The 56,358-nt window shown below is 58.2% G+C and carries 54 protein-coding genes and 1 riboswitch; of the genes, 36 read left to right on the forward strand and 18 right to left on the reverse strand.

Annotation, left to right across the window (positions count from 1 at the left end; all coding sequences use genetic code 11):
• The 7 genes from L972_RS20750 to L972_RS08850 form a co-directional block, all read left to right on the forward strand.
• On the forward strand, positions 1-1,750 hold a 1,750-nt coding region (locus tag L972_RS20750), incomplete at its 5' end, for an alpha/beta fold hydrolase (protein WP_047437721.1).
• Positions 1,747-2,616 carry a hypothetical protein gene (locus L972_RS08825; protein ID WP_047437607.1) on the forward strand — a complete coding sequence of 290 codons (870 nt, stop codon included), beginning with the start codon at positions 1,747-1,749 and terminating at the stop codon, positions 2,614-2,616. The genes L972_RS20750 and L972_RS08825, both read left to right, overlap by 4 nt.
• 268 nt (positions 2,617-2,884) lie before the next feature.
• Positions 2,885-3,973 carry a pyruvate dehydrogenase (acetyl-transferring) E1 component subunit alpha gene (pdhA, locus tag L972_RS08830; RefSeq protein WP_047437609.1) on the forward strand — a complete coding sequence of 363 codons (1,089 nt, stop codon included), beginning with the start codon at positions 2,885-2,887 and terminating at the stop codon, positions 3,971-3,973.
• Entirely contained in the window at positions 3,966-4,952 is a 987-nt protein-coding gene (locus L972_RS08835) for an alpha-ketoacid dehydrogenase subunit beta (RefSeq protein WP_040066143.1), read from the forward strand. Before pdhA ends, L972_RS08835 begins: the two co-directional genes overlap by 8 nt.
• A complete protein-coding gene (locus tag L972_RS08840; RefSeq protein WP_047437610.1) occupies positions 4,949-6,049 on the forward strand; it encodes a dihydrolipoamide acetyltransferase family protein in 1,101 nt (366 codons plus the stop codon). Before L972_RS08835 ends, L972_RS08840 begins: the two co-directional genes overlap by 4 nt.
• Before the next feature lie 208 nt (positions 6,050-6,257).
• Positions 6,258-6,467: a cold-shock protein gene (locus L972_RS08845; RefSeq protein ID WP_005302803.1), complete on the forward strand. Its 210-nt coding sequence runs from the start codon at positions 6,258-6,260 to the stop codon at positions 6,465-6,467.
• Between the two features lie 90 nt (positions 6,468-6,557).
• A complete protein-coding gene (locus tag L972_RS08850) occupies positions 6,558-6,863 on the forward strand; it encodes a hypothetical protein (RefSeq protein WP_005359485.1) in 306 nt (101 codons plus the stop codon).
• Here L972_RS08850 and L972_RS08855 read toward each other — a convergent pair.
• The gene (locus tag L972_RS08855) at positions 6,850-7,098 is read right to left on the reverse strand and encodes a TIGR02647 family protein (RefSeq protein WP_005334209.1); all 249 of its coding nucleotides are present in this window, start codon (positions 7,096-7,098) and stop codon (positions 6,850-6,852) included. The two genes, L972_RS08850 and L972_RS08855, sit on opposite strands and share 14 nt — an antisense overlap.
• 245 nt (positions 7,099-7,343) lie before the next feature.
• Here L972_RS08855 and L972_RS08860 point away from each other — a divergent pair, with 245 nt between their 5' ends.
• Positions 7,344-7,892 (forward strand): hypothetical protein, encoded by a 549-nt coding sequence (locus tag L972_RS08860; protein ID WP_047437615.1) that lies wholly within the window; start codon positions 7,344-7,346, stop codon positions 7,890-7,892.
• A 159-nt stretch (positions 7,893-8,051) separates the two neighbouring features.
• Positions 8,052-8,444 carry a DUF2750 domain-containing protein gene (locus L972_RS08865; RefSeq protein WP_005334204.1) on the forward strand — a complete coding sequence of 131 codons (393 nt, stop codon included), beginning with the start codon at positions 8,052-8,054 and terminating at the stop codon, positions 8,442-8,444.
• A 94-nt stretch (positions 8,445-8,538) separates the two neighbouring features.
• On the opposite strand, the gene L972_RS08870 is transcribed toward L972_RS08865, so the two are convergent.
• The 4 genes from L972_RS08870 to L972_RS08885 form a co-directional block, all read right to left on the reverse strand.
• Entirely contained in the window at positions 8,539-10,389 is a 1,851-nt protein-coding gene (locus tag L972_RS08870; RefSeq protein WP_047437617.1) for an extracellular solute-binding protein, read from the reverse strand.
• A 127-nt stretch (positions 10,390-10,516) separates the two neighbouring features.
• A complete protein-coding gene (locus L972_RS08875) occupies positions 10,517-11,263 on the reverse strand; it encodes a DeoR/GlpR family DNA-binding transcription regulator (protein ID WP_047437619.1) in 747 nt (248 codons plus the stop codon).
• Between the two features lie 94 nt (positions 11,264-11,357).
• Entirely contained in the window at positions 11,358-13,790 is a 2,433-nt protein-coding gene (locus L972_RS08880) for a formate C-acetyltransferase/glycerol dehydratase family glycyl radical enzyme (RefSeq protein WP_047437621.1), read from the reverse strand.
• Between the two features lie 4 nt (positions 13,791-13,794).
• Positions 13,795-14,691, reverse strand: coding sequence for a glycyl-radical enzyme activating protein (locus tag L972_RS08885; RefSeq protein WP_047437623.1), 897 nt, complete (start codon positions 14,689-14,691; stop codon positions 13,795-13,797).
• A 128-nt stretch (positions 14,692-14,819) separates the two neighbouring features.
• Between L972_RS08885 and fsa the strand changes: the two genes are divergently transcribed.
• Entirely contained in the window at positions 14,820-15,473 is a 654-nt protein-coding gene (gene fsa, locus L972_RS08890; RefSeq protein WP_047437625.1) for a fructose-6-phosphate aldolase, read from the forward strand.
• A 132-nt stretch (positions 15,474-15,605) separates the two neighbouring features.
• Positions 15,606-15,785 (forward strand): hypothetical protein, encoded by a 180-nt coding sequence (locus tag L972_RS08895; protein ID WP_047437627.1) that lies wholly within the window; start codon positions 15,606-15,608, stop codon positions 15,783-15,785.
• A gap of 18 nt (positions 15,786-15,803) precedes the next feature.
• On the opposite strand, the gene L972_RS08900 is transcribed toward L972_RS08895, so the two are convergent.
• A complete protein-coding gene (locus L972_RS08900) occupies positions 15,804-17,003 on the reverse strand; it encodes an HD-GYP domain-containing protein (RefSeq protein WP_047437629.1) in 1,200 nt (399 codons plus the stop codon).
• Between the two features lie 168 nt (positions 17,004-17,171).
• Between L972_RS08900 and rsuA the strand changes: the two genes are divergently transcribed.
• Positions 17,172-17,864: a 16S rRNA pseudouridine(516) synthase RsuA gene (rsuA, locus tag L972_RS08905; protein ID WP_021231067.1), complete on the forward strand. Its 693-nt coding sequence runs from the start codon at positions 17,172-17,174 to the stop codon at positions 17,862-17,864.
• Positions 17,865-17,883: 19 nt separating this feature from the next.
• Here rsuA and L972_RS08910 read toward each other — a convergent pair whose 3' ends face one another.
• Complete coding sequence (locus L972_RS08910; protein WP_047437632.1) at positions 17,884-18,783, reverse strand: DMT family transporter; 900 nt, start codon at positions 18,781-18,783, stop codon at positions 17,884-17,886.
• A 156-nt stretch (positions 18,784-18,939) separates the two neighbouring features.
• Here L972_RS08910 and L972_RS08915 point away from each other — a divergent pair, with 156 nt between their 5' ends.
• Both L972_RS08915 and yfcE read left to right on the forward strand, forming a co-directional pair.
• The gene (locus L972_RS08915) at positions 18,940-20,577 is read left to right on the forward strand and encodes a peptide ABC transporter substrate-binding protein (protein WP_047437634.1); all 1,638 of its coding nucleotides are present in this window, start codon (positions 18,940-18,942) and stop codon (positions 20,575-20,577) included.
• 10 nt (positions 20,578-20,587) lie between these two features.
• A complete protein-coding gene (yfcE, locus tag L972_RS08920) occupies positions 20,588-21,130 on the forward strand; it encodes a phosphodiesterase (RefSeq protein WP_047437636.1) in 543 nt (180 codons plus the stop codon).
• 36 nt (positions 21,131-21,166) lie between these two features.
• Here the strand turns inward: yfcE and L972_RS08925 are convergent, their stop codons facing one another.
• From L972_RS08925 to flgA, 3 genes are all read right to left on the reverse strand, one after another.
• Complete coding sequence (locus L972_RS08925) at positions 21,167-21,583, reverse strand: flagella synthesis protein FlgN (protein WP_040066163.1); 417 nt, start codon at positions 21,581-21,583, stop codon at positions 21,167-21,169.
• The gene (gene flgM, locus L972_RS08930; RefSeq protein ID WP_005334177.1) at positions 21,580-21,900 is read right to left on the reverse strand and encodes a flagellar biosynthesis anti-sigma factor FlgM; all 321 of its coding nucleotides are present in this window, start codon (positions 21,898-21,900) and stop codon (positions 21,580-21,582) included. Before flgM ends, L972_RS08925 begins: the two co-directional genes overlap by 4 nt.
• 91 nt (positions 21,901-21,991) lie before the next feature.
• Entirely contained in the window at positions 21,992-22,675 is a 684-nt protein-coding gene (gene flgA / locus L972_RS08935; RefSeq protein WP_081990713.1) for a flagellar basal body P-ring formation chaperone FlgA, read from the reverse strand.
• A 144-nt stretch (positions 22,676-22,819) separates the two neighbouring features.
• Between flgA and L972_RS08940 the strand changes: the two genes are divergently transcribed.
• From L972_RS08940 to mgtE, 14 genes are all read left to right on the forward strand, one after another.
• A complete protein-coding gene (locus L972_RS08940; protein ID WP_005334174.1) occupies positions 22,820-23,731 on the forward strand; it encodes a chemotaxis protein CheV in 912 nt (303 codons plus the stop codon).
• A 17-nt stretch (positions 23,732-23,748) separates the two neighbouring features.
• Positions 23,749-24,573: a CheR family methyltransferase gene (locus tag L972_RS08945; RefSeq protein WP_005350656.1), complete on the forward strand. Its 825-nt coding sequence runs from the start codon at positions 23,749-23,751 to the stop codon at positions 24,571-24,573.
• A gap of 296 nt (positions 24,574-24,869) precedes the next feature.
• Complete coding sequence (gene flgB / locus L972_RS08950; RefSeq protein ID WP_005334169.1) at positions 24,870-25,268, forward strand: flagellar basal body rod protein FlgB; 399 nt, start codon at positions 24,870-24,872, stop codon at positions 25,266-25,268.
• The gene (flgC, locus tag L972_RS08955; protein WP_005350658.1) at positions 25,268-25,687 is read left to right on the forward strand and encodes a flagellar basal body rod protein FlgC; all 420 of its coding nucleotides are present in this window, start codon (positions 25,268-25,270) and stop codon (positions 25,685-25,687) included. Before flgB ends, flgC begins: the two co-directional genes overlap by 1 nt.
• 15 nt (positions 25,688-25,702) lie before the next feature.
• On the forward strand, positions 25,703-26,443 hold the full coding sequence (locus L972_RS08960) for a flagellar hook assembly protein FlgD (protein ID WP_047437638.1): 741 nt from the start codon (positions 25,703-25,705) through the stop codon (positions 26,441-26,443).
• A gap of 10 nt (positions 26,444-26,453) precedes the next feature.
• On the forward strand, positions 26,454-27,839 hold the full coding sequence (gene flgE, locus L972_RS08965; RefSeq protein WP_047437641.1) for a flagellar hook protein FlgE: 1,386 nt from the start codon (positions 26,454-26,456) through the stop codon (positions 27,837-27,839).
• 141 nt (positions 27,840-27,980) lie between these two features.
• The gene (gene flgF, locus L972_RS08970) at positions 27,981-28,727 is read left to right on the forward strand and encodes a flagellar basal-body rod protein FlgF (RefSeq protein ID WP_005334159.1); all 747 of its coding nucleotides are present in this window, start codon (positions 27,981-27,983) and stop codon (positions 28,725-28,727) included.
• A gap of 14 nt (positions 28,728-28,741) precedes the next feature.
• Positions 28,742-29,530: a flagellar basal-body rod protein FlgG gene (gene flgG, locus L972_RS08975; RefSeq protein WP_005334158.1), complete on the forward strand. Its 789-nt coding sequence runs from the start codon at positions 28,742-28,744 to the stop codon at positions 29,528-29,530.
• A gap of 14 nt (positions 29,531-29,544) precedes the next feature.
• Positions 29,545-30,216 carry a flagellar basal body L-ring protein FlgH gene (gene flgH, locus L972_RS08980; protein WP_005350662.1) on the forward strand — a complete coding sequence of 224 codons (672 nt, stop codon included), beginning with the start codon at positions 29,545-29,547 and terminating at the stop codon, positions 30,214-30,216.
• An 8-nt stretch (positions 30,217-30,224) separates the two neighbouring features.
• Positions 30,225-31,322, forward strand: coding sequence for a flagellar basal body P-ring protein FlgI (locus L972_RS08985; RefSeq protein ID WP_005350664.1), 1,098 nt, complete (start codon positions 30,225-30,227; stop codon positions 31,320-31,322).
• A gap of 43 nt (positions 31,323-31,365) precedes the next feature.
• Positions 31,366-32,439: a flagellar assembly peptidoglycan hydrolase FlgJ gene (gene flgJ, locus L972_RS08990; RefSeq protein WP_047437645.1), complete on the forward strand. Its 1,074-nt coding sequence runs from the start codon at positions 31,366-31,368 to the stop codon at positions 32,437-32,439.
• Between the two features lie 3 nt (positions 32,440-32,442).
• Entirely contained in the window at positions 32,443-34,446 is a 2,004-nt protein-coding gene (flgK, locus tag L972_RS08995; protein WP_047437647.1) for a flagellar hook-associated protein FlgK, read from the forward strand.
• Positions 34,447-34,450: 4 nt separating this feature from the next.
• Complete coding sequence (gene flgL / locus L972_RS09000; RefSeq protein ID WP_047437649.1) at positions 34,451-35,659, forward strand: flagellar hook-associated protein FlgL; 1,209 nt, start codon at positions 34,451-34,453, stop codon at positions 35,657-35,659.
• A 182-nt stretch (positions 35,660-35,841) separates the two neighbouring features.
• Positions 35,842-36,011: riboswitch (M-box (ykoK) riboswitch) on the forward strand.
• Positions 36,012-36,133: 122 nt separating this feature from the next.
• The gene (gene mgtE / locus L972_RS09005; RefSeq protein WP_047437651.1) at positions 36,134-37,477 is read left to right on the forward strand and encodes a magnesium transporter; all 1,344 of its coding nucleotides are present in this window, start codon (positions 36,134-36,136) and stop codon (positions 37,475-37,477) included.
• A 60-nt stretch (positions 37,478-37,537) separates the two neighbouring features.
• Here mgtE and ppx read toward each other — a convergent pair whose 3' ends face one another.
• From ppx to L972_RS09020, 3 genes are all read right to left on the reverse strand, one after another.
• Positions 37,538-39,028, reverse strand: a complete 1,491-nt coding sequence (gene ppx / locus L972_RS09010; RefSeq protein ID WP_047437653.1) for an exopolyphosphatase — start codon at positions 39,026-39,028, stop codon at positions 37,538-37,540.
• Positions 39,018-41,087: a polyphosphate kinase 1 gene (gene ppk1, locus L972_RS09015; protein ID WP_005350671.1), complete on the reverse strand. Its 2,070-nt coding sequence runs from the start codon at positions 41,085-41,087 to the stop codon at positions 39,018-39,020. Before ppk1 ends, ppx begins: the two co-directional genes overlap by 11 nt.
• Positions 41,088-41,161: 74 nt before the next feature.
• Positions 41,162-41,677 (reverse strand): glycine cleavage system protein R, encoded by a 516-nt coding sequence (locus tag L972_RS09020; protein ID WP_047437655.1) that lies wholly within the window; start codon positions 41,675-41,677, stop codon positions 41,162-41,164.
• 196 nt (positions 41,678-41,873) lie between these two features.
• Between L972_RS09020 and L972_RS09025 the strand changes: the two genes are divergently transcribed.
• The 5 genes from L972_RS09025 (at position 41,874) to L972_RS09045 (ending at position 47,826) form a co-directional block, all read left to right on the forward strand.
• Complete coding sequence (locus tag L972_RS09025) at positions 41,874-42,752, forward strand: DUF2726 domain-containing protein (RefSeq protein WP_047437658.1); 879 nt, start codon at positions 41,874-41,876, stop codon at positions 42,750-42,752.
• A gap of 268 nt (positions 42,753-43,020) precedes the next feature.
• Positions 43,021-44,442 (forward strand): sigma-54 dependent transcriptional regulator, encoded by a 1,422-nt coding sequence (locus tag L972_RS09030; protein WP_031227792.1) that lies wholly within the window; start codon positions 43,021-43,023, stop codon positions 44,440-44,442.
• 106 nt (positions 44,443-44,548) lie between these two features.
• Positions 44,549-45,583 carry a sensor histidine kinase gene (locus tag L972_RS09035; protein WP_005334126.1) on the forward strand — a complete coding sequence of 345 codons (1,035 nt, stop codon included), beginning with the start codon at positions 44,549-44,551 and terminating at the stop codon, positions 45,581-45,583.
• A complete protein-coding gene (locus L972_RS09040; RefSeq protein WP_047437660.1) occupies positions 45,580-46,923 on the forward strand; it encodes a sigma-54-dependent transcriptional regulator in 1,344 nt (447 codons plus the stop codon). The genes L972_RS09035 and L972_RS09040 overlap by 4 nt, the downstream gene beginning before the upstream one ends.
• 141 nt (positions 46,924-47,064) lie before the next feature.
• Positions 47,065-47,826 (forward strand): Nif3-like dinuclear metal center hexameric protein, encoded by a 762-nt coding sequence (locus L972_RS09045; protein ID WP_047437661.1) that lies wholly within the window; start codon positions 47,065-47,067, stop codon positions 47,824-47,826.
• 117 nt (positions 47,827-47,943) lie between these two features.
• On the opposite strand, the gene purN is transcribed toward L972_RS09045, so the two are convergent.
• Both purN and purM read right to left on the reverse strand, forming a co-directional pair.
• A complete protein-coding gene (gene purN / locus L972_RS09050) occupies positions 47,944-48,582 on the reverse strand; it encodes a phosphoribosylglycinamide formyltransferase (RefSeq protein WP_047437663.1) in 639 nt (212 codons plus the stop codon).
• The gene (gene purM, locus L972_RS09055; protein ID WP_042080181.1) at positions 48,579-49,616 is read right to left on the reverse strand and encodes a phosphoribosylformylglycinamidine cyclo-ligase; all 1,038 of its coding nucleotides are present in this window, start codon (positions 49,614-49,616) and stop codon (positions 48,579-48,581) included. The genes purN and purM overlap by 4 nt, the downstream gene beginning before the upstream one ends.
• Positions 49,617-49,793: 177 nt before the next feature.
• Here purM and upp point away from each other — a divergent pair, with 177 nt between their 5' ends.
• The 3 genes from upp (at position 49,794) to hda (ending at position 52,394) form a co-directional block, all read left to right on the forward strand.
• Positions 49,794-50,420 carry a uracil phosphoribosyltransferase gene (gene upp / locus L972_RS09060; RefSeq protein ID WP_005334115.1) on the forward strand — a complete coding sequence of 209 codons (627 nt, stop codon included), beginning with the start codon at positions 49,794-49,796 and terminating at the stop codon, positions 50,418-50,420.
• Between the two features lie 150 nt (positions 50,421-50,570).
• Positions 50,571-51,590, forward strand: a complete 1,020-nt coding sequence (locus tag L972_RS09065) for a DUF2066 domain-containing protein (protein ID WP_047437665.1) — start codon at positions 50,571-50,573, stop codon at positions 51,588-51,590.
• A 102-nt stretch (positions 51,591-51,692) separates the two neighbouring features.
• On the forward strand, positions 51,693-52,394 hold the full coding sequence (hda, locus tag L972_RS09070) for a DnaA inactivator Hda (protein ID WP_013723920.1): 702 nt from the start codon (positions 51,693-51,695) through the stop codon (positions 52,392-52,394).
• Between the two features lie 106 nt (positions 52,395-52,500).
• On the opposite strand, the gene aceA is transcribed toward hda, so the two are convergent.
• The 3 genes from aceA to L972_RS21640 all read right to left on the reverse strand — a co-directional run bounded on the left by aceA (position 52,501) and on the right by L972_RS21640 (position 56,323).
• Positions 52,501-53,814, reverse strand: coding sequence for an isocitrate lyase (aceA, locus tag L972_RS09075; protein WP_047437668.1), 1,314 nt, complete (start codon positions 53,812-53,814; stop codon positions 52,501-52,503).
• A gap of 73 nt (positions 53,815-53,887) precedes the next feature.
• Entirely contained in the window at positions 53,888-55,495 is a 1,608-nt protein-coding gene (gene aceB, locus L972_RS09080; RefSeq protein WP_047437670.1) for a malate synthase A, read from the reverse strand.
• A 687-nt stretch (positions 55,496-56,182) separates the two neighbouring features.
• Positions 56,183-56,323 carry a hypothetical protein gene (locus tag L972_RS21640; protein WP_005334106.1) on the reverse strand — a complete coding sequence of 47 codons (141 nt, stop codon included), beginning with the start codon at positions 56,321-56,323 and terminating at the stop codon, positions 56,183-56,185.
• Positions 56,324-56,358: the final 35 nt, after the last annotated feature.

Genomic DNA, 56,358 nt, shown 5'->3' on the forward strand with positions numbered 1-56,358 from the left:
GCGCTGGTATGGGACATTCTCCGCCCCCCTGCATAACCTCTATGGCCCGACCGAGGCGGCGGTGGATGTCACCTGGTATCCCTGCCGGGCAGACGAGGCGGTGACCAGCGTGCCCATCGGCTATCCGGTCTGGAATACCTGCATCCACATTCTCGATCCCTGGTTGCAGCCGGTGCCGCCCGGTGTGGCGGGGGAGCTCTGGATCGGCGGCGTGCAGGTGGCAGAGGGCTACTTTGGCCAGCCCGAGCTTACCGCCGAGCGCTTTATTGCCAACCCCTTCGGGGCGGGGCGGCTCTATCGCAGCGGCGATCTGGCTGCCTGGCGCGAGGATGGCGCCATCGAGTATCTGGGGCGCCTCGATTTTCAGGTGAAGATCCGCGGTCAACGCATCGAACTGGAGGAGATCGAACAGGTGCTGCTGCGCCATCCCCGGGTGGCGCAGGCGGTGGTGCTGGCCCCCGAATTTGCCCCCGGCGATCGTCGTCTGGTGGCCTATGTGGTGGCCGCAGATAGCAGAGCGCTGACGCTGGCCGAGCTGGTACCCGCCCTTGGCGCTGCCTTGCCCGATTACATGGTGCCGGGGCTCCTGGTCACTCTGGCCGAGCTGCCACTCACCCCCAATGGCAAGCTGGATCGCAAGGGGCTGCCGCTGCCCGATATGGCGTCGGCGGTGGGTCAGTCTCTGCCGAAAACCCTGCTGGAGGAGCGGCTCTGTCGCCTCTTCGCCGAGATACTGGGGCTGGCGCGGGTCGGCGCCGACGATAACTTCTTTGCCCTCGGCGGCCACTCCCTGCTGGCGGCGCAACTGGTGGTGCGCATTGAAGAGTCGACCGGACAGGCGCTCACTTTGGCCAGTCTGTTCGAAGCACCGAGCCCTGCCCAGCTGGCGCGCCGTCTTGGCGGCGAGCGGGAGGCCATGCCCATGCTGTTGCCCCTGCGGGCGCATGGTGCGCAGTCTGGCACATCGTGCCCCACCCTCTTTTGCGTCCACCCCGCAGGGGGGCTCGGCTGGTGTTATGCGCCACTGGTGCCCCATCTGCCGACCGACATGGCGGTCTATGCCATGCAGGCGCGGGCGCTCTGTCAGCCGGATGCGCCGCTGCCCGCCAGTTTCGACGAGCTGGCACTTGACTATGTGACCGAGCTGCGTCGTCAGCAGAGCGAGGGGCCCTACTGGCTGCTCGGCTGGTCCCTCGGGGGCATGCTGGTGCACCGGATGGCCGCCATGTTGCAAGAGCAGGGACAGGAGGTGGCCATGGTGCTGCTGCTCGACGCCTACCCCTGCCTGCAGTGGCAGACCCAGCCGCTGCCCGACGAGCAGCGGATGCTCGATGCGCTGCTGCGAATGGGGGGGATTGCGGTTGCGGACGATGCGCTCGATTCCCTTACTCGTGACGAAGTGGTGGCCCGACTGGGGGCAGAGGGGAGTGCGCTGGCCATGCTCGATGAGCAGGTGGTGAGCGCCATGATCGAGCTGGTGGGCCACAACAACAGGCTGATCCGTGAGCCGGTCGACTACTGCTACCACGGGGAGGTGATCTTTATCGAGGCCTCAGCCTCCCGCCAGCCCTGGCTGGATGGACGTGGCTGGGAGCTGCTGACAAAAGGGGAGATCCGCTATGAGCGCTTCCCCTGTCTGCATCAGGAGATGGTGCATCCCGACTGGTTGGCGAAGATCGGCGCCCTTATTTGTGAGCGGGTCGATGGGGTCGGGCAACAACCGCACATCCGGCGGGAGGGGGACGCATGACCCCGGTTGCCGCCATCCGGGAAGCCTTGCAGGCGGGCAAGCTGGTGGGGCTGGGGGAGCCGCACTGGCACCCGGATTTTATCCGGCGCCAGCACGCCTGGTTGTGTGATCCGGCGCTCTGGGGAGTCATGACCGATCTGGTGCTGGAGTGCGGCAACCGCCGCCATCAGGGCTTGCTCGATGCCTGGCTGACGGGGCAGGAGAGCTGGCAGGGGGAGCCGCTGACGCTGGCACGGCTCTATCCGGTCTGGCTCGACTCTTGCGCCTTTCCTGCCTGGATGGCCCCCGAGTTTCCGGCTCTCTTTTCCGCTCTGCGCCAGAGCAATCTGGTGCGCCCTGAACATATGCGGCTGCGGGTGCATCTCTGCGAGCCCTCATTCGAGTGGCAGGAGATGAGCCCGGAGCGGTGGCAGCAACACAACAGGGGGCGGGATCAGGCGCTGGCCGACGATCTTCTTGCACTTCCCGCCCGCGGCGTGGTGGTGCTGGCGGGGGCGCGCCATCTGCTCAAAGCCGCAGGGGATCCCCATTTTGCGCAGCCGACGCTGGGCCAGTTGCTGGAGGTGGCACGGCCGGGCTGGCTGCATGTCCTTCACCCCTGGCCAATGGTTGCTGGGAAGGGAGATGAGAAAGAGGAGCGGGTGTGCGAGTTGGCCGATATCACAACTGCTGACCTCTATCCTCACTGGCCGGTGCATCCGCCGCTGGAGACCCTCATCGACAGGTTGGTGCGCGTGGCTGACCGGGGACGGGAGATACGAATTTGCCCGACCTTGCTGGCCGAGCCCTGGCGCAGCCACTTGCTAAGCCGCGTTCACTTGCTGCCAGTTGGCATGGCCCGCCAGCTGCAACACTGGCTGGCGTAACTGCTGGTTGGCGTAACCGCTGACTTGAGTAACAGAAGGGGGAGCAAGGCTCCCCTTTTTCACATTTTGCATCCTGCATTCAGCGCTGCAAAGTTGCACCATTTACGGCATACCTTGCCACTCATCGCCGAAAATTCAGCTCCTTCGCTACTTTAAAGAAGTTTCTACTGGTCTTACCTGAGTAAATCCTTTTGCTTTTTATTTAACAAGGTATTTACATCTAGGTGTCACCAGCATCGGTGACGCTCACAACGGCAAGGAGCCAGTTATGACCCATGTCGACATCCCTTTCCTTCGTTACCTCGATGCGGAAGGGTGCCCGGTCGCCACCTTACCGACCTGGCTGGACAAGGCGATACTGCACATCTTCTACCGCAATATGGTGATGGTGCGCAGCTATGACAAAAAAGCGATTGCGCTGCAACGAACCGGCAAACTCGGTACTTTTCCCTCCCATCTCGGCGCAGAAGCCGTGGGGATTGGCATTGGTCTGGCCATGCAGCCGCAGGATGTCTACGTTCCCTACTATCGGGACATGCCAACCCTCTATGTGCGGGGCGTACCGATGGAGAAGAACCTGCAATATTGGGGCGGTGACGAGCGGGGGAGTTATTTTCTCAAACCAGATGGGACTCCCTCTGAAGATCTCCCTATCTGCGTCCCCATCGCCACCCAGATCACCCACGCCTGCGGTATTGCCTCGGCCTTCAAACTGCGTAATCAACCGCGGGTTGCCGTAGTCACTATCGGCGACGGCGGCACCTCCAAGGGGGATTTTCTGGAGGGGCTGAACTGCGCCGGTGTCTGGCACCTGCCGATGGTCATCATCGTCAACAACAACCAGTGGGCCATCTCGGTGCCGCGCAAGCTGCAATCGAGCGCTCCTACGCTGGCCCAGAAGGGGATTGGCGCCGGGGTGCGCAGTCTGCAGGTGGATGGCAACGATGTGGTGGCGGTCTACGATGCTGCCCGCAGTGCCGTCGAACGGGCCCGCAGCGGCAAGGGGCCGACCCTGATAGAAGCGGTCAGTTATCGCCTCGGCGATCACACCACGGCCGACGATGCCACTCGCTATCGCGATGGGGCCGAGGTCGAGGCCGCTTGGGCGAAAGAGCCGGTCAAGCGGCTGCGCCAGTTTATGCATAGCAAAGGGTGGTGGGATGAAGAGCAGGAGCAGAGCCTGCTGGCGGAAGCCACCCGGGAGGTAGAGCAGGCGGTCGCCCGCTATGAGGCGATGGCGCCCCAGCCGCCGGAGGCGATGCTCGATTATCACTACGCCAGCCTGCCCGCCGAACTCTTGCCCCAGCGCGAGCGAGTGATTGCCAAGGGGATGAAGCAGGAGGTTGGCCATGAGTGAGATCAGTTTGCTGGAAGCGGTCAACATGGCCCTTCACTACGAGATGGAGCACGACCCGGATGTGGTGGTACTGGGCGAGGATGTGGGGGTCAACGGCGGGGTGTTTCGTGCCACGGTTGGCCTGCGCGACAAGTTCGGTTTCAAGCGGGTGATTGACACGCCGCTGGCCGAGGGATTGATCGCCGGAGTGGCGGTCGGTATGGCCACCCAGGGGCTCAAGCCGGTGGCGGAGTTCCAGTTTCAGGGCTTTATCTTCCCCGGGATGGAGCAGATCATCTGTCAGGCGGCGCGGATGCGAAACCGCACCCGTGGCCGTCTCTCCTGTCCCCTTGTCTATCGCTCCCCGTATGGCGCGGGCATTCATTCGCCTGAACATCACAGCGAGAGTGTCGAGGCGCTGTTTGCCCATATTCCGGGGCTACGGGTAGTGATCCCCTCCAGCCCGAGACGCGCCTATGGCCTGCTGCTCTCGGCCATCCGCGATCCGGATCCCGTGATGTTTTTCGAACCGGATCGCATCTATCGCTCGATGAAATCCGAGGTGGTGGATGACGGTGTCGGTCTGCCGCTGGATGTCTGCTTCACCCTGCGCCCGGGCCGGGATATCACGATAGTGGCCTGGGGGGCCTGCATTCAGGAGGTGATGCGGGCGGCGAACCTGCTGGCCGAGCAGGATATCCAGTGCGAGGTGCTGGATCTGGCCACCATCAAGCCGCTGGATATGGAGACCATCCTCACCTCGGTACGCAAGACCGGCCGCTTGCTGGTGGTGCACGAGGCGTGTGGCAGCTTCGGGGTCGGGGCCGAAATTGTGGCGCGGGTGACCGAGCAGGCACTTCCCAGCCTCAAGGCGCCACCCAAACGGTTGACCGGGGTGGATGCCGCCGTCCCCTACTATCGCAACGAAGCGTATTACCTCATCACCGAGCAGGATATCGCCGATGCCGCTCACCAGCTGATGGAGAACCAGTGGCTATGAAATTTTTCAAATTACCGGATTTGGGTGAAGGGTTGGCCGAAGCCGAGATCGTCGAGTGGAAGGTGAGTGCCGGTGATACCGTCGCGGTCGATCAGGTGCTCTTGTCGGTGGAAACGGCCAAGGCGCTGGTGGATGTACCCTCTCCGGTGGCCGGGGTGATTGCCCGTCTCTGCGGCGCCGAAGGGGATATCCTCCATATCGGTGCGCCGCTGGTGGAGTTCGAGGGGGGGAAGGATGATGGCACCGTGGTGGGCAAGGTGAGCGCCCATCAGCAACATATCGAGGATCACTTCGTGGTAGGAGCCATTGCCCCGGGCGGCGCGCTGGTGCAAGCCATGCCTGCCGTGCGCCTGCTGGCACAAAAACTGGGTCTGGATATCGACCGGATCAAGGGAAGTGGCAGCGGCGGCATGGTGACCGAGCTGGATGTGCAGCAGGCATTCGAGGCCCAGCAGAGCAGTGGCAACGAATTCCTCAAAGGGTCGCGGAGGGCCATGGCCAAGGCGATGGAGCTCTCTCATCAGACTGTGGTGCCGGTCAGCATCACCGACGAGGTGGATTTGCGTCACTGGCGCCCTGATGAGGATGTTACGGTGCGCCTTATCAAGGCCATTGGCGTGGCGTGCCGCGCCGAGCCCTCGATGAACGCCTGGTTTGATGGTGAAACCCTGTCACGGCGTCTGTTTAAAGAGGTCAATGTGGCCATCGCGGTGGATTCAAAGCATGGCCTCTATGTGCCGGTGATGGAGAACGTGGCCGAGCGGGAGGGGGCAGATATCCGGCAGGGGCTGGATCGGATGATCGCCGATGTGAAGGCGCGCGCCGTGCCGCGCGAGATGTTGCAGGGGGCGACCATTACGCTCACCAACTTCGGTGCCATCGCAGGCCGTTATGCCAGCCCCATCGTCACGCCGCCGCAGGTGGCCATCATAGGGGCAGGCAAATTGTTCGAAAAAGTGGTGTTCATCCATGGGGAAGCGCGTCCCGTCAGGGCATTGCCGCTGTCGATGACATTTGACCACAGAGCCTGTACTGGCGGGGAGGCGGCTCGTTTTCTCAGAGCGCTGGTCGAAGCGTTGGAAGCAGCCACCTTATAACGGTTTGTGCCCTGTCATTGGCAGGGTACAAATTTGTTTGCGTAATCTACAAAGCCACGTATAATCCAAACCAGCTTGAAAGGGCGATAGTTATGTCAATGAATACGATGTTTCACATCTTGTCCTGTTGTTCATAAGTTAATCCCGTTTTTTGAGCTTTACCCGCTGAAAAGCATAAGTAATTATTTTGAATACAGGTTTAAAAGATATGTCTAACATGATCACCGGTACCGTTAAGTTTTTCAACGAAACCAAAGGTTTTGGCTTCATCCAGCAAGAAAACGGCCCGGACGTTTTCGTTCACTTCAGCGCCATTCAAGGTAACGGTTTCCGTACCCTGGCTGAAGGTCAGCGCGTACAGTTCTCTGTGACCCAAGGTCAGAAAGGCCCGCAGGCTGAGAACGTAACCGCTCTGTAATTCTTACAGAATTTAAGAAAGCCGTGGTACCTCTGGTGCCACGGCTTTTTGTTTATCTGGCTTCTGCTACTGACTCCCATGTGCTGAATCATGCTGTTATCGCTCCTGCTTGCTGCCACCTTGACTCCGACGTCCGATGCGCCGGTACCGGTTCAATCCGCGATGGAAGCGCAGGTGATCTGCCAGCAATTTGTCCAGGTCCGGGTGGGCGCGGCGCTGCAGCCCGATGAGGTAAATGCGCGACTGGTACCTGAAAGGGAGGGGGAGTGGCTGGTGGATGGCAAAGTAAAAGGACCCGAAGGTCCTTTGCTGTTTGCCTGTCATCTTCACCAAGGGGAGCGCTGGGAGCTACTCAACTTTTCGCTCTGGGCACCACAGCCGGTCAAAGCGGTTTGAGTGCGACCAACAGATGTTGCAGGTGTTCAACCATGGTCATGCCAAACGGGGTGAGATAGCCGCCATCTTCTGCGCTGATGAGCCCCTGTTGATGCAGACGGGCTGCCGCCTGGCACAACTCTTCAGACATATCGCTGCGTAATTTAATCCCCAGGCTCATGTTGGCCGGATCAAAGCATGCCAGTATTTTCAAATCGTTCACGAATTCGTTAGAAACCTGGTCGATCCCAATCATGGATTTACTCCTTACGCTAAAGATGTATGCAAACTAGCATCCCCGGATCCACTTTAGTGGGCGCTGGCTCAAATTATTGATCTTTGGCTGGATGCTGCGTTTCAAATGCTGTTTTTTTCGGCGTAATCAGATGGTTGGCTGACAGCTTCGTCAAGGGCCGAGCCGGACCAAACGTGGTAGGATAGGGCACTTCTTTATATCGGACGGTCTATTGGTGGCTGTTCGCCCTGTTCAAGGTATCGCTCATGGTCAAGATCACTCTGGTATCCCTGCTGCATTCACTTTGTACCCGCTTTCCGGTTTACCCCGCTGCTTCGTTGACGTCCCTGCTGGATGCCCATCAGGGCGAGGTGTGGTTACCTGCACGGAAGGGGGCCGACATTGCACTGTTGCGCAAGCATGCCAATGGGGCTCATGAGCTGGCGTCACTCGATGCGGGCTGGTGTGATTTTGCCGCCAGCGACAGCGGTGATACACCCGAGCTGGATGCACTGGCCAACTACGACAGCGAGATGATGGATAACCTGCTGATGTACTGGCACACCGCCGCCAAGATCAACAGCCCGATCACCGATAACCTGTTCGAGCTGCGTCGCGAAGTGGTGGATGAAGCCCACGGTGCCAAACTCGCTGCTGCCTGGGAGCAGCAACAACAGCTGCGTTTTGAGCAGCTGATGGCGATGGCGGCCAATGGCCGGGATCTGCTCTGCTTTGTCGAGGTGGAGTCCGCCTACTGGCTGCGGCAAAAGCTGAGCGAGCAGCCTAATGTGGAGCTGATCACCCCTGCGTTGTAAAAGGGGCAATATGATGGCTGGCGGTCTCGTTATCGAGGAGGCTGCTCTATCCTTATTTGCGTCATTGTCCTCCCCATCTGGTGCCAAGGGGCTGCAAGCTGGACAAGCTGACGACAAGATGTGAACATGGCGCCCTTTATCGAGAGAGAGACTTGGCCAATGAGCTATGAACTGAGCGACACCGAGCGCAATGCCGCGCTGCAACTGAATGCTGATTACCGTTACGATCACTTCATCAGCAAGCTGGTCGAGCATGAAGAACTGTTCGTCCTGACTGACGAGCATGGCGTCATGATGCTGACCACAGATGATGAAGATTGCATCCCGGTATGGCCGCACCCCGAGTACGCCAAGGCGTGGGCCGAAGGTGAGTGGGCCGATTGCAAGCCGCAGTCCATCACCCTGAAGGTGTGGCTGGAGCGCTGGGTTGACGGTATGGAGCAGGACGAGCTGTGTGTTGCCGTGTTCCCGACCCCGGATCAGGAAGGCATCGTACTGGAGCCGGCTGACGTGGCTGACGCCATTGCCGAGAAGCAGGCCAAACGCGGCTGATCACCGCTCGATTCGTAACACCGGTTGCCAATAAAGACCCCGCTATCTGGCGGGGTCTTTGTTTTAGGTCTGTTTGCCAAATGAGTTGTCGCTATCAGGGCTGGCGATAGGTGGTGTCGATGATGGGCTCGGCCGGGAAGGTCTTGCCGCTCTTGATGGCTGCCCTGGTCTCGGATTTTAGCTCTTCATTAATCCATAGCAGACCGCCATAGCTGTAACCGCTGTTGTCGCCACCGAGGGGCCAGTAGAGCTGCTCGCTCTTGGGCGTTGCAGGTACTTTTGGCAGTTTGATCCAGCGCCAGGCGCCTTCCCGGGTGTAGGGCACCTGATAGGCAGGGACGAAGCTAGCCAGCTCATAGAGCCGCTGCTGGATTTGCCGTGACAGGGCCGCCTTTTTGGCAAAGTCGAACTCCTTGTCATACTGCTCCACCAAGGCTGTGATGGCGTCATCATCGATGTTCATGATGTTGTTGGTCTGGGGCTTGTTGGCGTTGACCTTGTGGAAGAACTCCCAATAGGCGGGATAGCGGCTACCCGCCCAGGCCATCCAGGCGCTCTGGTGCTTTTTCTCCAGCATCGATTTGAAACCGGCCGAGGCATCCATCAGGTTGAGCTCCAGATTAAGCCCCGCCTTCTTGGCCTCTTCCCGTAGCAAGGTGAGCCGCTGGGCGTGCTCTGCGGTGGTGTAGGTGATGGCGAGGGTCAGTAACTGTCCCTTGTCGTTTTGCAAAATCCCCTGCGGCCCCACTTTGTTAAAGCCTGCCTTGGCAAAGTACTCCCGTGCCAATTTGGGATCGAACGGGCGGGCCTTGATCTCGCTGTTGGTAAACTCCCCCTGACCGGAGCCATAACTGTTGAGTCGCTGGTAATCCCCCCGCAGCAGGGTGGTGAGCATCTTGTCGAGGTTGAGTGCATGCTGGATCCCGAGCCGCACATCGAGATTATTCAGCTGCGGATCGGCGGTGTTGAGATAGAGCCCCATCGGCGATTGCGGAGTCTGGTTGTAGAACCAGGTGCGCGCGATATACCCCTTCTCGAACTCGGCGGTGTTGGTCTTGTCGTGCCACCAGTTGGGCATCACCAGCGGGAAGGTGTCGAGATCGCCGCGCAGGAAGTGCTGCCAGGCGATGTTCAGATCCCTGAGCACCTTGATCTCGATCCGCGCAGGATTGAAGCGATGCTGGAAGTAGCGCTCGTCATCCCCCCACCAGTGTTCAATCCGCTTGAAGGTAACCGATTTACCCTTTTTCACCTGATCGAGCTGATAGGGGCCGGTGACTGGCAACACCTTCCAGTTGTACTCCTTGACCCAGTTGGCGGTGAGCTTGATGGCGTGGCTCGGCTCCGGGCTGATGGGCAGTGACTCGAGCAGATCCTGGCGGCTCTTTTCGGTGCCGCTGGTGATGGCCAGGGTGTGATCATCAAACTTGGTGATATCGGCTATCTGGGTGCTGTAGTAGTTGTTGTACCAAGGGTCGTTGATCTCTTTGCTGCGCATCATCTTGAGGGTAAAGAGCCAGTCATCGGCGGTGACCGGCTGGCCGTCTGACCAGCGCGCCTTGGGATTGATGCGAAAATAGAGGGTCTTGTTGTCGGCGCCGAAGGCCCACTCGTTTGCCAGCATCGGCATGGGGTTGCCGGTGACGGGATGAGTGCTCAGCAGTGGCAGGTTGGTTTCCCGCACGTAACCGGCAAAGCCGCCGTTGGAGTCGGGGCCATATTTGCGCAGGGTCAGGGGGAAGCTGGTCATAAAGGTGCGAAAGGTGCCGCCGCGTTTGGCGGCCGGATCGGCATAGAGAGGATCCTGGTTGTTGCTCTCCCACTTCAAGTCGGCGGGCAGCGTGGCACTCCAGCCAAACGGGCTCCAGCACAGGGTCAGGGTGATGGCGGTGGCGCGAATGATAGGGGAGAGTCGGCGCTCCCCGGCGGTGATGGTCGATGGCATGTCCTTGCTCTCCTGAAGTCTGCTTCCTGCAGATCACACACTGGTGATGTCAGTCCCGATGGGGACTGGCTCATCATGGAAATTTTATCCTGTCAGGTCAATGAAATAGCGTGAATTAGCGGGCGGCCTAGGCCGCAACGCAGTGCAGGGTGATCCCCTTGGCCGCGATGGCTGCCCGCATGGGGGCGGGCAGGGCATCGTCGGTAACCAGCACGTTGATCTGGCCCGGCGCGCCAAGCTGGCTCGGGTGGATGGCGCCAAACTTGCTGCTGTCGGTGATCACCACATTGGTCATCCCCTTGGCAAGCACGCTGTTGACCACATCGGCCCGCATCATGTCGCGGCCGGTAAACCCCATCTCGGGATGAAAGCCATCCACCCCGATGAAGGCCTTGGAGAAGTGCACCTGCTCGATGCAGAGGCGAGTGAGCGGCCCCACCACGCTCTCGCTCTGATGCTGGAACAGCCCGCCGAGCAGCACCACCTGAGCCGGGGTGTCTTTGAGCAGATGAGCGATATAGCTGCTGATGGTGATGATGGTGACCCGCTTGTGCAGGGCCAGATGGCGGGCCAGCAGGGCGTTGGCGCTGCCCCCCTCGATAAAGACCGTCTCGCCATCTTCCACCAGCTGGGCAGCCCGCTCGGCGAGGCGCTCCTTGAGCAGGTAGTTGATGTTCATCCGGGCATCCGGGTCATCGGTCTCCAGCGCCATGGCCGAGCCGTGTACCCGTCTGAGCAGTCCCTGCTTCTCCAGCGCGGTGAGGTCGTTGCGCACCGTCACCTCAGACACGCCGGTATGTCGGGAGAGTTCACTCACGCTCATCTTGCGAGCCTGATGGACCAGAGTGAGGATCAGTTGGTGGCGTGGATTCATGGTGCGCTCACATGCAAGGTGGTGGATAGCGGCAAGCCACCCGTGGGGTGGCTTGCCAATCATATGACGTCACTGGCGCCATGGGTGCGCCCCGTCAGAGACTGTGCTCGGTGCGGGCGATGATATCATCTTGCGCATCCGGGGATAAGGCGGTGAAGAAGGCCGAATAGCCCGCCACCCGCACCACCAGATCCCGGTACTGATCCGGATTGGCCTTGGCCGCCAGCAGGGTCTCGCGCGAGACGATGTTGTACTGCACATGCCACCCCTTGTGCACTTCGAAGAAGGTGCGCAGCAGGCTCATCAGCTTGGCCTTGTCCCGCTCGTTCTCAAGGCTCGCCGGACTCAGCTTCTGGTTTAGCAGCACCCCGCCGAGAATGGCTGCCGTGGGCAGCTTGCCGATGGAGTTGAATACCGCCGTCGGGCCGAGACGATCCGAACCTGACGACGGGCTGGCCCCTTCCGCCAGCGGCGTGCGGGCGTGGCGCCCATCCGGGGTGGCCATGGTGGCAGCACCGAACGGCACGTTGGCGGAGATGGAGGAGGTGCCCGCATAGTAGGTGCCACCGATGGGGCCGCGTCCGAAGCGGGTGTTGTGCAGTCCCTTGAGCTCGTCGATGTAGCTCTGGTAGGCCTGCACCAGCAGCAGGTCTACCTCGTCCAGATCGTTGCCATATTTGGGGGCGGCGTTGGTGAGGCGCTGGCGCAACTGCTCGCCCTGGAGCCCTGCAAAGTCTTGCTCCAGGGCGGCAGCCAGCTCGTGCTGCTCCACCACGCCCTGCTCGAACACCATTTTCTTTAGGGCAGCCAGGCTGTTACCAAGGTTGGCGATCCCCACCTGCAGACCGGAGACCCAGTCATAGACGGCGCCCCCCTCCTTGATGGTCTTGCCGCGTTCGATGCAGTCATCCACCAACGTGCTGCAGAGGATGTCATGGGCTTGAGCCTCCAGCACGCTGTCGACCACGCAGTCGATCTCGATGGATTTGCGGGTGAAGTAGCGCACCTGCTCATCCCAGCGGGCCATCACCTCGTCAAAGTTGCCAAAACTCCCGTCTCGCAGCGACTGGGATTGGGGCAGGAATACCTTGCCTGTGGTGGCATCGCGGCCACCATCGAGGGAGGCCAGCAGGATGCGGGCGAAGTTGATAAAGCTCATGCCGGTGCAGCGGTAGCCCCACTTGCCGGGCACCGCGGTCTCAATGCAACCGATGGCGGCGTAGTGGTGGGCATCCTCCACGCTCACCCCGAGCTTGATGAACTCGGGGATCACCACCTCGTCGTTGTTGAAGGCGGGCATGCCAAAGCCGCAGCGGATCACCTGAATGCAGGCGTCGAGGAAATCCTCGCTCATCCCGGCGTGGTAGCGCACCGAGAGGTTGGGCTGGGTGGATCGCAGCTGGCCGCAGGACTCCAGAATCGCGTAGGAGAGGCCATTGACCGCGTCATGGGCCTTGCCATCCCGCCAGTTCTGGCCGCCGATGGTGACGTTTTGATAGAGCGGGCTGCCGGCGGAGGCCTTGGAGTGGGTGCCGGAGCGGATCTTGTTCACCTCCAGCAACTTGAGCCAGCACCCTTGCAGCAGCTCGATGGCGCGTGTCCGAGGCAGGGATTCTGACAGCTCCACCTCGCGGCGATACCAGGGGTAGAGGTATTGATCCATCCGGCCAAACGACACCGAATGGCCGTTGGATTCGATCTGCAGGATGAGCTGGATAAAGTAGCAGAGCTGCAGCGCCTGCCAGAAGGTCTCGGGGGGCTGGTGGGCGATGTGGGCGCAGTTGAGTGATATGGTCTCAAGCTCGCTTCGGCGCTCGGGGCGAGATTCTTGTGCTGCCATATCATGGGCAAGTGCGGCGTAGCGCGAGATGTGAGCGCTGACCGCATCCAGAGTGATGGCGACGGCGTGCAGGAACTGCTCGCGCTGCAGATCGGCCCAATCCGCCAAATCCAGCCGACTGCGGCGCTCGGCCACCTTGGCCTTGAAGCCATCGAGCCCCAGCGTGAGCAGCTCCTCATAGTTGACCGCGAGGTGGGCATCCCCCGAGGTCATGTTGCCCTCGGCCTTGATGATGCCGCTCTCCAGCAGCGCTTTCTGTTCGTCGGTAAAGAGGCCGAAGCAGCGATCCTGCACCGTCTGGCCGCGCCAGAAGGGGGTGAGGGCGTGGATGATCTCTTTGTCGGTTTCGCTGACCGCAAAGCCGGCGCCGGGGCGGTCAGCCAGCTCGTCGATCTCCTTCTCAATCCAGCTCACCGTGTATTCGGGAAAGAGCGGCGCCGCCCGTACCTGACTGGCCTGATTGCCGACGATCAGCTCGTCGTGCTTGATCCAGATGGTGCGCGCCTTGAGGTGATGAGCCAGTGCAAGAGCGCGGCGCACCGGCAGCGGCCGGGCGAGATGAGCCTGATAGGCCTCGGTGTAGTGGCGGGCACGCTCGGTGCAGACCGGTGGCTGAACGATGTGGATCAGGCTCTCTTTGTGGGCGCGGATCCGCGGGCTCAGGGTATTGAGGTCGAGCTGGGTCATGATCTTATCCTCTGGTCACAGGGGTCAGCCCCTGACGTTGGGCGTATGCGTGGGCAAAGTGGAGTAAATCGGGATCGTCGAGCGGTGTCTCCGGCGCCTGATATGGCAGATCCAGCAGGGCATATTTGCCCACGCCTAAGGTGTGGTAGGGGAGGAAGTGGATCTCCTGCACCGTGCCGAGGCTGGCTGCGGTGTCGGTGATGGCTTCGATCGATGCGTGGTCGGCATTGAAGCCGGGAATGAGCGGCACCCGGATCTGCATCGGCACGCTGCGCTCGGCGAGGCGCTTGAGGTTCGCGATGGGCAGCTCCACCTTGCCGCGGGTCCAGTGGAAGAATCGTTCTTTATCCACGTGTTTGAGATCTGCCAGCACCAGATCCAGTGAGGGGAGGCTTGGCTCAATCTGGTGCCAGGGCACATGCAGGCAGCTCTCGACCGCCGTGTGCAGCCCTTCTGCCTTGCAGCGGGCCAGCAAAGCGGCGGCAAAGTCGGGCTGCATAAACGGTTCACCACCGGAGAGGGTGACGCCACCGCCGCTGCGCTCGAAGAAGGAGCGATCCCGCAAGATGGTGTCCATCAGGGTATCCAGGGTTTCATCGCGGCCGCACACCTGCAGCGCTTCGCTTGGGCAGAGGCCGCGCAGCCGTTCCATATCGTTGGCCTTGAGGGCAGAGCGACTGAGCTGGATGCCCTTGCTGTCACGCAAGATTGCCGGACAGGCATCGCTGCAGAGCTGGCATCCCTCGATGCATTGGCGCCGGTCGAGTAGTATGTCTGGTTTGGGAGAGCGGCTTTCCGGGTTTTGACACCACAGACAGGCCAGCGAGCACCCCTTGAGAAACACCAGGGTGCGAATGCCGGGGCCGTCGTGAGTTGAATATCGTTGCAGGTCGAAAATCATACCGCCTCCTTTTGTTTTTTCATTCTATTTGCTTTCATTCGAAAGTTGATTTGATTTCAATCAAGTATTTCGAAGATGTTTTATCGCTAGAATGGCGACATATTGAACATCCCGTTAAGGAGTTAGAGATGGAGCTGTATCTCGATACCGCCGATGTGGCGGCAGTGCGTCGCTGGTCACGGATCCTGCCGTTGGCCGGTGTCACCACCAATCCTTCCATTACTGCTGCCGGGGGATTGCCGCTCTGTGAGCTGCTGCCCGCCCTGCGCGACGTACTGGGGCCCAAGGCGCGCCTGTTTGCCCAGGTGATGGCCAAAACCGAAACCGATATGGTGCGCGAGGCATTCGCCCTGCGTGAGCTGGATCCGGATCTGGTGATCAAAATCCCGGTATGCGCAGAGGGGCTGGCGGCCATCAAGAGCCTGACCGCCAACGGTGTGCCGACTCTGGGCACCGCTGTCTATACCCCGCTGCAGGGCTGGCTGGCGGCGGTGGCGGGGGCGGAATATGTCGCGCCCTACGTTAACCGGCTGGATGCCCAGGGGGGCGATGGCATTGCCACCGTGCAGGAGCTGCAACAGCTGCTTGCGCTGCACGCACCGAACAGCAAGGTGCTGGCGGCGTCATTCCGCACTCCCCGTCAGGCGCTCGACTGCCTGCTGGCGGGTTGCCAATCCATCACCTTGCCGCTCGATGTGGCGGAGCAGTTGCTGAACGTACCGGCAGTGGATGCTGCGCTGGTGAAGTTCGATCAGGATTGGCAGCGCGCCTTCGGTCGCTGATCCCGGTGACAAGCTGATTGCCGTAATTGAGAGGGGGAGGGTGAAGAAGCGCGGGTGATGGGGATTGACCGACTAGACTGGAAAGAGGTGGCCACGTTCGCGGGCCGCCCTGCAGTCTACCGGAGGTATCCCATGAGCGACCATCTGCTACTCCCCCATGGTGAAGATTTGCGTCGTGCGGTGCTTTGGCTCAGCGAGCATCACCAGCACGATATCGCGGCTATTGAAGAGGCCAGCCTGCGTTTTGATCTCTCGCCGCTGGATGAGGAGTTTCTGATCCAGCACTGGCTCGACAGCCAGCGCCAATCATGAATATCTGAGGTGAGAGGTTTAGAAGAAGTTGGCGAGGTTGATGCCGAACTCTTTGGGGTCGACCGTGTTTTCGATGCTCTCCTGCACCCCTGACTTGGCCAGATCCAGCCACTGTACCTCGAGGTAGTGACGCTGGATGGCGTGATAGATCACCTTGACCACTGGCTTGAGCGGCTGCTGCTCGTTGCGCTGCATCACGATAGCCAGGCGCTGGTTTGAGAGCTGTACCAGAGTGCCCACCGGATAGACTCCCATGCACTTGATGAACTTGGTGACCAGTTCGGCATCAAAGTGCTGATTGATCCCCTTGAGCAGAATGCGGAAGGCCTGGGTCGGCTGCATACCTGCTTTGTAGACCCGATCCGCGGTGATGGCATCATAGACATCGACGATGCCGCTCATCCGGGTATAGAGAGAGAGCTGCTCCCCCTTGAGTCGCTGCGGGTAGCCGGAGCCATCGAGCCGCTCGTGGTGGTTGGCGGCCACCTCCAGCATGGTGGGGGTAATGCCAGGGGTATTGCTGAGGATCTCGTAACTGTGCACCACATGCTGACGCATGATGGCGAACTCCTCATCGGTCAGCTTGCCCGGTTTGTGGAGCACCTCGTCCGGGGTCATGATCTTGCCCACGTCGTGCAGCAGGCCACCCAGGGTCAGCTCCTTGAGTACGCTGCGTTCCAGTCCCAGATAGCGGCCGAAGTTGGCCAGCAGAATGGCCACGTTCATGGAGTGCTCCATCAGGTAGGCATCCTTGGCGCGAATACGGGCCAGACAGAGCATGGCATCGCCGTGGGTGAACATGGTGTCCACCATCTCTTCGGCGACTTCGGCCAGCGGAGTGATGTCGATGGGCTCACCCGCTTTGAGGTGGCGAATGAACTTGCCTTGCAGCTCGCGCGCTTCCTGATAGAGGCGGCGGATTTTAAGCTCCCGCCCTTCACCGTTGGCACTGGCCCGGCGTCCCACCTGGGCACTGTTGGCATTGAGATCGGGGGAGGTAACGGCGTCACTTTCGGCACTGCCCAGCTTGCTGCGGGCCAGATCGATGCGTACCGTGAGCACCCCCTGACGCACCAGATTGGCAATTTGCGCCACGCTAGTCACCAAGCCCATCTGGGCGATCTCCATCCCACCTGTCTGGCTGGCGATAGCAATGACATACATGCCGGGTTTTAGCTGGTTGACGGGAATGACGGGATAGGATGCTTGAGACTTCATGAAGGCTTCCTGACTCTTATTATTATGAGTATCGTTCGGATGGGTCACACCGGAGAAGTGTAACATCGGATGACCAGTTCGTCATAATTGGCAACCCCTTAACAGTGGCGTTGTCGCCCCCGCCCGATATAATGACGCCCCTTTACTTGTTGGACTCCGAGGTTGTGAATGCGGCTTGATAAATTTCTGTGCGATTGTTCCGATTTGACCCGCTCGCTGGCAGGCAAACTGATCCGTCAGGGCGAGGTCATGGTGGATGGCATTGTGGTCAAGCAGCCCGCTTTTCATATCAATGAGCAGAGCCAGATCGAGTTTGACGGCGTGCTGCTGACGCTGGAGCAGCGCAACCGCTATTTCATGCTGCACAAGCCGGAAGGTTACGTCTGCTCCAACGAGGATCCGGATCACCCGACCGTCTTCTTCCTGATGGATGAACCGGCGATGGGCAAGCTGCATGTAGTGGGGCGCCTCGACCTCGATACCACGGGTCTGGTGCTGGTGACCGACGATGGTCAATGGTCCCACCGCATCACCTCGCCGCGCCACGAGTGTGCCAAGACCTATCACGTCTGGCTGGCCGATCCGGTGAGCCCGGATGCGATCGCGCTGTTCGCCGAAGGGGTCTACCTGCGTAACGAGACCGATAAAACCCGTCCTGCCCAGCTGGAAATTCTCGGCGAGTGCGAGGCCCGACTGACCATCCACGAAGGCAAGTACCATCAGGTCAAGCGGATGTTTGCCTCCATCGGCAACAAGGTCGTTGGCTTGCATCGCGAGCGGGTGGGCGGTCTGACGCTGGATGAAGAGTTGGCACCCGGTGAATATCGTGAGCTGACCGCTGAGGAGATTGCCCTGTTCTGATCTGGGATGGTGCCGGGTGTCAGTGAGTGCTGAAACCCAGCACCAGCGCCGTGCCCAGGGTGGCAATCAGTGCCCCCGCCCAGGCGGCAACGGATGGCCGCTCCCCCGAGTGCCACCACAACAGCGGCAGCAGCAGTACCGGCGTGGTGGAGGAGAGAATGGCCACCATGCCCACCTCGCCCTGCCGCAGCGCCATCAGGATCAGCGTCATCCCCAGCCCCATCGCCAGAAAGCCGTTGGTGGCAATCATGGCGAGGATATGGCGATTGACCGGTTTGAGCGGCATAGCCAGCGGCAAGCGCCCCAGCCGAAGGACGCAGTGGGCCAGCAGGGCACTGCCCATCCGGATACCCGATGCACTCACCGCATCCACCTCACCACTCATCATCACCGGCTTGGCGATGATGGCTCCCACGCTCTGACACAGTGCCGCCGTCAGGCCAAGGCCAATTCCCAGCGCCAGATTGCCACGGACCTGCTCCCACTCGTTGCTGCTACTGCGTCTGCCAAACAGGATCGCCAGCATCACGCCGGCAAAGACCAGCATGGCCCCCAGCAGTCGCCAGCCAGTCAACTGTTCATTAAAGAGCCACAGCCCAAGCAGGGCGGAAAACAGCGCATGGCAGGAGAAGAGCAGGGCACTGCGTCTTGGTCCCAGCCGATTCATGCAGGCAAACAGCGCGGTATCGCCCACGAAGATGCCGACCAGCCCCGAGATGGCGAGCAGGGGCAGGGCGCTTGCGGTGAGGGTTTGCCAGCCACCGGTGAGCAGACTCATGGTGCCGAGCATCAGGCTGACCAGAAACATGCGCCAGCGGCTGTAGGCAAATGCGCCGAGATGACGGGCCGGTTTGACCGAAATTAGCGCTGCAATTGCCCATAAACTGGCCGACGCGAGGGCCAGCCACTCATAACCCATAAAAACTCCTGAAAAAATTAACCCGAAAGACTCCATCTCCCGGGCAAGCCCGATACAATACGGGGCGTTTTCGGGGATAACAAGAGCGGCATCAGGCATTCATCAGGCGCGCCGTCGGCCTTCCCCTCCTGCAGTGGTTTTATTCGAGGTTTTGTCATGAGGTATGGTTTCTTCCCCAAGCTGGCGCAACGCTGGCTCTCCCCGCTATTGCTTGCCGTGCTGGCAGGGCCCCTGGCCCATGCCACCACCGTTGAGCAGCAGCCTCTGCTTGCCGATCGGCAAACCCTGGTCAAGGGCAACGGTGCCGAGCCGGAGTCGCTGGATCCGGCCCTGGTGCGCTCCGGTTTCCCGGGGGAGGCCGTGCTGGTCGATCTGTTTGAAGGGCTGGTCAGCGAAGATGGTCAGGGGCATATCGTCCCTGCTCAGGCCCAGCGCTGGGAGGTGAGTGAAGATGGGCTGGAGTGGCGATTCTTCCTGCGCCCCCAACTGAAGTGGTCCAATGGCGAGCCGCTGGTGGCCGCTGATTTTGTCTATGCCTGGCGCCGTCTGCTCGATCCGGCCATCAACTCTCCTTCTGCCGGATTGCTGCTGGCCACGGGGATCAACAATGCGCAATCCATCTATGCCGGCGCACTGGAGCTCGGCAATCTGGGCATTGAAGCGCAAAGCGATCAGATCCTGAAAATCACCCTGGAGCGGCCGGCGCCCTATTTTCTGCAGCTCATCAGTCAGCGCCCCTTTGTGCCAGTCAATCAGAAGGCGATAGCCAAATTTGGCAAACAGTGGACCGAGCCCGGCAAGCTGGTGAGCAATGGCGCTTATCGGCTGGCAAGCTGGACGCCGAACGAGCGGATAGAAGCCGAGCGCAATATCCACTACTGGGATGACCTTCACACCCGTATCGGACGGGTCACCTATCTGCCTATCACTTCGCAACATGCCGAACGGCTGCGCTATGAGGCTGGTGAAATACAGCTCACCAACAAGGTCTCCCTAGGCTATTACCAGAAGATGAAGCGCGAATCTCCGGAGCGGCTGTGGGGGTTGCCGCTGTTTGGCACCTATCTCTATGCGTTCAATCTGAAGCGCCCCGAACTGCAGGATGTGCGGGTGCGTCAGGCGCTCTCCATGGCGGTTGATCGACAGCAGCTCATTGGATCGGTGAGCGGGCAGGATGAACAGGCGGCATGGTCGCTGTTGCCGGAGATGCCGGGTTACCCCCGGGTGATATTGCCTGTGGCGCTTGAGGATATGCCAACCCGCCAGGCCAAAGCGGCAGCGCTGCTGTCAGCGGCCGGGTATAACAGTGCCAATCCACTCAAGCTGAGCATTACCTACAACAGCGCCGAAACCCACAAGCAGATGGCGATGGCCATTGCCGCCATGTGGCAGAAGCTGGGGGTGCAGGTCACCCTCAACAGTCTGGAGTGGGGCGCCTATCAGGTGGCCAAGGATAGCGGTGATTTTCAGGTGGCCAGAAGCTTCCTGTTTGGCGATTACGTGGAGCCGTCAGCCATGCTGGGCAGCTTCCGTTGTCAGGATCTGCGCAACGAGAGCGGCTACTGCAATCCCGACTTTGATCTGCTGCTGGAGCAGGCAGCCAATACGCTGGACAGCGCGAGCCGTGTTGAACTCTACCGGCATGCCGAACAGTTGCTGCTTGAGGAGGCGCCGATCCTCCCCGTGTATCATTACAATCAGATGAGACTGGTCGATCCCGCGCTGCGAGGGCTGCCCAGCCAGAATTTGAAAGGGACGATTGCCACCAAGGATCTCTATTTCAGCCCGCAGTGAGGAGCATTTCATGAAACTTGCCATCATTTCCGACATCCACGGTAGCATCATTGCGCTGGAGCGGGTGCTGACCCAACTTGAGCACTGGCAGCCGGACCACTATCTGCTGCTCGGCGATCTGCTCAACCATGGCCCGCGCAATCCTCTGCCGGAAGGGTATAACCCGGCCGCGGTGGCCGATCGGCTCAACGAGCTGGCGCCACAGATCATCGCGGTGCGGGGCAATTGCGATTCCGAAGTGGATCAGATGCTGTTGCGCTTTCCCATCACAGCCCCCTACAACCAGTTGCTGATCGACGAGCGGCGCTGGTTTGTCAGCCACGGCCATCTTTATCGCCCGGACGAGGTTCAGCTACCGCCGGGTAGTCTGTTCCTGAGCGGTCACACCCATGTGCCGGTGCTGGAGTGGCAGGGGGAGCGGGTATTGATGAACCCGGGGTCGATCTGTTTCCCGCGCGGCGAGTTGCCTGCCAGTTACGGGAGCTATGAGGACGGGGTACTGCGCGTCAATGCGTGTGAGGACGGGCGAGAGTTGTTGCGACTGGTGCTTTAAAACGGAGTGCAAAAATGCAAGGCCTGATAAGAGATGTCAGGCCTTGATACCGTAAGAGCGGGTGCCAGAGCGAGTGTTACCCTTGGCGTCATAGGTCAGGCTGTTGCGATCGCGCAGCTGACTCAGAAAGGTTGCCAGACGACGGTTGGAGACGATGCTCAATTCAAGCAAGCGACCGTTGATATCATTTTGTGCCTGGCAGGCATCCAGTTTTGCACGAAGCTGCGCCATCTCGTCGGGATAGGCTGCCAGCTGCAGTGCCAGTTCCGGCATCTCTGCCAGTGTCTTGTCCAGAGTTTCTATCGCAGCAAGCAACTGCTGTTTGCGCTCGGTCAGTGCGGGCAGGGCCAGTGCCTGATGCTGTTCGAGCAAGCTAAACTCCTCTTCCAGAATGCCTTGCATCTGGCTGAGGTAATCATCTTGGGTGTGCAGTAACGAAGGTAAATCCATCATCCCAGAACTTTGTCCAGATTGGCCTCGAAACTGAACATCTTCTTGGCCACAGCGTCGCTGTTAACCTGATATTCGCCACTCGCGACGGCTTTTTTCAGCCGTTCGACCTTGCTCTCATTGCCGGTCGAGGCGGTATTGAGGTTTTGTTGCATCTTTTGCAATTGTTGCGCCTCACTGGTCAAGGAGACGGAGTCCAGCTTGACAGTAGCCGCTTTGTTTTCGGGCGATGAGGTGACTGACTTGCTGCCTGTCCCCTGGCTATTAGCGGTATTTTGCAACCGATTATTCGCCAAGTTGTTGATATTGTTGATGGCCATTTTAGTTACCTTCGTCTGCTTTAAGGTTTGCTTACCTGTTTATCGGTGCGGCAGATCAAAACTTTAGAAAAAAGTTGTCAAGGATCCGGATTTAAAAAGTGACCGATACGGCACCTACCGCACTGACTTTACCCTCAACGGTTTTGCCGGAGCGAATATTGACGAGTTTGATGATCTCTCCGAAGCTGCCATCTTGCAAGGCTCGGGCCATGGTTTTGATCTGGAAGTTGCTGTTTTCTGCCGTCAGGGTGACCTGATCCCCTTTGCACACGACACAAACCTGGCTCAAACGGATGGGTTGCCCCGGTTTTAGCTCCCTCTTGCTGCGTACTCCGATAAGAGGTGCCGTGTCAGTCAGGTAGTCGCCGCGGATCAGGGTCTGATCCTGATAGGCCAACACCAGCTGGCTTTCACTCAGCAGGTCCCCCTTGGCGATGGGGTTGGTCACAGTGACATAGGGTTTTTGAATACTGACTCGTACTGGGAGATAGACGTCCCAGGGTTTGTCTTCCTCACATTTAAGGTAAACTGTTGTATTACGGCGAATTTCCATTTTTGCTGGTAAGCTGATAGTGAGCAGGTCTTCGCAGCGGGTCAGTGGGAGCCGTTCATCCAGCGTGGCAGAGGTGACCTCAGCTCTGGCATCCAACGGAATATCCAGCTGGCTGTAAACGAACTCTTGTGCCTTTTCTTGCAGATAAGTAGTGACGTCCGAGGCGTAGCTGGAAGATATGCTGCCAAAAAAGAGGCTGATGAGTAAAAGTCGGTTAATCATTTTCGCTCGTTGGTCGATAAGTTGTTCACGCATATCACCATATTTAACTATGATTGCTTCAGAATCTGTTCGTTGTCACATCGATAGTCTGACGCAATCCATCACGCATGCATGATTAATGCCAAGCGTTTTTAGGGAGTGTTTATGGCCAGTATCCTGGACTCGGTCAACCAACGTACCCAGCTAGTGGGGCAAAACCGGCTGGAGTTGTTGTTGTTTCGTCTCAATGGACGTCAAAGATTTGGCATCAACGTATTCAAAGTGCGTGAAGTGTTGCAGTGTCCCCCCTTGACCGTGATGCCAAAATTGAACTCCTGCATTCGCGGGGTGGCTCATATTCGTGGCCAGACTATCTCGGTCATCGACCTCAGCATGGCGGTTGGCAAACGCCCGATAGATGATCTGAGCAAATGCTTCATTATCATCTCCGAGTACAACCGCTCTATTCAGGGTTTTCTGGTGCATTCGGTCGAGCGAATCATCAATATGAACTGGGAATCCATCCTCCCTCCGCCCAAAGGTGCGGGTCGCATCAACTACATGACAGCAGTGACTGAAGTCGATGGCGAGTTGGTCGAAATCCTTGATGTTGAGCGGATATTGAATGAAATTTCGCCGGTTGCAACGGATGTTAGCGAGGAGTTGGTTCAGGCCAGTGTCGACCACCCTACTCTGGGGCGTCCTGTTCTTGTTGCGGATGACTCCTCAGTGGCACGCAAACAGGTACAACGTGCGCTTGAGGCTATCGGTGTCGAGTGTGTGTTGGCAAAAGATGGCCGCGAAGCATTGAATATGCTGCTGGAAATGACCAAAAATGGTCCTATCAAGGATCAGGTTGCGCTGGTTATTTCGGATATCGAAATGCCGGAAATGGATGGCTATACCTTCACTGCCGAGATCCGGAATAATCCCAATCTCAAGGATTTGCATGTTATTCTGCATACCTCGCTCAGTGGAGTATTCAACCAGGCAATGGTGCAGAAAGTTGGTGCCAACAATTTTATCGCCAAGTTCCAGCCTGATGAATTGGCCAAGGCCGTACAAAACGCACTCTAATAAAGAAGAACAGCTGCATGAAGACACTTTCGGACGACTTATACAAACAGTTCAGCAACTTTCTGGCGGTACAGAGCGGAATTGTGCTGGGGGATAACAAGCAGTATCTGGTGAAGAGCCGTCTTTCACCTTTGATGGCTCAGTTTGGCATCGAGAGTCTGTCTGATCTGGTTACCCGTGCAATGAGTGTGCGAGAGCGTGACCTGAAAATGGCCGTGGTGGATGCCATGACGACCAACGAGACCCTCTGGTTTCGTGATACCTATCCGTTTCAGCTTCTTACCGACAAGATTTTCCCCGAGTTGGGGAAAAGTGGCCGCCCCATCAAGATCTGGTCAGCCGCATCCTCGTCAGGTCAGGAGCCCTATTCCATTGCCATGACGGCACTGGAGCAGCAGATGAAAAAGCCGGGTACCTTGCCTGGTGGCGTGCAGATTGTCGGGACGGATATTTCGACGACCATGCTCAATCAGTGTAAGGAAGGCGTTTACGATAGCCTTGCTCTGGCACGCGGTTTGTCACCGGAGCGCAAGAAGATGTTTTTTGAGCCTTACGGTGACAACAAGATGCGGGTTGCCGAGCGAGTCAGAAAATTGACCACCTTCCGGCCACTCAACTTGTTGGAGAGTTATAGTCTGCTCGGCAAGTTTGACATTATCTTTTGCCGTAACGTGCTTATCTATTTTGCGCCGGAAGTGAAGTCGAAGATCCTCAACCAGTTTGCAGCCAGTCTCAATCCCGGTGGATATCTGATGCTGGGTGCGTCGGAGTCACTGGCCGGGTTGACCGATCGGTTTGAGATGATCCGCTGCAATCCGGGGATTGTCTACAAGGTCAAATAGGCCTGATGGCCATGATATTCGAGGTTTTACCGGATATAACCAGTTCATGTAAAGAGGGAAGCAGCGAGCTTCCCTCTTTCTTTATCTACAGCTCAGTCTTTCTATTTACCTACCATATCTCGCCATCGCAAAAGTGGTTGAAGCCTTAAGGTGGCCAAATGATGCCGTCTGACTCAATGCGCGAGATGCTCCTGCCGTTTTCGGTCTGAAATGTGCTCATACCCAAACCATCGAACTGAGAGATTTGCTTATGGCACACCTCTTGCAAACAAAATATACCAAGCAGGAGGTGTGCTATGGCTCTTTCATTTGACAAGGCATTCGGTGTGCATCAACACACCATAAGCGTTCGCGCCAAGCGTGCAGAGGTGCTTTCCAGCAATATTGCCAACGCAGATACCCCTGGCTTTAAAGCCAGGGATATCAATTTTGCTCAGGCATTGCAGGAGGCCCAGTCGCATCAGGGTTTTGGTTTGGCAACGACCAGCGAAAAGCACTTTGCCTTGAATATGGACGCTCCGGGTACCGTGCAATATCGCAACCCGCTGCAACCGGATACCGGTGACGGCAATACAGTCGATGTGCAGCAGGAGCGCAGCGAATTTCTGCGCAATAGCCTCGAGTATCAAACCTCCCTTGAATTTATGAATAGCAAGATCAGTGGCCTGCTCAAGGCCCTGAAAGGAGAGCAGTGATGAGTTTGTTCAAGGTCTTTGACATAGCAGGCTCGGCTATGAGCGCACAGTCAGTGCGCCTCAACACGGTTGCCAGCAACATGGCCAATGCGGACAGCGTCAGCTCCAGTGTGGAAAATACTTACCACGCCAGGCGGCCAGTCTTTGCCGCCCAGCTCGATCAGGCGATGTCTGACAAGCAGGGCTCGGTCGGGGTTGAGGTGAAGGGGATTGTCGAGAGCAAGGCGCCACTGCTCAAGGAGTACAACCCCAACCACCCGATGGCGGATAAAGACGGTTTTATCTTCAAGCCAAACGTCAACATGGTTGAAGAGATGGCCGACATGATCAACGCCTCGCGCAGCTACCAGACCAACGTACAGGTTGCAGATTCGGCCAAGAAGATGCTGCAGCAGACGCTCCAGCTTGGCAAGTCCTGATAGGAGGGATGCAGCATGGTCGATACAACCAATAATGTGAACGGCATCAGCCGTACCACGACCCAGACGACAGGCACCACTACAACGCCGAAGAAAGAGCTGGATCAAGCTTCTTTTCTGAAGCTGCTGACCATGCAGCTGTCGTATCAGGATCCTTTCAAGCCTGTTGATAACGCCCAGATGCTCTCCCAGATGACATCCATGTCGACTTCTGAGGGGATCAACAGCTTGTCCACCCAGATGGGCAATCTCAATACTCTGATGACATCTAGTCAGGCGCTGCAAGCCTCTGCACTGGTCGGACAAAATGTGCTGCTCCCTAGCAATATCGGTTATTTGGAGAAAGAGGGGTCTATATCCGGGGTTGTGGCTGTCGGTGTCGAGAACAAGTATTCGAATGTGAAAATCACGGTGGAAGATGAAAAGGGTCAGGTGATAAAGGAGCTTCCTCTGGAAGGTGATTTACGCGGCAATGTTGAATTTGCTTGGGATGGTAAAGACAAGAGTGGCAATCCGGCCAAGCCTGGAAAATACGTGATTAAAGCTAACGGCACCATGGATGGAAAGTCGGAGAGCATCTCGGCCCTGACCTATGGCAAGGTTGATAGTGTGGTCCTGGGGAACGGAACCAACCCGACTCAACTTAATCTGAGAGGTCTAGGCACTACAACGCTTAATAGTATCCTGCAAATTTCAGGATCTAATCAGAACAAACCAACAACTCAGTCAAAAACCACGTCGACAGCATCGATCTAAGGAGCTGGATATGTCATTTAACAATGCCTTGAGCGGTGTCAACGCGGCACAAAAAGACTTGAACGTCACCGCCAACAACATTGCCAACGTTAATACCATGGGCTTTAAAGAGTCCCGAGCAGAGTTTGCGGATGTTTACGCCAACTCCATCTTTGTCAATGCCAAGACCCAGGTCGGTAATGGTGTGGCGACTGGCGCGGTTGCCCAGCAGTTCCATCAGGGGGCGCTGCAATTTACCAATAACGCACTCGACTTGGCGATTCAGGGGAATGGATTCTTTGTGACCTCCGATGGCCTGACCAACCTGGATCGCACCTATACTCGTGCCGGCGCCTTCAAGCTCAATGAAAACAGTTATATGGTCAACAATCAGGGGCATTACCTGCAAGGTTATGAAATTAACGCCGATGGCACCCCGAAGGCGGTCAGCATCAATGCTACCAAGCCGATCCAGATACCGGATCGGGCGGGTGAGCCAATCAAGACCAGCAAGATTGAGGCAAGCTTCAATTTGCCGTCCAAGGCGACCCCGTTATCGGCGGGCACAATGCCGGATCCTCTTGCTGTACCTCCAATAGTTGGTAGCCTGTCGAGCTTTGATCCAAAGGACTCGAAAACGTACTCGTCCTCCACCTCTGTTGTCGTGTATGACTCTTTAGGTGAGCCTCATACCATCACTAAATATTTCGTTAAAGAAGCTAGCGATGCCGACCCGACCAAACCGGCAGATCCTACAGCATGGCGTATGTATTTATATGAGGGTGAAAAGCCTATTGATATAGCTATGGGGGTTCAGACTCAGATGGCTACAGGTGTGCCCCAGGCACCTTTGGCTGCGCGTTTTACCTTTGGTGCCGATGGTAAAATGATTACCCCAACCACCCCTGCAACAATCCAAACGGAGCAATTGGGTGCCGCTGGTGCGGGTATTATCACTAATGGTGCTGATCCCACTCAGACTTTTGAGATTTCACTGGGCACAATAACCCAATATGCCTCACCATTTGAAGTCAATAAGTTGTCGCAAGATGGCTCCACTGTCGGCCGTTTGACCAAGGTCGAGATCACTCCGGATGGCATTGTGTCCGCGACTTACAGTAACGCCACCACCATCAAGGTGGCCATGGTCGCCATGGCAAAGTTTGCCAACTCGCAAGGATTGACTCAGGTTGGCGATACCTCCTGGCGTCAGTCCCTGCTCTCTGGCGATGCCTTGCCTGGGACGCCGAACTCGGGCACTTTCGGGACCATCAAATCATCGGCGCTGGAGCAGTCCAACGTGGATTTGACCTCGGAGCTGGTTGACTTGATCACTGCCCAGCGTAACTTCCAGGCCAACTCCCGTTCTCTGGAGGTCAACAGTTCGCTGCAGCAGACCATCCTGCAGATCCGTTAATCTCGCAATAAATGATAATGAGAGGGGGCTTGGCCCCCTCTCTGTTTCTGTCGCATTCCCATCCTTATCCCCCCATATTTCTGCTATTGGCACTCTAATTGCATTTCTCCTGTCAGAGTCATCTGTTTGACGGAGAATTCCATGGATCACCTGCTTTATATTGCCATGTCCGGGGCCAAAGAGACTATGAACAGCCTGGCTGTTCGCGGAAACAACCTCGCCAATGCCAATACCACCGGTTTCAAGTCCGATTTCGAGCAGGCCAGAAGTATGCAGGCGTTCGGAGAGGGCTTGCCAAGCCGGGTGTTTGCCATGGCTGAGCGCCCGGGTCAGAACCTGCAGCATGGCATGCTGATGACCACCGGACGGGATCTGGACGTGGCGGTGGATGGTCCCGGCTGGATTGCCGTGCAGGATCCCAAGGGGGGGGAGGCCTATACCCGCATGGGGAATTTGCAGGTCAATGCGACCGGCAACTTGCAGACCTCGACGGGCCTGAATGTAGTGGATGACGGTGGTCAGCCAATCGTGTTGCCGATGCCGATGGAGAAACTCGAGATCAATCGGGATGGCACCATCAGCGGTAGACCGGAAGGGGCTGCCGCCAACTTGCCGGAAGATTTTCAGCGGATCAAGCTGGTCAACCCGGCCGCCGATGCGGTGGAGAAGGGGCAAGATGGTCTGTTTCGCCGCAAAGATGGCCAGAATGAACCCGCCTCTGCCAATGTCGGCCTGATTGCCGGCTCCCTTGAGGGGAGCAACGTCAATGTGGTGGATGAGATGACCAACCTGATCCGGCTGCAACGCCAGTTCGAAACCCAGGTCAAAATCATGAAGACGGCCGAAGAGAATGATGAAGCTCAAACCCAACTGCTGCGAATCAGCTAATCAAGGAGTTACCTATGAATCCCGCACTCTGGATCAGCAAGACCGGGTTGGATGCACAGCAGACCAATATTTCGGTCACCTCGAACAACCTGGCGAACGCCAGCACCGTGGGCTTTAAAAAGTCACGGGCCATCTTTGAAGATCTGCTGTATCAAAACATCAACCAGCCCGGTGGCCGCTCTTCTGCCGATACCGAGCTCCCCTCCGGCCTGATGCTGGGGGCGGGTGCCAAGGTGGTGGCGACCCAGAAAAACCACAGTCAGGGTAACGTACAAACCACTGACAACTCGCTCGATTTGATGATCAGTGGTCGTGGCTACTTTGAAATTCAGCTGCCAGATGGCAGTGCTGCCTATACCCGTAATGGTCAGTTCACCCTCAACGATGAAGGGACCATAGTGACCCCGGGTAATGGCTACCCGCTGCAACCGGAAATCCAGATCCCGGAAAACGCCCAGAGCGTTACGGTGGGTGAAGATGGCCAGGTCTCGGTGCAGCTCAAGGGCGATGGCGCTTCTCAGGTCGTCGGTCAGATCAACATCTCCGACTTCGTTAATGCCAGCGGCTTGCAGCCGATGGGGGAGAACATGTTCGTCGAGACCCAATCCAGCGGCGCTGCTGCGCAGGGGACTGCCGGTGCCGATGGCTTGGGGGTGATCAAGCAGGGGATGCTGGAGACTTCCAACGTCAACGTGACCGAAGAGCTGGTGAACCTCATTCAGGCTCAGCGGGTTTACGAGATGAACTCCAAGGTGCTCTCTGCCGTTGACGGCATGATGTCCTTCCTGATCCAGCGTACCTAATTAGGAGGTGCATGATGAAAGCCGTATGGATGCTGGGATTGTTGGTGCTGGGAGGGTGTAGCAGCACTCCCAATACGCCCAAGCCTGATGATCCCGAGTTTTCCCCCGTCTACGGGGAGTCGGAGCCGGTGTCGGTGCGACCGACAGGGGCAATTTTCCAGCCGGATCAGGTCAATGGCATCTATTCGGATATCAAGGCACACAAGGTAGGCGACATCATTACCATCGAGTTGTCGGAGTCGACCTCCGCCTCGAAAAAGGCCAATACCCAGAGTGGCAAGAATAACAAGTTCAATCTGGACCCGGTCAAGTTGGGTGGCGTGCCCGTGACCGCCAGCCCCTATGATCTCTCAGCCTCCATTGCTCAAGACAGCGCGTTCAAAGGCCAGGCCAAGGCGGACCAGAGCAACAGTCTGCAGGGCAATATTTCGGTCAGCGTGGCCAAGGTACTGCCCAACGGCAATCTGGTGGTGCGCGGCGAGAAGTGGATCATGCTCAACAATGGCAATGAGTATATCCGGATCACCGGCCTTATTCGCCCGGAGGATGTGACGTCTGATAACAGCGTTTCGTCCCAGAAAGTGGCCAATGCCCGCATTTACTACGGTGGTACCGGCGATCTGGCCAATAGCCAGGAGCAAGGGTGGCTTACCAGCTTTTTCAATGGTCCCTGGTGGCCGCTCTAGGAGATGTTATGAAGTCACTCCGTCTTGTCACACTGCTCTGCTGTCTGCTGCCCTTGGGCGTGGCCAATGCGGCCCGGATCAAGGACATCAGCTCGGTTGAAGGGGTGCGTAACAACCAGCTGATTGGTTACGGTCTGGTGGTGGGGTTGCCCGGCACTGGCGAGAAGAACAACGCCTTCACCGAGCAGACCTTCCGCACCATGCTCAACAACTTTGGCATCAAGGTGCCGGATAACATCAAGCCCAAGATCAAGGATGTGGCACCGGTGGCGATCCATGCCGACCTGCCCCCCTTCTCCAAGCCGGGCCAGACCATCGACGTAACGGTGTCGGCCATTGGCGAGGCCAAGAGCCTGCGGGGCGGTACCCTATTGCAAAGCTTCCTGAAAGGGCTCGATGGGCGGGTCTATGCGGTCGCGCAGGGCAGTCTGGTGGTCGGTGGTCTGGGGGCCGAGGGGGCTGATGGTTCCAAGGTAGTGATCAATACCCCGACCGTCGGGCGGATTGCCAACGGTGCGACCGTGGAGCGGGAGGTGCCCAACTCCTTCAGTCAGGGGGATACCATCACTTTCAACCTTAACCGACCCGACTTTACCACTGCGCGCCGTCTGGCCGATGTAGTCAACGATCTGGTGGGGCCCAATACCGCTCAGGCGCTCGATGCCACCTCGGTCAAGGTCTATGCCCCGCGGGATCCGGGTCAGCGCGTCTCCTATCTCGCCACCATCGAGAATCTGGAGGTGGATCCGGCCAACGAGGCGGCCAAGATCATCGTTAACTCCCGCACCGGCACCATAGTGATCGGCAGTCAGGTCAAGCTCAAACCGGCGGCCATCAGCCATGGCGGGTTGACGGTGACCATTGCCGAAAACCAGCAGGTCTCCCAGCCCAACCCGCTGGCAGGAGGAGAGACGACGGTGACCAACAACTCGACCATCAATGTCCAGCAGGAGCCGGGGCGGATGTTCAAGTTTGATACCGGTGCGACCCTGGACGATCTGGTCCGGGCGGTCAATCAGGTCGGGGTCGCCCCCGGTGATTTGATGGCCATCCTTGAGGCACTGCAGCAGGCAGGCGCCATCGAGGGGCAACTGGTCATATTGTAACAAGCGGCAAGTGGTTGCCACGGGTGGCAATGAGGTAAGCAAAATGGCGGAGTTTGACAGCAACAGCGGCATGAATCTCGGGATGGTACAGGACATCAAGAACCTGGATCGTCTGCGCCAGATGAGCCAAAGCAAAGAGGGGCAGGCCGAAGCGCTCAAGAGTGCGTCACGCCAGTTCGAGTCAATCTTTACCCAGATGCTGTTTCAGAGCATGCGTCAGGCCAACGGGGTGTTGACTCAGGACAACCCGATGAACAGCAGCTATACCCAGTTCTATGAAGGGATGCTGGATGAGCAGCGAGTCGCCGACATGTCCAGCAAGGGGGGGCTGGGATTGGCTGACATGGTGGCCAAGCAGCTCTCTCCCGATACCTTTACCCATCAGGATGGACGGGTGCTCAAGATGCCGCAGCGCACCGAACGGACCTACAAACCCTATCAGCCACCCACGGCAGCTGCAGATGATTTGATCGCGGCATCAAAAGTTGGCAAAGATTTTGCTGAAAGAGAGATGACCGAGGAGGTCAAGGAGAGCCACGCACTCACTATGCCCCGTCGTCCTCACCGTAGCATTCCGCCCATGGGGCGCATGGCCAGCGAAGAGGGCAGTGCCACCGGTAGTGGGGGCAAAGAGTTCGATACGCCGGAAGAGTTCGTTAATCGCCTGATGCCGCTGGCCAAGAAAGCGGCCGACAAGCTGGGGTTAAGCCCGGCGGTACTGGTCGCCCAGGCGGCACTGGAGAGCGGTTGGGGCAAGCGGGTGATCAAGGATGGCGAGGGGCTGGTGACCCATAACCTGTTTGGCATCAAGGCCGATCCGCGCTGGGAAGGGCCAAAGGCGGTGGTCAGCACGCTCGAGTATGAGCAAGGCGTTGCCTCCCGCCAGAAAGCGGCATTTCGCTCCTATGAGTCGTTTGAAGAGAGCTTCAACGACTATGTGGACTTCCTCACTTCCGGCTCTCGCTACAAGGGCGCCCTGGCGAAGGTGGATAGTCCTGATCGCTACTTTGAGGCGCTGCAACAGGCGGGTTATGCCACCGACCCGCACTACGCCAGAAAATTGAAACAGGTATTGCGCAGTGATGCCATTGCCCAATACAACGAGATGGAGCTGTAACGTATGGCAAGCGACCTGCTTGGGATTGGTTCATCGGGCGTGCTGGCACAGCAACGCCTGCTGCAGACCACCAGTAACAACATAGTGAACGTCAATAGCCAGGGCTATGTGCGTGAGCGTACGCTGGTGTATACCAATACCATCGGTCTGGGGACCGGTGACATCAAGACCCAGCGGGTAATCAACGACTATATGCAGGGGGAGGTGCGCCGTGATACCTCCGCCTATCATGCCTCCCTGACCCATTATGAACAGCTGGCTGGCGTTGACAGCTTGCTTGGGGATACCAGCAACAGCGTGGGGGCAGCCATCACCTCCTACTTCAAGTCATTTCACTCTGCCAATGAATCGCCTGCCGAGATCGGTGGGCGCAAGGTGGTGATGACGGAGTTGAGTGGCATGGTCAACCGTTTTCATACCCTCTCGGCGCAGCTCGACAAGCAGAGCGATACCCTCAACACCCGTATTGAAGATGAAACCAAGCAGGTCAACAGCCTGCTCACCAGCATCAATGATCTTAATCAGGCCATCATCCGCACCCAGGGGTCACCCGAAGAGAACCTGATGCTGTTTGATCAGCGGGATGAGGCGATCCGCCAGCTGTCGGAGAAGATGGATATTCGCACCGTAGCCCAACCCAACGGCAGCATGCTGGTCAATATGAGCACCGGCCATTCGCTGATCCTCGATGGGGGCGTCGCCCAGTTCAAGGTGATTGCAGGAGATCCTGACTCCCGAGATCAGGAGCTGCAACTGACTCTGGGGGATAATCAGGCTACCATCGACCACGATACGTTTGGTGGCGCCATGGGGGGGCTGTTCAAGGCGCGTACCGACCTTGAGCCTACCAAGCGAGAACTGGGGCAGCTGGCCGTGGCGATGGCCGATGCGATGAACCAGCAGAACCGCCTCGGGATGGATCTGGATAACGAGATTGGCGGCGATATCTTCACCCTGCCTACCAGCAAGGGCTTACCCTACGGCAATAACACGGGGACGGTCGGGGCGAATGTCAGCTTCGTGCCGGGCAAGGGGACATCAGTGACCCCGTTTGATTACGAAGTGCAATTTAGCAGTGCCACCGGTTATGAGGTGTTTTCGCTGGACAAGTCTGGCAATCGTACCTTGATCACTGCGGGGGCTACCCCACCAACAACCTTTGAGCTGACCGGGCACGGGATCTCGATCGATCTCACCGGCACGCCAGCTGCGGGTGACAGACTGTTGCTGCAACCGACCAAAAGTGCGGCCGCTGGTCTGGGTCAGTTGATCACCCGACCGGAAGATTTGGCCCTGGCCTCTCCGCTTAAAGCAGAAAAGACCACCAATAATGGCGGCGGGGCAGATATCAAACTGGGTGGCGTATTTAATACAGGTGCGGGGTCAGGTTTTGGTACCAATAGTCTGAGCCCGACAGCGCCTCAGGTGGTCAAAATCGATGCTAGTGGTAACTATCAGGTGTTTCAAGCCGATGGTACTACTCTGATAGGTACGGCCCCTGCGAGCAGCAAGGGGCAGAATTTGATGGCTGCTTTGCAACTGCCACCCCCCACTGGTGGACCAGCTTATCCAAACCCGAAACAGGCGCCCGGCTACGAGTTCAGCATCACCGGAACGGTGGATGCCGGTGACAGCTTCAAGCTCAGTTACAACAGCAATGGCTTTGCCGATAACAGCAATGGACTGGTTCTGGCCGAGCTGCAAAACAAGGATCTGGTGCGCAAGAGCACCAATGGTGGGACGACCAACGACAAGATGACCTTCAATCAGGCCTATTCCGGGTTGGTGATGGAAGTGGGCAACAATACCAGTCAGGCAAAAACGCTGCTCAAGGCCAATGAGTCCAAGCTTATCCAGAGCACTGGCATCTTTGAAAGCGTGTCTGGGGTCAATCTGGAGGAGGAGGCGGCCAATCTGATCCGCTTCCAGCAATCCTATGCGGCATCGGCGCAAATCGTCAGCACGGCCAAAACTATTTTCGATACACTGCTCTCTTCCGTGAGGTAACGTCATGCGCATCACCACCAACATGATCTACGACCGGAATATCTATTCCCTCAACAGTGCCAACGAGCGGTTGAATACTGCCTACCAACAGCTGCAAACCGGTAATAAATTTCAGACTGCCGGCGAAGATCCCGCGGGGATGAGCCAGAAGATGGCACTGACCAAGGAGATCGACCTGTTCAAGCAGTACAGTGTCAATGGCAGCTTGCTGGAAAACAGCCTGGGACATGAGGAGACGGTATTAACGTCGATTAACAATGCGATGCTTAGTGCCCAGACTCTGATCCAGAAGTCAAATAATGGCGCTATCAGCATGGATGATCGCAAGGCCATAGCCAGCGAGCTGGAAGGGTTGCAGCAGCAAATGTTTGATCTGATGAATAGCAAAAACTCCTCGGGTGAATTTATATTTGGCGGCAATCAGAGCAAGACCCAGCCATATATCAAAGACGCCAACGGAAAATATATTTATCAGGGGGACCCTGGTCAGCGAAATATTCAGGTCTCACCCACAGTACAAATTGCTGCCAATGATTCCGGGCAGGATCTGTTTGAAATCGTGGCGACCAGAAGAACTGCCAGTGCAACCACCGCAAATATCAAGGTCGGAGTCGGTGATCAGGGCAACTTTGATAATTTCTATAAGTCCAATTATAACTCGGCACTGCCCAGCAACACCTATACCGTATCAACCACCATAGGCCCGCCTGATACCTATGATATCAAGGATGCCGGTGGTACTACCCTGCAAACGGGTAACTACACTGCTGGCACCAAGATCCCCTTCAATGGTCTGGAGTTGACCCTTGATTTGCCTGCAGGTGGTGCGGCTCAGCAGTTTGACCTTAATCCACCAAAAAATGACAACGTGCTGAACGGGATGTCGGATTTTATTACCGCTTTGCGTGATCCCGCTATTACCGCTGACAACTTTGCGCTGGAAGTAGCCGATGCTACCGTCCATATGAAGAATGCTCGCCTGAATATCGATCATGGATTGGGGGAGTTGGGTGGCAGGATGAATAGTCTCGAGGCAGTCATGGATTCTAACGAGGGGTTGAGTACCCTCAACGCCGAGGCGAGAGCCAAGGTATCGGAAGCGGACCTCTATGAAGTGATTTCCGCGCTGTCAAAAGAGGATGCGGCATTGAGTGCCTCGCAACTCTCGTTCAGCAAAATAAGCCGTCTGACACTGTTTGACTATATTCGCTAATAAATAAGGGGCCCTTTGGATCCTTTTCTTTTGTCCAGACTATGAAAATTGGTTTCGTGTCATCTCCTGCCAATTGTAACAAGCTGTTGCCGTTGCCAATTTAATGGTGGTTGCGGGGTTGACCTCCCAGCGGGATTGGATAATCATGCCGCCCGCACAACAGAGGGTTGTGCGAATTATTTGCAGCATCTCGTTAGGCGAGGCTCCTGTATAAACACAGGCCACTGATCTCACGACGTCCAGAGACGCCCAAGATCAGGACAGTTTTCATCGGATTAAGGTGTAAACCCAAGTGGCTTCCGGCATGCCGGATACGTTATACAGTGCTAAAGCTGGTACGTGGGGATGATGACACGCCGAACGGCGTCATTTCCTGCCTATTACTCGTCAATCAAATTGCTGTTTTCTTGTCGTTGCATCCGGCTATTTCCGGAGGCATTCAGGTTCGCCTGAAATCACATGAGGATATCTGTGATGAAGAAAACACATACCATTCTTAACCGTCACCAACTGCTCGATCTGGCCGCCCTGCAGGGTTGGCTGGAACATAATCTGGATCCGGTTCAGCGCGCCGATCAACTGCTGACCCTGCGTCCGGAAGAGCTCAACTGCATCTTTGATACCCTGCCAATCCCGCAAGGGGCCGAACTGCTTGGTTCACTCTCGGCCGAGAGTGCCGGGCGCCTGTTGCAGCGACTCCATGGCAGCATCGTCAGCGTGTTGCAGGAGGCTATTCCCCGCCGTGAGATGGTCGCCATCCTGCGCAAACTGAGTCGTCAGTATCGCACCATGTTGCTGGCTCGCTTCCCGACCCAGGCGCAGGCCATGTATTACTCCCTGCTGGATTGGCCCACCGAGTCGGTGGGGGCCAACATGCGCCACGAATATCTGGTTGTGCGGGAGGAGGACACGGTCGGTCACGCCAAACAGCTGATCCACGATGCTTGGGACAATGCCCAGCTGTTTCGCCATATCTATGTGGTCAACGGGGATGGTCGTCTGCAAGGGAGCCTCTCCCTCAAGACCTTGCTGATCGCCGACCCGCTGGCCAGTGTCGCGACCCTGATGGATCGGGAGACTGTGCGGATCAACGCCCGAGCCGATCAGGAGCTGGCAGCGCGCCTGCTGATCGACCGCGACCTGTCGGTATTGCCGGTCGAGGATCAGGGGCGACTGGTCGGTATTTTCCACGTCGATGATGCTGCGGATATTCTGGAGCTCGAATCCACCGAGGATGCCGAGATGCAGGGGGGCTCCTCGCCACTCGATACTCCCTATCTGCAGGCGACCCCCTGGCAGCTGTGGCGCAAACGGGTGGGCTGGCTGCTTATCCTGTTCGTGGCGGAAGCCTACACCGGCACCGTGCTGCGGGCATTCGAGGAGCAGCTGGAAGCGGCTATCGCGCTGGCCTTCTTCATTCCGCTCCTGATCGGTACTGGTGGTAACAGCGGCACCCAGATCACCACCACCATAGTACGAGCCATGGCGGTCGGGGAGGTGAGTCTGCGCAATCTCGGCACAGTGCTGAAAAAGGAGCTCTCCACCGGTCTGCTCATCTCGGGTGCCATTGCCATGGCGGCCTGGGTACGGGCATGGAGTCTCGGCGTCGGTCCCCAGATTGGCATGGTGGTGACCTTTACCATCATCGCCATCGTGCTCTGGAGTGCCACGGTCGCGTCCATTATTCCCATGGTGCTGCGTCGTTTCCGCATCGATCCGGCGGTGGTCTCTGCGCCATTCATCGCGACACTGGTGGATGGCACCGGCCTTATCATCTACTTCGAGATGGCCAAGTGGTTGTTGCCCGAGTTGCAGTAACCGGGAGATTGAGATGCAAAAGGCAGCCATTGGGCTGCCTTTTGCATTTATCGCTCCGGTTTAGCCGAGCTGGAACAACAGTGGCCAGCCCTGCTCCTGGCAATAACGATGCTCTTTCTCCAGATTCTGCATCAGGAGACGGTTCTCCTCGCACCAGTCGATCGGCAGGGTCACGACCAGCTGATCCCCTTGTACCGCGACTTTCCACTCGGGCAGCAGGTTGTCCTGGCGCTTGTGGTGAGCGGCGACAGCGAGGCGCAGGATGCGGATGCAGCGCAGCACCGTCTGCATGTCGTGGTTGGGCAGGGGAGGCAGCTCGGAGAGCTTGAGCCCCTTGCGCTGAAAGCGTACCAGCGCAGCCAGCAGGGCCTGATCGTCCTGGTTGAAGCCAGGCAGGTCGGTGTGTTGCAGGATATAGGCAGAGTGGCGGTGAATGCCGCTGTAGTTGATGGCAAGGCCAATTTCGTGCAGCCGCGCCGCCCAGCCGAGGATGGCGCGATAGGGCTCTATCTCCATCTGCCAGGGCTCTTGCAAGGCATCGAACAGCGTCAGCACGCTCTGCTCCACTCGGGCGGCTTGTTTGCGGTCCATCCGGTAGTGGGTACCGAGCGCTTGTGCCGTCCGTTCGCGAATATCGTGGTGTTGCAAGCGCTCCTCGAATTCATAAAGCAACCCTTCACGCAGCGCACCATCGGAGTAGTCGAGCCGCTCGATGGGCAGCGAGGTAAACAGCCCGAGCATGATGGCGACCGCAGCGGCAAACACCTCCTGACGCTCCTCGGTCAGCCCTGTCAGCTTGAGGTTATCGACTCGCTTGCGCTCAATCATCAGCGCCTTGAGCCGCTCCAGCCCATCCAGCGTAATACTGCCATCGGTCAGCCCCTCACCTTGCAGCACATCGCGCACGGTGCGGATCGAACCTGAGCTGCCAAGGCAGCTCTGCCAGCCCAGCTTGCGGTACTGGTTGACGATGGGGGCGAGCTGGTGCTGCGCCTCCAGCACGGCATTGGTGAAGTGCTTGTCGCTCAGCTTGCCGCTGGCAAAGAAGCTCTGGGTAAAGCTGACGCAGCCCATCTTGCGACTGGTAAGGGCCTTGTGTTCAAACCCTTCACCGATGATGAGTTCGGTGCTGCCGCCGCCGATATCGATCACCAGTACTTGGCCCTCGATATGCTGGGTATGGGCGACCCCTTGATAGATGAGCCGTGCTTCTTCCTGCCCGCTGATGATCTCGATGGGGTGGTTGAGCACTTTGGCAGCTTCACTCACAAATTCGTGGGCGTTGCTGGCACGGCGCAGGGTATAGGTACCTGCGATGCGGATCTGGTCCGGTTTGATATTGGTGAGGCGCTCGGCAAAGAGTGACAGACAGGCGAGGCCGCGTTCCATCGCCTCCGGGCTCATCCGCTTTTGCTCATCCATCCCTTCCGCCAGCCGCACCCGCTCTTTGATGCGATCAACGATGCGAAAACGCCCTTCGCTCAGATGGGCGATCACCATATGAAAACTGTTGGAGCCGAGATCCACGGCGGCATAGAGACTATTGTCCATTGTTTGACTCGATACGTTTGAGATAGTCGTAAATCGCCACCTGAGAGCGGATCTTGCGGCGGTTGCCCCGCTTCACATATTCGTTCTGCTGGTCGGCATCAATGACCCGCGCTTTGCAGGTATCACTCAGTTGTAGTTCGAGAATGTCCATGATGCGCTGCTTGAGGCGCTCGTCATAAATGGGGGTGCCCACCTCGATCCGGCCGTCGATATTGCGGCTCATCCAGTCGGCGCTGGAGATATAGAGCTGGGGATTGCCCTTGTTGTGGAACACCATCACCCGCGGGTGCTCGAGGAAGCGGTCGATGATGCTGATCACCTTGATGTTGTCACTGAGACCTGGCACACCCGGACGCAGGGCGCACATGCCACGGATGATCATCTGGATCGGCACCCCGGCCTGACCAGCGGCATAGAGGCGGTTGATGAGATCCTTGTCCACCAGATTGTTGATCTTGAGGATGATACCGCTCGGCTGGCCCGCCTTGGCGTTGGAGAGCTCGTTGTCGATGAGGCGATAGAGCTGACGGCGGCTGTTGATGGGGGAGACCAGCAGGTGGTTGAATTTGTATCGCTTATAGGGGTACTCGATGTATTCAAACACCCCTTCCACTTCGGCGGTGATATCCGGATTGCGAGTGAGCAGCGAGAAGTCGGTGTAGATCTTGGCGGTCTTCTCGTTGAAGTTGCCGGTGCCGATATGGGCGTAGCGCACCGCCTCGCCATTTTCGTGGCGGGTGATGAGGCAGAGCTTGGAGTGGATCTTGAGGCTCGGCACCCCGAACACCACCTTGACCCCGGCATCGGTGAGAATATTGGCCCAGTCGATGTTGGCCGCTTCGTCGAAACGGGCGCGCAGCTCGACCACCACGGTCACCTTCTTACCGTTGTTGGCGGCATCGATGAGGGAGTGGATGATCCGCGACTTCTTGGCGACCCGGTAGATATTGATGCGAATGGCGCTCACCGCCGGATCGAACGCCGCCTGGCGCACCAGCTCGGTGAAATGGTGGAACTTGTGATACGGGTAGTAGAGCAGGATATCCTGCTTGGTAATCGCATCGAAGGCGTTGACGAAGCCGTCAAAATCGCGGCAATCGAGGGCCGGCAGCTTGGGGTTTTCCAGATAGTCACGGCCTACGTTGGGGAAGCCGATGAAATCCTTGAAGTTGTGATAGCGCCCGCCCGGCATGATGGCGTCGTAGGAGCTTATCTGCAGCTTGAGCTTGAGGAAACTTATCATGGCGGCGGGCATCTCCCGCTCGTAGACGAAGCGCACCGGCATGGCGGTGAGGCGCTGCTTCAAGCCATCACTCATCTTGTCCACCAGGCTCAAGTCCAGCTGGTCGGAGAGATCGTATTCGGCATCCCGGGTCAGCTTCACCGCATAGGCGGCAATCTCGTCGTAGTCGAAGAAGCCTTTGAAAATCTCGTCGAGGCAGAAGCGGATGACGTTATCCAGAATGATGATCTGCTTCTTGCGGCGGGTCCCTTCCGGCGGCAACTGGAAGAAGCGGGGCAGGTCGTCGGTCGGCACTTCCACCAGGGCGTACTGGATCACCTGACCGTTCTTCTTCATCTCGATGGCCAGATAGGTGTACTCATCCTTGAGGAATTTGACCGGATTGACCTCTTTGTTGAGCAGGATCGGGATGATGTGACGCAGCACCTTCTCCTTGAAGAAGACCCGCAGCCACTTCTGAATGGCATCGGAGAGCTGATTCTCGTTGACCAGGAAGATGTTGTGGCGAGCGAGCGCAATCAACAGCTCCTTGTAGGTGTTGTCGAACGCTTCACCGAGCGCCATCACTTTTTGCTGGATGGCGCGCAGCAGCACTTTCGCTTCATCGTCGCCACCATGTACTTCATTGATGAGGATGCGACGCTTGACGTCCGATACCCGTACCTTGAAGAACTCATCCTGGTTGGAGGAGAAGATCCCCAGAAAACGAACCCGCTCGATGAGGGGCACCGTCTTGTCCATTGCCTCTTGCAACACCCGTTCATTGAATGAGAGCCAGCTCAGCTCTTTCTCTTCATACTGCTTGTCGGTGCTCATCTTGTGCCTCTGTTTCAGGTCGCGTCTGCGCGGCAGTTATGGCGTTAATATATGACAAATAAATGACAGTATTGTTACTGCTCGCTGAACGCTTCGTCGATGTCGACCACCAGATCGTCGGAGAGGGATTCCAGCGCGGTGATAAGCGTATCCATCGCGAGCCCGTCGGGCAGGGCAACCAGCGCATGGGCATAGAAGAGCGGCGCGCCGGAGTGGGGAGCCGGTTCACAGCCGGTGGTGAGATCGGCCACGTTGATCTCGAGCTGGCGCAGGATGCTGGCTACTTCATGGACGATGCCGGGGCGGTCGTTGCCGGTCACCGTCATCATGACTTGATGGGCTGGCTCGGCGGTCGGTGTCCCTTCGGCAAAGCTTATGGTCAGACCCGGTAGCAGGGCCAGTGCTTCGCACAGGCTGCGATAGTGCTCATCGGGGACAGAGACATGGAGGATACCGGCAAACTGGCCCGCCAGTTCGCTCATGGCGCTGCCCAGCCAGTTGCCCTGCTCGCGGCTGATGACAGCTGCCAGACTTTCGACGATCCCGGGTTTGTCTGCACCGATCACGGTGACCACCAATTGCTTTTGCATCCTGCTCTCCTTGAAATGGGATTTTGTGCTCTATCCCTATTGTGCCTGCTGGGGCTGGTCATATGAACCCCCGCCTGCTGACAAATAGATAAAAAGACGGGACTTTTCACTTTCCATACACAGGTCTGCTGCCTTGCTCCGTGGCGGCTGTGGTAAAGTGATTCCCCTTTCGTGTCGTGAACTGGATCGTGCTCTCATGAATACCCTTGTCCTATCGGGATTATTGTTGCTGGCGCTGCTTGTGCTGGCGATCTTCTGGAGCAGAGGCAGACAGCAAAAGCGCCTGCCCTATGATGTGCAGGAGACCCTTTTCAGTCCCGCCGAGCGATCCTTCCTCGGGGTGCTGGATCTGGCGGTGGGTGACAAGGCCCGGGTCTTTGCCAAGGTGCGGGTGGCCGATGTGCTGACGCCGCAGGCCGGGATCGGCAAAAGCAAATGGCAGCAGTACTTCAACAAGATCAGCGCCAAGCATTTTGACTATCTGCTTTGCCACCCCGCGGATCTCTCCTTTATCTGCGCCATCGAACTCGATGACAGCTCCCACCGTCACCAGAAGCGCAAGGCGCGGGATCTCTTTCTGAAAACCGCCTGCGACAGCGCCGGACTGCCGTTGCTGCAGATCCCGGCAAGTGCCAGCTATCTGGTGGAAGAGCTGCGCGAACAGATCCTGCCGCTGCTGGTCAAAACCAGCGAACCGGTGATCGACGATCTGCCGCACGGGGCGCGCCGCGAGCCGACGTTCAACCCTTTGTTGCTGGACGGCGTGGATGTCGGTGCCGGGATGCGTGGCCGCACTGCCCATGCCGAGGCTGTCTCGCCTGCGTCGCTCCACGAGCCCACCATCCAGCCCAAGGGGGTGATGGAGGCGCCACAGAGTGAGGGTGAGCTGATCGATAGCTTGTTCGCCGATGTGGAAGATGATGAAGAGCACGAGGTACACCACTGCCCTCGTTGTGATGCGCCGCTGGTGGAGCGGGAGGCGAAAAAAGGCCCCCACGCCGGTCGACTCTTTCTGGCTTGCAGCCGTTTCCCCGAGTGTCGTTACGCGGCGCCGCACCACCATAATCGCCACTGAATGCGCTTCACCGTGTCCCATGCTGCCCTCTGACGAGGGCGGTTTTCTTTCCGCTTTTGGCGGCGTTTGTCAACGGCGCCAATGCAGAAAATTCCTCGGCAAAATTTATCTAATCTCCCGTTTCTGTCGATACACTTAGCCTGAATACGACAATTTTTGACAATGCGTCGGAATTTTGGCACTTTGTGTGCCAGCAAAAAGACAGTCGGTAGCTGTTTTATCATTAAATAAAACAATAAGTTAGTTCAGGACATCGCGAGGAATGGATATGGTGGAGATGGGCGTGTTGATTGTTGATGCCGATGCGCAGCGGCGCCAACAGTTGGGAACCGTGCTCTCGTTTATGGGGATCCCGTGGCAGGAGGTGGCACAAAGCGATCTGGATGTGGCCATCGAATCCTCCGGCCCGCTGCAAGGGGTGCTGGTGGGGGAGCTGACCGACCGTCCCTTGTCAGAGCTGCTGGCCGCCTTCCCCCGTACCCCCTTCCTCTCGCTGGTTGAGGCAGATCTGCCCAACAGCAACTTTATCGGGGTCGCGCTCTCGCCTTTTACCTATGAATCCCTCACCCGTCATCTGCACTTCTGTCAGGCCTTTGTATCCTTGCATCCCCGTCAGCAGACCCATGACAAGGGGCAGGCCCTGCTGCGTTTGCTGGTGGGCAAAGGGAAGGGGATCCAGGAGGTACGCCGCCTTATCAGCCAGGTGGCCGAGACCGATGCCAACGTGCTGATCCTCGGCGAGTCCGGCACCGGTAAAGAGGTGGTGGCGCGCGCTATCCACGAACTCTCTTCCCGCAGCAGTGGCCCCTTCGTGCCCATCAACTGCGGCGCTATTCCCGCCGAGCTGCTGGAGAGCGAACTGTTTGGCCACGAGAAGGGGGCGTTTACCGGTGCCATCGCGGCTCGTCGCGGTCGCTTCGAGCTGGCGCAGGGGGGCACCCTGTTCCTCGACGAGATCGGCGATATGCCGATGCCGATGCAGGTCAAACTGCTGCGGGTGTTGCAGGAGCGGTTGTTCGACCGGGTCGGTGGCGGCAAGCCCATTCAGGCCGATGTGCGCATCATAGCGGCTACCCACCGGGATCTGGAGGCGATGATCCGCACCCAGGGTTTTCGTGAAGATCTCTACTACCGCCTCAACGTCTTCCCCATTGAGACGCCGCCGCTGCGGGATCGCATCGACGACATCCCGCTGCTGCTGCAGGAGCTGCTCAACCGCCATGCCGAGCAGCACCACGGTTTTATTCGGCTGACTCAGCGGGCGCTGGAGTCGTTGATGCAGTACCCCTGGCCCGGCAACGTGCGCGAGCTCTCTAACCTGCTGGAGCGACTGCTGATCCTCTACCCGCACCAGATCGTCGATGTGGCCGATCTGCCGAGCCGTTATCGCCTGCTGCCGAGCGAGCCGCGGGATGAGCGGCTGACCGAGATGGATGAACGGGATGCGCTGGCGGCGGTGTTCCAGGATCCGCCCGAGCTGGATCACGCCCTCGCCTCGGCCCGCACCATGCAGCTGCCGGAGGAGGGGGTCAACCTCAAAGAGATGCTGGCCGACCTTGAAGTGGAGCTGATCCGTCAGGCGCTGGAGTCTCAGGACGGGGTGGTGGCCCGCGCTGCCGATCTGCTCGGCATGCGCCGTACCACCCTGGTAGAGAAGATGAAAAAGTACGGGATGAGCAAGGACGTCTGAGGGTCAAAGCCTTGACGCAAATACGCAATCCATTGTTTTAGTTAACATAATTTAGTGGCATGGAAATTGAATAACCTGACCCAATAGCCAGTTTGAGGTCAGGTTTATGACAATCCAGCAGCAGGACATGCCACTCCAGTCCCACGAAGTGAGCCAGCTCTATGCCATCTTCAAGGCGCTCCCCACCGGGGTGTTGCTGCTTGACGGGGCAGGGGTGGTCACCCGCGCGAATCCGGCGGCCATCTCCTTGCTGGGGGAGCCGTTGGAAGGGGAGCTCTGGCGCCACATCATTGCCCGCTGCTTTGAGCCGCGCGAGGATGATGGCCACGAGATCTCCCTGCGCGACGGGCGCCGGGTCCAGCTCTCGACCCAACCGCTGCCGGATCAGCCCGGCCAGCTGGTCTTTATCAATGACCTGACCGAAACCCGCAAACTGCAAGACCGCATCAACCACATGAAGCGGCTGTCGGCGCTGGGCAATATGGCGGCCTCGCTTGCCCACCAGATCCGCACGCCGCTCTCCGCTGCCATGCTCTATGCCGCCAACCTGGCCAACCGCACCCTCAAGCCGGAATCTCGCACTCAGTTTCAGCAAAAGTTGATGGCCCGTTTGCAGGATCTGGAGAAGCAGATCAACGACATCTTGCTGTTTGCCCGCAACGGTGACAATCAGGTGGTCACCCCCATCTCGGTACAAGGGCTGCTGGCCGAAGTGCAGGCCGGAGCCGAGGCCTTCTGCCAGCAGCAAGGCTGCGAGCTGCACATGGAGGCGCCGGAGCCCGATCTCTGTCTGCTGGCCAACAGCAGTGCGCTGGCGGGTGCCATCAACAACCTGATTGCCAATGCCCAGCAGGCAGGGGCCACGTCACTCTTGGTCAGCGCGGTGCGCAGCGGTGCCCGGGTGGAGATGCGGGTCATCGATAATGGCAAGGGGATCCCCTCCCATCAGCTCGGTCAGGTATTCGAACCCTTCTTTACCACTCGCTCCCAGGGCACTGGTCTCGGTCTGGCGGTGGTGCAATCTGTAGTGCGTGCCCATCAGGGGGAGGTCGGTGTGGCCTCGGTTCCCGGTGAAGGCACCTGCTTTACTCTGTCGTTCCCCCTGCACCAGCAACCGGTGCAGCTTGGAGGTGTAGCATGACACAGGCCAGGATCCTGGTAGTTGAAGATGACAATGGCCTGCGCGAAGCGCTGGTGGATACCCTTTTGCTCGGCGGTTATGAGTGCCGTGAAGCGGACAGTGGCGAGCGGGCTCTGCTGGCCCTCTCCCGTCAGCCATTTGACATGGTGATCTCTGATATCCAGATGGGGGGGATGGACGGCCTCACCCTGCTGGCCACCATCCGCCAGCAATATCCGCAGATACCTGTGCTGCTGATGACCGCCTACGCCTATATCGACGGTGCAGTGCGCGCCATGCGTGAAGGGGCCATCGACTATCTGGCCAAGCCATTTTCGCCGGAGGTGCTGCTCAATCAGGTCAGTCGCTATGTGCCCGCCCAGAAGGTGGAGAAACGCGCCGTGGTCTACGGGGACCCCAAAACTGCCGAGCTGTTCCAGCTGGCGACCCGTGTTGCCAGAAGCGAAGCGACCGTGATGGTGACAGGCCCGAGCGGGACGGGTAAAGAGGTGCTGGCCCGTTACATTCACGATAACTCCAGCCGCGCCGAGCAGCCCTTCGTCGCCATCAACTGTGCCGCCATTCCGGAAAACATGCTGGAGGCGACCCTGTTTGGCTACGAGAAGGGGGCTTTCACCGGTGCGGTACAGGGATGCCCGGGCAAGTTCGAGCAGGCGCAGGGGGGCACCCTGCTGCTTGACGAGATCACCGAGATGGATCAGGGGCTGCAAGCCAAGTTGCTGCGGGTGTTGCAGGAGAAAGAGGTGGAGCGGCTCGGCAGTCGCAAGATGATCCCGCTGGATGTGCGGGTCATCGCCACCAGCAACCGGGATTTGAAAAAAGCGGTGCAGGATGGTCAGTTCCGCGAAGATCTCTACTATCGCCTCAACGTCTTTCCGCTGCGCTGGTCTGCCCTGTGCGAGCGGCCCGGCGACATTCTGCCGCTGGCGGAGCATCTGCTGGCGCTTCATGCCTGTCAGCAGGGGTTACCGACACCACAGTTGACGGATGCCTCGCGGGATCGGCTGCTGGCCCATCCCTGGCCCGGCAATGTGCGGGAGCTGGACAACGTGGTACAGCGCGCCCTGATCCTCAGCCCCGACGGGGTCATTGATTGTGACCACCTTATTCTGGAGGAGCTGGATGAGCAGGAGATGGAGTTTGTCAGCGTGGAGCGCAGCTATGGTGGCGATCGCCTCGGCAGCGAGCTCAAGCAGCAGGAGCACCAGATCATCCTCGACACCCTGCAAGATTGTAACGGCAGCCGCAAGGCGGTGGCCGACCGACTCGGCATCAGCCCGCGCACCCTGCGCTACAAGCTGGCCCAGATGCGGGAGGCGGGGATCGATCTGCCAGCCTGAGGCCAGGAGGGAAACCGAACTGTGTGGGGGCTGTCATGGTCTTGACGGCCCGGCTCGATTATCATGGGGCCCTTGGCGCTTTGAGCCTGGGCCCTGTTTTTATTGGTAAAGCAGGGGACCGAGCCTTAATAAGGGACCCCTATGATCTCTCATCGAAAACTCGAAACCGTACTGAACCATCTGCTCGAACCGCACGCCATCAAGGATTACTGCCCCAACGGCTTGCAAGTGAAGGGGCGTGAGCGTATTCGCAAGGTAGTGACCGGTGTCACCGCCAGTCAGGCGCTTATCGACGCGGCGGTGGCTGCCGAGGCCGATGCCATTCTGGTCCATCACGGCTACTTCTGGAGCGGTGAACCGGCCCAGATCACCGGCATGAAGCAGCGTCGGCTCAAGACCCTGCTGACCCACGATATCAACCTGTTTGCCTACCATTTGCCGCTGGATGTCCATCCTGAGGTGGGTAACAACGCCCAGGTCGCTAAGCTGCTCGACATCAAGGTGCGTCGCGGTCTGGAGCCGTGGAACAGCAAGAGTGTCGCCATGGTGGGCAAGCTGGAAGAGCCGATGAGCGGTGCCGACTTTGCCAAGCTGATTGCCGAGCGCCTTGGCCGTGAACCACTCTATTGTGGCGATACCGGCCCCGAGCTTATCCGTTCCGTGGCCTGGTGCACCGGCGGCGGTCAGAGCTACATCAATCTGGCGGCGGAGCAGGGCATCGATGCCTTTATCTCCGGTGAAGCCTCAGAGCAGACCATTCACACCGCCCGCGAGATGGGGATGCACTTCTACGCCGCGGGCCATCACGCCACCGAGCGTTACGGCGTCAAGGCGCTGGGGGAGTGGCTGGCGACCGTGCATGGGTTGGATGTTACCTTTATCGATATCGACAATCCGGTGTAGGGTCGCTTGGCCGCGTAGCGGCGTAATCGGACCTGACCTAAGCCATCGTGTGGTAGGTAGAAACAACAAGGGAGGCCTAAGCCTCCCTTGTTGTTTCTGACATGCAGTTGTTAGCGGTTACTCGCAGGCGTAACCAGCGGGGCCCAGCAGGGCGCCATCCAGTTGCACGACGCCATCCACCATCTGCAGCCTGCCTTCGCAGAACCAGCGTACCACCAGCGGATAGATGCAGTGTTCCTGCGCCTGCACCCGTGCTGCTACCTCGTCCGCCGTGTCCCCTTCAAAGATGGGTACGCGGGCCTGCAGGATCACCGGGCCCCCGTCCAGCTCTTCGGTCACGAAGTGGACGCTGGCGCCGTGTTCACTGTCACCGGCATCTATGGCGCGCTGGTGGGTGTGCAGGCCCTGATACTTGGGCAGCAGGGAGGGGTGGATATTGATCATCCTACCGGCGAAATGGCGCACCAGATCGCCGCTCAATATCCGCATAAACCCGGCCAGCACCACCAGATCCGGCTGATAGTCTGCCATCAGCGCCAGCAGGGCGGCGTCATACTCCTCCCGGCTGGCAAACTGCTGCTGGGCCAGAATGGAGGTCGCCACGTCTGCTTCTTTGGCGCGAACCAGACCATAGGCATCGGCCTTGTTGCTGATAACGCCGACCACTTCACCGGCAATCTTGCCGCTGGCGCAGTGGTCGAGGATCGCCTGCAGGTTGCTGCCGCTGCCGGAGATTAGGACGAGGATCCGCATCATTTGATGACGACCTGCTCCTCACCGTCTGCTGCCTTGGCGATATGACCGATGTGCCATGCGTTCTCGCCTTCCGCCTTGAGCAGGGTCAGCGCCTTCTCCAGCTGGTTGGCGGGCAGGGCGATGATCATGCCGACACCGCAGTTGAAGGTGCGATACATCTCGTGACGGGTGACGTTGCCAGCCTGCTGCAGCCAGCTGAACACCGCCGGCCACTGCCAGCTCTGCTCGTCGATCACCGCTTGAGTATTGGCAGGCAATACGCGGGGGATGTTCTCCCAGAAGCCGCCACCTGTGATGTGGGACAGGGCGTGGATCTCGCACTCCTTGATGAGCTTGAGCACAGGTTTCACATAGATGCGGGTCGGCTCCAGCAAGGCATCTGCGAGGGTGCGGTCACCCAGCGGCTGATGCACGTCGGCTTTGGAGACTTCCAGAATTTTACGGATCAGGGAGAAGCCGTTGGAGTGAGGGCCGCTGGCGGCCAGGGCGATCAGGGCATCCCCTTCACCGACCTTGCTGCCGTCGATGATTTCGCTCTTCTCCACCACACCGACGCAGAAACCGGCGATGTCGTAGTCTTCCCCTTCATACATACCCGGCATCTCGGCTGTCTCGCCGCCCACCAGGGCACAGCCTGACTGCTCGCAACCGGCACCGATCCCGGTGACCACCGCGGCCGCGGTGTCCACGTCCAGCTTGCCGGTCGCATAGTAGTCGAGGAAGAACAGCGGCTCGGCGCCCTGTACGATCAGGTCATTGACGCACATGGCCACCAAATCGATGCCCACGGTGTCGTGCTTCTTCAGGTCGATGGCCAGCCGCAGCTTGGTGCCCACACCATCGGTACCGGAGACCAGTACCGGCTCCTTGTAGCCCGCAGGGATTTGACACAAGGCCCCAAAGCCGCCAAGACCACCAAGGACTTCAGGACGACGAGTGCGCTTTGACACGCCCTTGATACGTTCAACCAGTGCATTGCCGGCATCGATATCTACGCCAGCATCCTTGTAGCTCAGTGAGGTTTTGTCAGTCACGAGTATTCCCCGTCATGTAAAGAAGTGGAGGGTAAAATTCGGGGCGTATTCTAACAGTGGCGGTGAAAAACCAGAAAGGAAATCGTTTGCGCGTTTTTGCGCGGAAATGCTCTACAAGCGGTGGCTTTTGTTGTATGATTCCGCGATTTTTTTTGCGGCAGGTTAGAGGAGATAATAATGAAAGTCGTTGAAGTCAAACACCCCCTGGTCAAACACAAGATCGGTCTGATGCGTGAAGGCGATATCAGCACCAAGCGTTTCCGTGAACTGGCCAAAGAAGTGGGCAGTTTGTTGACCTATGAAGCGACCTCTGACTTCGAAACCGAGAAGGTTATCATCGATGGCTGGAATGGGCCAGTAGAAGTTGACCAGATCAAAGGCAAGAAGGTAACCGTTGTTCCTATCCTGCGTGCCGGCCTTGGCATGATGGATGGCGTGCTGGAGCACATGCCGAGTGCCCGCGTCAGCGTGGTCGGTATCTACCGCGATGAAGAGACCCTGCAACCGGTTCCCTATTTCGAGAAGATCGTCAGCAACATCGAAGAGCGTCTGGCGCTGGTCATCGATCCGATGCTGGCCACCGGTGGCTCAATGATCGCCACCATCGATCTGCTGAAGAAGAAAGGCTGCCAATCCATCAAGGTGCTGGTACTGGTTGCCGCGCCAGAGGGAATCAAGGCGCTGGAAGCCGCTCACCCTGACGTAGAGCTCTATTGCGCTTCTGTCGACCAGGGGCTGAACGAGAAAGGCTACATCGTGCCGGGTCTGGGCGATGCAGGCGACAAGATCTTCGGTACCAAGTAAGTTGACACCTTAACCTGCTTCCCATGTGGAAGGGGTGATCGGAGCCGGCGCATCGCCGGCTCTGCTGTTTGTGGCAGCTTGTGCCAGCCTTGCCGCAAGATGCGCCTTGCCGCTACCATAAGCACACTCTCCCATTTCGAGACTCTGTTCATGTTCAAAAGTGTTGTGACCGCCCTTTGCTGCGGCTTGTCATTCATGGCCTCGGCCGCTCAGGTGACCGACCTCTATCAGGGCAAGGCCCCGACCAGTGGCGATATGGTGGCCGCTCAAGGGCAGGCTCTCGGTCAGGTGCTGATCAAGGTGACCGGCAAGCGCGACATCCTCACCCAGCCGGTGGTGGTCAAGGCGCTGGCGGCCCCGGGCGACTATGTCAAAAGCTATGGCTATCAGGATCAGGACTCCGTCAAGTATCTGAAAGCCGAGTTCAAGAGTGACAAGGTCAACAGCCTGGTCTCCGAGAGCCAGTATGCCCTGCTTGGCCCGGCTCGTCCCCAGATGGCCATCTGGCTGGTGGTGGATCAGGGTGAGCGTCGCTTGCTGGCGGATCAATCCAGCGATGGTTGGGCGCAAGCCTTGCGCGAGCAGGCCCAGACGCTGGGGCTACCCATCAGCATTCCGCTGATGGATCTCGATGACAACATGGCGGTCAGTGCCACCGACGTCTGGGGACGCTTTGCCGACCCTATTTTGCAGGCAAGCCAGCGCTATGGCGCCGAGATGGTGGTGTTGGGCAAGCTGACACCGGAAGGTGACAAGTGGAGCATCGATTGGGGACTCTACGGCCCCAAAGCGGCCGGTGAAGTGACCGAGCTGACCCGTGGCAATAGCACCGGCACTCAGGCCGAAGTGGCGCAAGGGTTTGCCGATACCCTGGCGGCCTGGCTGGTGAAAAACTACGGTGCACGCATTTCTGGTCCGGCAACCAGCCAGACCCTGGTGGTGGATGGCCTCTCCGAAGTGGACAGCATGATCGCCGTGCAGAAGATGCTGCAGGGGATGGCCAACGTCAGCAAGGTGACGATCGGAAAGCTGGAGGGGGACCAGGTCACCTTCAACTTTACCCTGCAAGGGGATCAGGCCGAACTGGTGAGGGCGCTGCAACTTGAGAGTCGTTTGCGCAAGGTTGACGATAATGGCAGCGGTTTGCGTTACCAATGGTCGCAGCCCTGATTTTATAAGGCTTTTGTAGACCGCCCGGCCTGTCCGGGCGGTTCTCTATCTGCCTTTGCGATGATACACTTAGCCACAAATGTCACAGTCAAAGCCCAACGAGTGAAGCAACCGGCCCAACTGTCTTTAGCCGTACAACTACCGGATGATGAAACCTTCGTCAGTTTTTATCCCGGCAACAATGCTCATCTGATCACCGCCCTCAAGAATGCGGCCATCGGTCAGGGATCGCCTTTCCTCTATTTCTGGGGAGCCAAGGGATCCGGACGCTCTCATCTGCTCCACGCCACCTGTGCCGAGGTCAACGCCCGCGATGCAGCGGCGGCCTATCTCTCCCTCGACCAATTTGAACAACTCGATCCCAGCATGCTCGATGCCCTCGAAAGCCTGCCGCTGGTCTGTCTCGACAGCCTTGAGGCGATCGCCGGCAATGCCGTGTGGGAGCGGGCGCTGTTCGATTTCTACAACCGCTGGCAGGAGAAGGGGGAGGGGACGCTGGTGGTCACTGGCTGCAGCGCGCCGCGCAAACTGGGGCTGCAACTGCCGGATCTCGCCTCGCGCCTTGACTGGGGGGTGAGTTTCCATCTCGAAGAGCTGGATGACGAAGGCAAGCTCAGTGCCCTGCAGCTGCGTGCCGAGCTGCGGGGCTTCAAACTGCCCATCGATGTGGGCCGCTTCCTGCTCAACCGACTCTCCCGCGATATGCGCACCCTGCTCACCACTCTCAATCAGCTCGACAACGCCTCATTTCGCGCCAAGCGCAAGCTGACCATTCCCTTTGTCAAAGAGATCCTCGAGCTCTGAGCCTCTCGACTGTGTGCGGTTGTGCGCCTGACTTTCGTTTGAATTACAGATAACAAGAAACCCCGGCATCAGGCCGGGGTTTTGCTATTTCAAGGCTGCTCTCTTATTAGTGGAACTGATCTTCTTCGGTGGAGCCGGTCAGCGCGGTGACCGAGGATTGGCCACCCTGAATGACGGTGGTCACCTTGTCGAAGTAACCGGTACCAACCTCCTGCTGGTGGGCCACGAAGGTGTAGCCACGGCTGGCGGCGGCAAATTCCGGCTCCTGCACCATCTCAACGTAGTGCTTCATCCCTTCGCCACGGGCGTACTGGTAGGCCAGTTCGTACATGTGGAACCACATGTTGTGGATACCTGCGAGGGTGATGAACTGGTACTTGTAGCCCATGTCGGAGAGCGCCTGCTGGAAGCGGGCGATGGTGGCATCGTCCAGATTTTTCTTCCAGTTGAAGCTCGGGGAGCAGTTGTAGGCCAGGATGCGGTCCGGGAACTTGGCCTTGATTGCTTCGGCAAATTTACGCGCTTCGTCCAGATCCGGCTTGGCGGTTTCACACCACACCATGTCAGCGTAGGGGGCGTAAGCCAGACCGCGAGCGATGGCCTGATCGATACCGGCACGCACCTTGTAGAACCCTTCAGCAGTGCGATCACCAGTCAGGAAGTCTGCATCGTACGGGTCGGCGTCAGTGGTCAGCAGGTCAGCGGCGTTGGCGTCGGTACGGGCGATCACCAGAGTGGTGGTGCCGCACACATCGGCTGCCAGACGGGCGGCAATCAGTTTTTGCACCGCTTCCTGAGTCGGTACCAGCACCTTGCCACCCATATGGCCGCACTTCTTGACGGAAGCGAGCTGATCTTCGAAGTGCACGCCGGCGGCGCCCGCTTCAATCATCCCCTTCATCAGTTCGAAGGCGTTCAGCACGCCGCCGAAACCGGCTTCCGCATCCGCCACGATCGGCAAGAAGTAGTCGATAAAGCCCTCATCCTGCGGCCCCACCTTGTTTGCCCACTGGATCTGGTCGGCACGGGCGAAGGAGTTGTTGATGCGCTCCACCACGGACGGTACCGAGTTGGCCGGGTAGAGGGACTGATCCGGATACATGGTGGAGGACAAGTTGTTGTCCGCCGCCACCTGCCAGCCGGAGAGGTAGATCGCCTCGATCCCCGCCTTGGCCTGCTGCACTGCCTGACCACCGGTCAGGGCGCCGAGGCAGTTGACATAGCCTTTCTTGGCGTCGCCGTGGATCAGACCCCACAGCTTGTCGGCTCCACGCTGGGCCAGGGTGTGCACCGGCTGCAAGCTGCCGCGCAGGTTCACCACGTCTTCGGCGCTGTAGCCGCGCTTGATCCCTTTCCAGCGGGGGTTTTCCGCCCAGTCTTTCTCGATAGCCTGGATCTGTTGCTCACGGGTCAGTGCCATATCAGTTCCCTCTTTCATTGATTTCACGTTTCCATTGACTTGTTATTGGCGAGCCCCGCTGGGGGCCCGTGATTCAGAGCCGCTCGTAACCGGGCAGCGTCAGAAAATCGATCAGGGTGTCGGCGCAGGTGATCTCTTCCATCAGTTCACTCGCCTCGGCAAAGCGTCCTGCCTGCCAGCGCGTGGTGCCCACCTCGGCTTTGACTACCTCCAGCTCCTCGGCCAGCATCTGGCGGAACAGCTCTTTGGTCACTACCTTGCCGTTCGACAGGCTCTTGCCGTGGCGGATCCACTGCCAGATGGAGGTGCGGGAGATCTCGGCGGTGGCGGCATCTTCCATCAGACCATAGATGGGGACGCAGCCGTTGCCGTTGATCCAGGCTTCCAGATATTGCAGGGCAACCCGGATATTGGTGCGCATCCCCGCCTCGGTGCGCTCGCCCTCACAGGGGGCCAGCAGGTCGGTGGCGGTGATGGGAGTATCCTGCTCGCGCAGCACGCCTATCTGGTTCTTGGCACCAACCGCAATGGTGGCGTTGAACACCGCCATGGCGGTATCAGCCAAGCCAGGGTGGGCGACCCAGGTACCGTCGTGACCGTTGTTGGCTTCGCGCTCCTTGTCGGCCTTGACCTTGGCGAAGACCTGCTCGTTGATGGCCGCGTCCTTGGCCGGAATAAAGGCAGCCATACCGCCCATCGCCAGCGCTCCGCGCTTGTGGCAGGTCTTGATCAGCAGCCGCGAGTAGGCGGAGAGAAACGGCTTGTCCATGGTCACCACCTGACGATCAGGCAGTACCCGATCCGGATGGTTCTTCAAGGTTTTGATATAGCTGAAGATGTAGTCCCAGCGGCCGCAGTTCAGTGCCACTATGTGATCCTTCATCTGATAGAGCAGCTCATCCATCTCGAATACGGCTGGCAGGGTTTCAATCAGCACGGTGGCCTTGATGGTGCCACGGGGCAGACCAAACTTGTCCTCGGTCCAGGCGAACACCTCGCTCCACCAGCGCCCTTCCAGATGGCTCTGCAACTTGGGCACGTAGAAGTAGGGGCCCGAGCCTTTGGCCAGCAGCGCCTGATAGTTGTGCAGGAAGTAGAGGGCAAAATCGAACAGACCGCCGGGGATCGGCTCGCCATCAAAGGTGACATGTTTTTCCGGCAAGTGCAGACCGCGTACCCGGCAGATGAGTACCGCCGGATTGGAGGTCAGGGTGTAGGCCTTTCCTTCCGGACTGGTGTAAGAGATGGTCTCGTTGACTGCATCGCGCAGGTTGATTTGACCCTCGATCACCTTATTCCAGGCGGGGGCCAGTGAATCCTCGAAATCCGCCATGAACACCTTGACGTTGGCGTTGAGGGCGTTGATCACCATCTTGCGCTCGACCGGGCCGGTGATCTCCACACGGCGGTCTTGCAGGTCGGCGGGAATGCCGCGAATGGTCCAGTCACCTTCACGGATGTGGGCGGTTTCCGGCAGGAAGTCCGGCAGCTCGCCACCATCGATACGGGCCTGACGTGCCACACGTTGTTTCAGCAATTCCCCTCTTTGGGGAGCAAAACGTTCCACCAGTTCGGAGACCAGAGCCACCGCGTCCGGCGTCAGAATTTGCGCGTATTCGGGTAGCATCTCGCCCTGGATGCGAAGGCGGGCGCTGCAGTGGGTCTGAGCCGGTGCCGACATAAGGTTCACTCCTTTGAGAATTACATTTTGAACTTACTAACTACGACTAAAGTCGAATCCCTGTTCCTGAAACGTTCCCGCAACAACGGGGTAACACGATTGATAAGGTGCGAAATATTGTTGAGTACGTCAACAGTTTTTTTTAAACGCCTGTTTTTTGGATATGGTTAAGTTGATGTTTTTTATTGCTTTATTTGGTTGGTGTAAAAGCTCTACGCAGATGGTTATGCTCCTGCTTTTTCCCATCGGACAACGGCTAATTTGGGCCGTTACCCTGCACCTCATTTTGTGGCTTATTACGTAATAAAATTACAAATGCAAAAACAAATCCCGACCTAACTCCAGGCTTTGCCAAAACAGCTGTATAAATTGCGTTTGAATGTGGCAATGAATGTTTTGCTATTGCTAGACCTAGTTGGTGAACGTTCGTTTTAAACTTGGTGTGGTGATGCAGGCTCTTTTGGCACCAGCGGTTGCAACGATGGAAAGTGAAGCGCAATAACGTAGGTTTGTATCAATTGTCGGGGGGGATGCTGGAGAGGAAAGGGGGAGACGCATCAGTCAATAATACTGCCATCCTTGATAGAATTAGCAGTTTGTCGTTTTTTGCAGATTTCTCGCCAAGGGCCTGAAACGGAGAGCGTTGAACAGGCGATGTGCTGGTGATGAGCGGCCATCTGGCCGGGCTCAATAGTCATCATCCGGTTCGGCCAGATCGATCACATCCAGCTGGATGACCTGTTCATTTTCGCTTTCGGTGTGGCAAGGGGTGTCGTGAGGAACGGAATAAAGCGTAATGGCGGGTGCGAAATCGGTGTTCTGGTTCATGCCTGGTCCTGTGTTGCACGCAAGCCGGACAGTGA

This window comes from Aeromonas sp. ZOR0001 (assembly GCF_000801015.1).
Taxonomy (GTDB): Bacteria; Pseudomonadota; Gammaproteobacteria; order Enterobacterales; family Aeromonadaceae; genus Aeromonas; species Aeromonas veronii.

Excerpts from the sequence above, each read along its gene's own strand:
- L972_RS08825 (WP_047437607.1), top strand. The coding sequence starts at position 1,747 with ATGACCCCGGTTGCCGCCATCCGGGAAGCCTTGCAGGCGGGCAAGCTG.
- pdhA (WP_047437609.1), top strand. The coding sequence starts at position 2,885 with ATGACCCATGTCGACATCCCTTTCCTTCGTTACCTCGATGCGGAAGGG.
- L972_RS08835 (WP_040066143.1), top strand. The coding sequence starts at position 3,966 with ATGAGTGAGATCAGTTTGCTGGAAGCGGTCAACATGGCCCTTCACTAC.
- L972_RS08840 (WP_047437610.1), top strand. The coding sequence starts at position 4,949 with ATGAAATTTTTCAAATTACCGGATTTGGGTGAAGGGTTGGCCGAAGCC.
- L972_RS08845 (WP_005302803.1), top strand. The coding sequence starts at position 6,258 with ATGTCTAACATGATCACCGGTACCGTTAAGTTTTTCAACGAAACCAAA.
- L972_RS08850 (WP_005359485.1), top strand. The coding sequence starts at position 6,558 with ATGCTGTTATCGCTCCTGCTTGCTGCCACCTTGACTCCGACGTCCGAT.
- L972_RS08855 (WP_005334209.1), bottom strand. The coding sequence starts at position 7,098 with ATGATTGGGATCGACCAGGTTTCTAACGAATTCGTGAACGATTTGAAA.
- L972_RS08860 (WP_047437615.1), top strand. The coding sequence starts at position 7,344 with ATGGTCAAGATCACTCTGGTATCCCTGCTGCATTCACTTTGTACCCGC.
- L972_RS08865 (WP_005334204.1), top strand. The coding sequence starts at position 8,052 with ATGAGCTATGAACTGAGCGACACCGAGCGCAATGCCGCGCTGCAACTG.
- L972_RS08870 (WP_047437617.1), bottom strand. The coding sequence starts at position 10,389 with ATGCCATCGACCATCACCGCCGGGGAGCGCCGACTCTCCCCTATCATT.
- L972_RS08875 (WP_047437619.1), bottom strand. The coding sequence starts at position 11,263 with ATGAATCCACGCCACCAACTGATCCTCACTCTGGTCCATCAGGCTCGC.
- L972_RS08880 (WP_047437621.1), bottom strand. The coding sequence starts at position 13,790 with ATGACCCAGCTCGACCTCAATACCCTGAGCCCGCGGATCCGCGCCCAC.
- L972_RS08885 (WP_047437623.1), bottom strand. The coding sequence starts at position 14,691 with ATGATTTTCGACCTGCAACGATATTCAACTCACGACGGCCCCGGCATT.
- fsa (WP_047437625.1), top strand. The coding sequence starts at position 14,820 with ATGGAGCTGTATCTCGATACCGCCGATGTGGCGGCAGTGCGTCGCTGG.
- L972_RS08895 (WP_047437627.1), top strand. The coding sequence starts at position 15,606 with ATGAGCGACCATCTGCTACTCCCCCATGGTGAAGATTTGCGTCGTGCG.
- L972_RS08900 (WP_047437629.1), bottom strand. The coding sequence starts at position 17,003 with ATGAAGTCTCAAGCATCCTATCCCGTCATTCCCGTCAACCAGCTAAAA.
- rsuA (WP_021231067.1), top strand. The coding sequence starts at position 17,172 with ATGCGGCTTGATAAATTTCTGTGCGATTGTTCCGATTTGACCCGCTCG.
- L972_RS08910 (WP_047437632.1), bottom strand. The coding sequence starts at position 18,783 with ATGGGTTATGAGTGGCTGGCCCTCGCGTCGGCCAGTTTATGGGCAATT.
- L972_RS08915 (WP_047437634.1), top strand. The coding sequence starts at position 18,940 with ATGAGGTATGGTTTCTTCCCCAAGCTGGCGCAACGCTGGCTCTCCCCG.
- yfcE (WP_047437636.1), top strand. The coding sequence starts at position 20,588 with ATGAAACTTGCCATCATTTCCGACATCCACGGTAGCATCATTGCGCTG.
- L972_RS08925 (WP_040066163.1), bottom strand. The coding sequence starts at position 21,583 with ATGATGGATTTACCTTCGTTACTGCACACCCAAGATGATTACCTCAGC.
- flgM (WP_005334177.1), bottom strand. The coding sequence starts at position 21,900 with ATGGCCATCAACAATATCAACAACTTGGCGAATAATCGGTTGCAAAAT.
- flgA (WP_081990713.1), bottom strand. The coding sequence starts at position 22,675 with ATGATTAACCGACTTTTACTCATCAGCCTCTTTTTTGGCAGCATATCT.
- L972_RS08940 (WP_005334174.1), top strand. The coding sequence starts at position 22,820 with ATGGCCAGTATCCTGGACTCGGTCAACCAACGTACCCAGCTAGTGGGG.
- L972_RS08945 (WP_005350656.1), top strand. The coding sequence starts at position 23,749 with ATGAAGACACTTTCGGACGACTTATACAAACAGTTCAGCAACTTTCTG.
- flgB (WP_005334169.1), top strand. The coding sequence starts at position 24,870 with ATGGCTCTTTCATTTGACAAGGCATTCGGTGTGCATCAACACACCATA.
- flgC (WP_005350658.1), top strand. The coding sequence starts at position 25,268 with ATGAGTTTGTTCAAGGTCTTTGACATAGCAGGCTCGGCTATGAGCGCA.
- L972_RS08960 (WP_047437638.1), top strand. The coding sequence starts at position 25,703 with ATGGTCGATACAACCAATAATGTGAACGGCATCAGCCGTACCACGACC.
- flgE (WP_047437641.1), top strand. The coding sequence starts at position 26,454 with ATGTCATTTAACAATGCCTTGAGCGGTGTCAACGCGGCACAAAAAGAC.
- flgF (WP_005334159.1), top strand. The coding sequence starts at position 27,981 with ATGGATCACCTGCTTTATATTGCCATGTCCGGGGCCAAAGAGACTATG.
- flgG (WP_005334158.1), top strand. The coding sequence starts at position 28,742 with ATGAATCCCGCACTCTGGATCAGCAAGACCGGGTTGGATGCACAGCAG.
- flgH (WP_005350662.1), top strand. The coding sequence starts at position 29,545 with ATGAAAGCCGTATGGATGCTGGGATTGTTGGTGCTGGGAGGGTGTAGC.
- L972_RS08985 (WP_005350664.1), top strand. The coding sequence starts at position 30,225 with ATGAAGTCACTCCGTCTTGTCACACTGCTCTGCTGTCTGCTGCCCTTG.
- flgJ (WP_047437645.1), top strand. The coding sequence starts at position 31,366 with ATGGCGGAGTTTGACAGCAACAGCGGCATGAATCTCGGGATGGTACAG.
- flgK (WP_047437647.1), top strand. The coding sequence starts at position 32,443 with ATGGCAAGCGACCTGCTTGGGATTGGTTCATCGGGCGTGCTGGCACAG.
- flgL (WP_047437649.1), top strand. The coding sequence starts at position 34,451 with ATGCGCATCACCACCAACATGATCTACGACCGGAATATCTATTCCCTC.
- mgtE (WP_047437651.1), top strand. The coding sequence starts at position 36,134 with ATGAAGAAAACACATACCATTCTTAACCGTCACCAACTGCTCGATCTG.
- ppx (WP_047437653.1), bottom strand. The coding sequence starts at position 39,028 with ATGGACAATAGTCTCTATGCCGCCGTGGATCTCGGCTCCAACAGTTTT.
- ppk1 (WP_005350671.1), bottom strand. The coding sequence starts at position 41,087 with ATGAGCACCGACAAGCAGTATGAAGAGAAAGAGCTGAGCTGGCTCTCA.
- L972_RS09020 (WP_047437655.1), bottom strand. The coding sequence starts at position 41,677 with ATGCAAAAGCAATTGGTGGTCACCGTGATCGGTGCAGACAAACCCGGG.
- L972_RS09025 (WP_047437658.1), top strand. The coding sequence starts at position 41,874 with ATGAATACCCTTGTCCTATCGGGATTATTGTTGCTGGCGCTGCTTGTG.
- L972_RS09030 (WP_031227792.1), top strand. The coding sequence starts at position 43,021 with ATGGTGGAGATGGGCGTGTTGATTGTTGATGCCGATGCGCAGCGGCGC.
- L972_RS09035 (WP_005334126.1), top strand. The coding sequence starts at position 44,549 with ATGACAATCCAGCAGCAGGACATGCCACTCCAGTCCCACGAAGTGAGC.
- L972_RS09040 (WP_047437660.1), top strand. The coding sequence starts at position 45,580 with ATGACACAGGCCAGGATCCTGGTAGTTGAAGATGACAATGGCCTGCGC.
- L972_RS09045 (WP_047437661.1), top strand. The coding sequence starts at position 47,065 with ATGATCTCTCATCGAAAACTCGAAACCGTACTGAACCATCTGCTCGAA.
- purN (WP_047437663.1), bottom strand. The coding sequence starts at position 48,582 with ATGATGCGGATCCTCGTCCTAATCTCCGGCAGCGGCAGCAACCTGCAG.
- upp (WP_005334115.1), top strand. The coding sequence starts at position 49,794 with ATGAAAGTCGTTGAAGTCAAACACCCCCTGGTCAAACACAAGATCGGT.
- L972_RS09065 (WP_047437665.1), top strand. The coding sequence starts at position 50,571 with ATGTTCAAAAGTGTTGTGACCGCCCTTTGCTGCGGCTTGTCATTCATG.
- aceA (WP_047437668.1), bottom strand. The coding sequence starts at position 53,814 with ATGGCACTGACCCGTGAGCAACAGATCCAGGCTATCGAGAAAGACTGG.
- aceB (WP_047437670.1), bottom strand. The coding sequence starts at position 55,495 with ATGTCGGCACCGGCTCAGACCCACTGCAGCGCCCGCCTTCGCATCCAG.
- L972_RS21640 (WP_005334106.1), bottom strand. The coding sequence starts at position 56,323 with ATGAACCAGAACACCGATTTCGCACCCGCCATTACGCTTTATTCCGTT.